The organism is Amycolatopsis sp. NPDC059657 (genome assembly GCF_042734395.1).
In the GTDB taxonomy this organism is placed as follows: domain Bacteria; phylum Actinomycetota; class Actinomycetes; order Mycobacteriales; family Pseudonocardiaceae; genus Amycolatopsis.
In genome coordinates, this window is the sequence record NZ_JBHWEB010000071.1 from 1 (window position 1) to 51,793 (window position 51,793).

Here is a 51,793-nt window from a genome sequence, read left to right on the forward strand (position 1 = left end):
CTTGATTTGTCTTCACAAACACTCATGATCACCGTGGTGGCCGCGCCTATTTCACCGACACGCCAGCCACATCACGAACTACAGCTGGAGTACTAGGTGCGCCTTGGTGAGGTGTCCATGTCACTCCTGCCGGGGCGCGGAAGCCGTTGACCGTCATCGGATCTCACCGCCAACCGGCGCGGGAACCGGTGCACGCGGCTCTCTCGGCGCGGGCACCGCCGACGTGGCGTCCGCGGGGTGGAAGGCGGCGTGCAGGCGATGCGCTGCTCGGCGTGCCGTACGCACCAGCGCCGACCGTGCCGGTACTTCGCCCGCGTCGGCGCCGTCGCTGAAGATCGCCGCAGCCCGCGGATCATCCGGCAACTCCAACCCCACCTGCGCACCCAGCACACGCCCGACCTCGCGACTGCCGGCAGCGGTCGTCGCGCAGACACCAACTCCGAGCCGTCCGCGCGCGAGCCGGGCCCGCAGGACCTCCAGAGCTGACCGGGCGGCAAGCAGGTGCCGGCTGTGCGGGCGCACGATCAGCAGCACAAGATCGGCCGCGGTCAGCAGCGGCCACGGTGCCTGGTCACTGAACCGGCCGGCATCAACCAGGACATCCGTCTCGTCATGCCCGGTGAGGGCTTGCGCCAGGTGCCGCCAGCCCGGGTCACCGATCGCGGTGGCCTGCGCCGGGTTCTGCAAACCGGCAAGCAGCCGCACATGCGGCGCGGGAGGCGCGACCTGCAGATGGTCCCCGAGCATGTCCAGGGTGGCGGTAGGCAGGTGCCGGGTGGCCGTCGCGAAGCCGAGCACACCGCGATCAGCACGCACCCAGCCATCGACCAGCCACTGCCCCAGCCAACCCGCCGCCACGTCTCCACCAGCCGGGTCCAGATCGGCCAGAATCACCGACCGGGGCCACACGCTCGCCAGGACGGCCGCGCTCGTCGTGGCACCAGGAGCGCCCTTGCCACCGAGCAGCACGATCATCGCCATCACGCACCTCCCGGGCCCAGCAGCGCCACGACAACCCCACCGGACGCGGCGGCCACCGCAGCGCCAGCCGCATCCGCCCCAACCAGCAGGTCAACGGTGACCGCGCCGTTCGGATCCGAGGCGCCGACATCGGTCACGCGCGCCTGGAACGCCGCGCCGCCCGGCGCGCGATCGGATCCGGGCTGAGCGGCGGGCGACACCTGGACGAGATCACCCGGCGTCAGGCCGCGGGCGGGAAGCTGGCCTGGTTTACACAGCAGGCCGATCACGCGCTGCCCAGCGCCGGGGATGACCTGTGCCGCGACATCGTCCGTCGCCAGGACGCGGCCGGCGTGCAGCGTGCCGGTGGCGGTCTTGCCCACCACCGCCGCGCGGCGCGTGGCAGGAACGGTGTGCGCCGCAGCGTCCGGCACAGTCTGCGCGATCGCCAGATCCGCGTCAGTGATCGTGTGCCCCCAGGCCACCGTGCGCGCCAGCACCAAAATCGGCACCCGTTCGTCCTGCGCCGACAGCAACGCGTAGTTCCCGTAACCCGCGACAGCCGCCAGGACTACAGCGGTGACGATCAACCAGGGTCGGCGGCGGCGCGGCACTCGTGGCAGCCGCCGCGGCCCCTCACCGGCGGATGAGGAGCCGAAATCGTCCTGAACCGCCGGTCGTGCATCGGAAAAAGGCATGGAGGTACCCACGATGAAATTCCCCTTTTGTTGTGAAATAGCGCGGAATCAGCGCGAGCGCACGGACTGCGCCTCAACCACCGCGAACGTCACGCTCGCCCGCGAGAGCATGTCCGGCAACGTCCCGCCCACCGGCGCGCTGCCCGTCGACCCGGTCCACGACACCCGCCATCGGATACCCAGTGACGCGGTCACCTGATCACCCGGCTTACCGAACGACGAGGCGGTGTAGACGAAATCGCAGTCCGGGCTCGCCGCGTGCAACCCGTACGAACGGTCATACGGAGTTCCAGGACCGCCACACGAGGATGAACCGCCGGAACCGGAGGTGAATGTCATCGCCGCAGGCACTGCGACGACCTCCGCCCACACCGGGCCTGTTTGGACCCGTTTGGTCTGCGGCGCCCACACGCTACGGTCCGTCCAGAACCACGTGTGCTCGCCGACGACCGTCGCCACCCGCCCGTCAGCCAGGCGAAGGTCCGGCGAATGCCTCGGCGCTGGCAATGGCAACCTCAACTGCTCGAAGGCCTGCTCCGCCACCTGGCGAGGCGTCGGCATCACCACCACGAGCGTGTCCGAGAGCACTAGTGGCGGCGGGCCAGGGCCTGCCCCACCGACAGGTGTTCGTCCCGTCCCGGGCCCGGTCGACGGCTTGTCGGTCGCTGAATTTGGCGATTGCCCCGGCCTGGTGGCTCCGAGATCGATGTGCGGTGGTGACAAGGTGCCGCGTTGATCGCCAGGTGTGACGACCACTTGGCCGTCTCCGGGGCCGTCGGCAGAGGCCGAGCACTGGTTTGCGAGAAGCGTCGACATAAGTATCAGCCCGGTTGCAGTCGCGTTCGCGGCAATACGGAGTGATGTCATCAGCATGTCCCTCCTGGGTAGGTGATCTGCGAGACCTTCCAACCGCCATCTGTTCGAATCAGGCTGGCGGCGATTGGGTTTCTTGGCACACCAACGGTTTTCGGCTTTCCTGTCTTCGCATCCGCTTGTCCCGATTGAGAAGCGTCCTGGCAGTCCTTCACAGTGGCGCTCTGCCCCGACACATCGACACTCAGGATGCGAGCCGTTTCCGTCCCGTAGCCGGTGATACCGCTGCGCTTCTGCTGGCCGAGCGCATCCAAGGTGATCGTAAGTTGTGGATCAGCAGCGACCTCGGTCAGAGTTGACCGCCACTGGGACTCGTCCAACGTCGGAACCCGATCGAGTCGATTCCAGAACTCGCGATAAGCGGTCTCGACTGCAAGTCGGTCGTCGGTGGCAACGGACGACGTGGGAAGCGGCGGGACGGAGGTGTTCGCCGTGCCGGGCTCCGGTTTCTGGGCCGGGCTCCCACTGCACCCGACCAGTCCTGCTACCACCGCGGCCAGGCTGCACGCAAATCGTGCTGTCCTGTGCATCACCATCTCCTTCTCTTAGGCGATCAGCATGCCGATCACGGCACCCAGGATCAGCGACGGACCAGCCGGAAACTTTGTACCGAACTGGCCACCATTCCGCACGAGCACCACGAGCGCGACCAGAGCCGTCAGCGCGGTCGCGCACAAGAGCCCCATGATCAGCCCTGCCCAGCCCCACCAACCGAGGTAGAGCGCCAGCGCGGCGTACAACTTGGTGTCGCCGCCGCCAGTGTGACCAGGTGCAGCCAGCTGAACGACCATGGCGACCGAGAACGTCGCGATCGCCGCTGCCATCGCCGAGACCAAGCGAATCCAGTCGTTCTCGGTGGCGGCAGAGACGGTCAGCAGCGCCACTCCTCCGCCAGCGAGTGCGCCGACCATTCTGGTCGGCAGGCGGCGTTCCTCAAGATCGACGACCGTCAGCAGGGCGCCCACCGCACAAAACCAGCACAACGCCAGCCATATCGTCGTGCCTGCAAATCGAACGACGCACACGACCATGAACCCCGCAGCCATCATGAGGGGTAGGCCGCGGCGAGCGGCTACGCCAATGAGATCCTTACCTCCGACCTCAGCCCGTTCCGCAACCTGGCGGCAGTCGCCACATTTGCGGCACCAGGCGTACCCGGCAGGTCGCTGACGTCCGCCGAAGACGGCTTCCAAGCTTGTCGACAGCGTTTGCGTATGGCCGCAGTCCAAGATGTATTCACCTAACAAGGCAACTTCCTGTTCTGTGATGGGTGGTGGGCGCGTGGGGTAGGCGCGCCCACCACGTTCGAGGCCGATCTCGCTACGGAGTCAGATCGCGGTCGCTCAGCATCGGATGCCGCCGTTCCACCACGCATCGACGACGCGCCAGCGGATTCCCGGCTGGAGGTCGTTGATGCCGGGGTGCACGCAGACCTCGTGGATGCCGCCCCAGATGTCCTGGGCGTCGACCATCACCCACATGCCGGTTCCGGCATCGCAGTGGCGGTACATACCCATCGGGTAGTAGCCACAGACGGCGGAGACCGAGTCGGCGCCCGGCGGCGCGAGAGCTCTGCCTGGAGAGTCCGCGAGGGTATCGGCATGCGCAACGGTGGGCGCGAGCAGTGCTGTCAGGGATGTGAGCACGCCAAGCGCGATACGGCTACGTGCTGCTGGCCTGGTCATCACTATTGCTCCTTCACTTCAGTTGAAAAAACTGTTTCGCCACAGGGGACAACGGCAGTTCAGCGCATGAATTTGGTTCAGATTCTGCGACTGCCGCGGTGCTGTTTTTCGATGTTCCTCAAGCCTGCCTGAACTGGATCTTGAATGGAACAGACGCGCGATACACAACAAGTACACAAACTCGTGTGCGTCCTTTGTGGATGCCTGCAGAGAGCAGCGCGGGGTGGCCCGGACTGGAGAAGTCCGGGCCACCCCGTGCTGCCGAGTCGACTAAGCTGTGCGAGTCCCGCGGTCAACGTTGAGCGCGGCGTGCGCCAGTTGCGTTCGGACATCGATGAAGTTCGGATCGTGGACGTTGTCGAAGATCTTGGATGCCGCTTCAAAAGCGTCAAGCGCCTCACGCGCAAGACCGAGCGCCGAGAGCGCCTTTCCTTGCGCGAGAAGGGTTTCACCTTCCCGCCACCGTTCGCCGTGCTCGCGCCTTAGCCGGAGCGCTTGGTCGAGCTGGTCTAGCGCCTCAGCGTGCTGTTCGTGGTGGAGGTGGATGAGCCCGAGTCGGTGCCGCGCGAGGCTCTCCAGCCGAGGGCGGGTGAGCTGTTTGGCGAGGTCGACGGCCACGCGTGCGCTGTCGAGTGCCTTGCCGGTCTGGCCAGCAAGGTCGTAGGCGGTGGCGAGGTGAGCTGATACGAACGCGATGCCGTGTTGAAAGTCGGTGACGCGGACGAGGTCGTAGGCTCGAACGAGCCAGTCGAGTGCCTCGTCGTGGCGTCCCGCGCGTAGGTAGGTGATGCCGAGCGTGAACGCGGCCCAGGCCAACCCGGGATCGTTGATCTCCGCTTGCGTCCTGGCGGCTTCGTGCAGGTGGCTCAAGGCTTCGTCAGTGCGTCCGAGTTCGGACAGCACGCATCCCAGACTGATCCGGGACCGCGCGACCGCGAAGTCGTCGCCGAGGTCTTCAGCAGCGGCGAGGCCGGTGGTCGCGGTACTGAGCCAGGCGTTCCAGGACTTGGTTAGGAAGAAGTACGGCAGGAACAGCGCGGGCAGCATCCATGCCAGCGGTGTCCCGTCGGCGTATGCGGCACGGGTGACGGCGAGCGCGTTGCTCGTTTCGGCCGCGCACCAGCGGACTGCGTCGTCTTCCTCGTCGAGCGTGAAGACTGCGGGCGTGATGTCGTCGGCGGGGAGTTCGGCGTCGATCCAGTGTTCGAGCATGACGTGGTTGGCGTTGCTGGCACTCAGGCAATACCAGCGCAAGAGCCGATCCTGCGCCGCGCGCAGATCAGGAACCGTCTCTTCCTGCTGCGCGCGTTCGGCCGCGTAGAGCCGGAGCAATGTGTGCAAGCGGAACACACCTGGGCCGACTGGCTCAATGAGATGAGCCTTGACCAGCACCCCCAAAGACGCTGCCGTGGTATCGAGGTCCATCCCAGATAGGGCGGCTGCAGCCGGTGCGCTGATCTGAATCCCGGGGAAAGTCCCAGCCGCCCGAAACACTCGGGCAGAGTCGGCATCGAGTTCGCGGTAGGACATGTCGATGACGGCGCGCACGCTGACGGTGTCATCGGGGGCAGCGAGCACATCCAGGCTGCGTTCGGCGTGGCTGAGCTGCTGGGCCAGGTCTCGCGGTGTCGCATGTGGGTGGATCAGCAGGTAGTCGCCAGCAATCCGAACCGCCAAAGGCAGACGACCACACGAGTCGACGATCTCGCGAGCAGCGGTTGCGTCGGCTGCCACGCGCGCTGCCCCAGCCACGGCCGCGAGCAAAGCAAGCGCCTCGTCGCTCGTGAACGGTTCCAGGGGCAGTGCGGTTGCACCATGCCGTCTCAACAGGCCAGACCGGTGCGAACGGCTGGTGACCAGCATCAGCGAGCCTGCGGGAGGCAGGAGCAGCTCAACCTGCTCAGACGACGTGGCGTTGTCGAGGACGACAAGAGCAGGACGATCTTCGAGCAGGGTTCGGTACAACGCCGTTCGCACGGCGATGTCCGCACCGGTGCTGTCCGGGGACGCGCCGAGCGCGCGCAGGAACCCGTCCAGGACGTCTCCCGGGTCGGCAGGCCCCACCGAGGTCAGCAACTCGGCGAACAGGCAACCACCCGGGTACCTGCCGGCCGCCGTAGCTGCCCAATGCACGGCGGTGGACGTCTTGCCGACTCCTGGTGCTCCTTCGAGGACCACGACGCCTGTGGCGCCGCCAGTGGCCGAGGTCGTCGCGGCGGCAGTGATCTGCTGCAAGTAGCGGTCGCGGCCGACGAACTCGTTCGCAGGCGGTAGCTGCGCTGGCCGTACCTGGGCCGCAGCCTCAAGCTCGGCCGCGATTCGCTCGAGAACCCCCTCGGCATCCAGCGCGCAATCGAGTTCATGGACCACTACCGGCGTGAGGGCACGTTCTCCGCGAAGGATCTTGGTGACGTAGCTGGCGCTGTACGCGGTGCGTTTCGCCAGTATCGGTATCGACATGCCGCGCGCACGCAGCAAGCGCCGGACCTCCGCAGTGAACTCCTCGTGCAACGCCATGGCGAGCTCCTCCTCACACCACCGTCGCCCCGGCGACGCCGTCCTCCCCCGAGGAACGAAAACTGTGTTCCCAATGGCCTACCCGCCAGTCACGCTCAGCACAAGGAAACAAGATCAAGTTTCCACTTGTGGGTGAATGCCATTGCGCTTAGCGCCACTCAGAGAAGACGAAGAACTACTCATCCACTCTTGAGTACATCTACTCGGCGCGTTCGAGTGGTAACACGCTTGACGATCGAACGACAACCGCTGGTTTGCCGCGATTCAGAACTACCCAATAAGCCGCACCCACAGTTATTGCGATCAGGATCCAGGTGCAGAATGGTTGGCTTCGGATGAGCAGGAGGGGCCTGGATATGCCTGTGACAAGCACCGACGTCGAAGTGTTGATCGTCGGCGGCGGCCCGGTCGGATTGACGGCCAGGGCGCTGTTGGAACGTTGGGGCGTGCAAACGCTGCTGGTCGAGAGGCACGCCAAGCTGTCACCTTTTCCCCGCTCACGGCTGGTCAACGTGCGGTCCATGGAGATTTACCGCGAGCTGGGTATCGCCACCGAGATTTCGGCTCGTGCCTTCGCGCCGTCATATGGCCACATCCGCTTTCGCGACACGCTGTGCGACGACGATTTCGCCGCGGCGGCGATGGTCGGAATCAACGCCCCGGTGCCCGAGAGCCCCGAAGTCGGAGTAGTCACCTCACAGGACCGGCTGGAGCCGATCTTGCTCGCCGCGGCGGACTCCGAGACGCGGTTCGGCGCCGAACTCATCGACCTTGTCGAGGAAGACGACGGCGTCGTCGCCTCAGTCGTCGTCCACGGTGACGAAACTCGGGTCCGGGCCCGCTACGTGCTTGCCGCGGACGGCGCGAACTCCACGGTCCGCAGCCTGCTGGGGATCGGCATGACCGGCCCGGGAGCGCTGGCAAAGATCACCACGGTTGTGTTCGACGCCGATCTCGAGCATGGCGCCGGCGCGCACGCCGGGGTCTACTTCACCTCGCACGGAACGTTCCTCCCGCTCTACCCCGAAGGCGGCTGGGCCTGGGTTTCCCCTACCCCTGAAGACACCGAAACCGCGGACTGGGCCGCACTCGTCTCACGTGCGATTGGTACCGACACCCACGTCGACGTGACCAGGGTTCAGCACTGGGTCATGAACGCGTCAATCGCCGAACGCTTCCAGCACAACCGGATACTGCTGGCCGGCGACGCCGCCCACGCCATCCCCATCCTCGGTGGCATGGGAATGAACACCGGCATCGCCGACGTACACAACCTCTGCTGGAAACTCGCGGGTGTCCTCCGCGGCTGGGCCGGGCCGTCGCTGCTGGAGACCTACGAGCTGGAACGACAACCCGTGGCTCAGCAAACCCTGCGCCAAACCGTCGCCAACACCCAACTCGCGATCGGGGTGCAAACCCGGCGGCAATCAGGGGAGACGCCGCCAGAGAAGATCGAGCTTCCCTGGTCTGATCGCTATTTTGCCCAACTCGGTCTCGTGCTCGGCACCTGCTACCGGTCCTCCTCGATCCTCACCAACGAAGACGCACCGACGACGTCACCTGGCTCCGACTACCTTCCCACCGCAAAGCCGGGGCACCGCCTGCCTCACCAGTGGCTCACCGATGGCCGCTCATCACTCGACATCTGTGGCGGATGGTTTGCCCTGCTCGCCGCAGATCCCGGCCAATGGCAACAGTTGCCCACCAGATCGTGGCCATTACGCGTCGAAGCGCTGCCCCAGGCATACGCCGACCACTACGGACTCGGGCCGCACGGGGCTCTACTAGTCCGGCCCGACGGCCACATCAGTGCTCGCTTATCCGATCACCCTGCCGACGACACAACCGTCGAGCATGCATTCGCCACAACTACATGTTTGCCTGCAACAGTTGCATCCAGTCGACAACTATCGTGACAAGGCAATACTGAACTTTGCCGAGCGTGGCGCGCATCGGTGCAGCCCGTCACCGCGACGGGGAACAGGCCAACGACCCTCTACCTATTTCGCCGCGTTCGACGGGGTGGCGCGGCCACCCCGCAGCAGGACTGCGCATCACGGCGATGCGCACCAGGTTCGTTCCTCGTGGCCGTTGAGGTTTCCGAACAACCGGGAGAAGCTCAAAGCCATCGACTCCACAAACCCGAGTCCGCCATCTGGGGTCGACGCCGCTTGAACATTATGCGTTTCGCTTTTCATCATATCGTTTCGCGTGAGCAGGATCTTGATCACCACCTACCGCATCGGCTAGCAGCGCCGCCAACCGGTCCAGACCAGTCTCGACCAGGTCAGCGGTTAGCGCGCTAATCGACAACCGCAGTTGATTCTCACCCCCGGAACTGGCGTAGAAATGATGCATGGGGGTCCAAAGTACGCCGAAATCGCGAGCCGAACGCTCCAGCAGAGCATCGTCCGCCGCGAAGGGAAGCGTGACTACAACGAAAAAGCCACCTCCCGGCTTGTTCCACGATATCCCCTGATGCATCTGCAACTGGAGTCGCGTACGCAGCCCCGTGTCAATGAGTCGAAGATTGCGACGATAGGCTTCTCGTTCTCGAGCATTGGCCTCGATCAAGCTGAACTGGTTCTCGATAAGTTTGCCCGCAATGACCGCCTGCGCCACTGGCGAGGTATTCACTGTGACCATACTTTTGATCTTGGCTAGCTCATCAGCGAACAGTCGATCGGTAGCACCATCCTGACTCGATACACGCTGATCCGCAACCACGTACCCCACCCGCGCCCCGGGCAGTCCAGTCTTGGCGAACGACCCTAAATACACCACTTTGCGTCGGGTATCAAGTGCTTTGAGCGTCGGCAGACGTTCAGCATCACCATTGAAAATTCCGTACGGATTATCCTCCAGCAGCAGTATGTTTTCTTCCTCGGCGATGGCGAGCAAACGTCGACGTCGCAGGTGGTCCAGAGTTGCTCCGGATGGATTCGCGAAGTCCGGCATCACGTAACAGGCGCGTGGTCGCAACCCCACTTCGCGCGCCCGGTGGATCTGCGTGACAAGATCGTCCAGGTCGATACCATCAGGACCGCTCCGCACAGGACGCACCGGCAAGTCGACCAGTTTGGCCGCCCCCGTGAGTCCGACATAGACGGGGGATATCGCGAGCAGCACATCCTTCTCGCTCGCGCGCAACGCGCGCAAGACCAAGAACATCGCCTCCTGACAGCCGACGGTCACGACGATGGACTCGGGGTCTACCTCGATCCCTTCATCCGCGAGAAGGTTCGCCGCCACCAGGTCGTGAACGATGCCTTTGGTGCGTCCATATTGGAGCAGCGTTCGCCGCACCTGTTCCTGCGTGTACCCACGATCAGAGCGCAGGTGATCACTAAACAACCGCAGGTACCTTGGCAGCACATCCGTATCGAAGTGCTCCTCGTATGGCCTGCCCGCAGCGAACGAGATCGCATCCGGAAACCGGTGCGCGATCTCGTTGAGAAAGTTCATCGACGTCAAGGCGGGATCGGCCAGGCTTCCGTGCAGTTCGTCCGCCATCAGATCTGCCATCTATTCCCCCCACCATGCGCCCCAGATGCCAAGGTCACGCGTAGTCGCTTCGCAGACACGAGATCTGCGGCTCCCGCCAGCGCCATCGCATCAGTCAGCTCTTCGCGCAGCAACCGCAGCACTCTCGTCACGCCTTGCTCCCCATCCACCGCCAGTCCCCAGAGCACAGGACGACCGATGAGCACACCGTCAGCCCCCAATGCAAGGGCTCGGAGTACGTCCGTACCACCACGCACGCCGCTGTCGAACAGCACTTGACATCTGCCGGCGACCGCCTCGGAAACCGTGGGCAACGCGACGATACTCGACACGGCGCCATCAAGCTGGCGACCACCATGGTTCGACACAACGACCGCGTCCACCCCGATCTCGACAGCACGAACAGCATCTTCAGCGGCCAGAACACCCTTGATCACAAGCGGCAGCCGGGTCCGATCACGCAGCCAGTCTAAGTCGGACCAAGATAAAGATGGATCGAACGCCGAGGCAGTGTGTGTAGCCACCGCTGAATGCCCATCTTGAGTCACGCGCGCGCGATCCGCCGATCCCGGACACAGATTTGTCGCGCCGATCGAGTCAGGCAGGGCGAATGCATTGCGCATGTCCCTCAGTCGTCGCCCCATCCGCGGTACGTCGACAGTCAGTACGAGCGCCTGGCACCCAGACTTCTCAGCGCGCACCAACATCTCAGCCATTTGCGCGCGGTCCCGTAGCCAGTAGAGCTGAAACCAAATGTCCCCTCCGACCGCGGCGATCTCCTCGATAGTGCAACTGCTCAACGTACTCGCGATCATGGGGACACCCACCGCCTTTGCCGCAGCCGCAGTTGCCAACTCTCCGGCTGGATGCGCCAGCATCTGATAGGCCATGGGTGCCACCGCCCACGGGGCTGACGCCGCCCCGCCAAGCAAACTCCCATCAGTGGCGACCTCCGACACGTCGGACAATATGCGCGGAACGAGCGAGACTGCGTCAAGGTCGGCCCGGTTGGCAGCGAGTGTCAATTCGTGCTCGCTTCCGCCTTGGACATAGTCCCACACGTCTACTGGCAACAATGACGACGCCACGTCCTCAAACTCAGCGACGCACAACGGCCGTTTTGCAATCACTCTGATACTCGTGCGGAGAGACGTTCAAGTTCGACAGCTTCGTAAAGTGCTTTGATGTTGCCGCTACCGAAGGTGCGTGCACCGAGCCGTTCGATCACTTCGAAAAAGAAAGTCCTGCGAGGATGCGTTGACGCAGCGAAAATTTGGAACAGCTGACCGTCGTGGTCCTCGTCGACGAGGAGGTTCAGTTCACGCAGGTCGTCGACTGAATGGCGCGCGATTTCCAGCCGCTGGCCAAGCAGATCGTAGTAGCTCGCAGGCGTGCGCAGGAACTCGACGCCTCGGGTATTCAGCGCGCCGACCGCACGCACGATGTTTTCTGCACTGAAGGCGACGTGTTGAACACCGGCGCCACCGTGATTGTTCAGGAAATTGTCGATCTGTCCTGGTTGGGCGCTAACGTCTGGCTCGAGGAAAGTGAAAGTCGCTGCACCTAAGGCACTTTGGACGACTTTGGAATTCATAGCCTGCGAGCCCACCACGACATGCTCGGCGAAGAGCATCTTGAAGCCGAGTACATCCTGATAGAACTCGATGGTCGAGTCAAGTTCACCTGAAGGCAGGCAGACCGCGAAGTGATCTACCTGCCGCAGTCCAATCCACCTTTCATCACCGCCGCTGTCAAATCGCACAAAAGAGACTGGCAAAGCCGGGTCACTCTGATCAGACGATGACACGAATGTATGCGTGACATCACCGAACGCACGAATAGACGAGGGTACTCTGTCTACCGATATCGCGCCCCGTCGCATCGCTTCGCCATGCGCAGCTTGCGCGTCTGGCACACGCAGCGCGATGTTCGCTACACCACTGCCGTGCGAACGTACGTACGCACTTGCGGGATGATCGTCGGTCCGCCCCTCGGTGACAACCAATACGACATCGCTCTGCCGCAACGCAACCGAGTAGTGATCGCCGTCGGCGGACCCCGATGTCGCGAAGGGAACGAAACCCCAGCGCACCATCAAATCCCCGCTGACTCCCATTGCATCATCCACGTAGAACTCAGTATACGAAACGCTTAAATCACCGAAAATTCCACTATCACTCACTACCCTCGTCCTCCCCATTATTCCACTATGCGACCGCTGAGCGGCCTTCGTCATACGACTCACCCACGACCGGTCGTCCTGGCGTGAACAAAAAGAATAGTGAGCACCACACGCAGACCGCACCGAAAACACACAGAGCAGTGGTCGTGTAGCTGGCGATCACCCAACCACCAACAAGCCCGCCGAGGGAAACCCCGAGAAAAACCGAGGACGAATTTAGCGACACCACTAGCATCCTGACTGACGGATAAGTCGAGATCAGTCGCTTGAGTTGAGTCGGGACAATGGTCCAGCCAACCGCGCCCCACACGAACAGTACTGCCAACGTTGCCGCAAGCCCCGACACAAATGACAAGGAAAGCAACACCGCCCCGACAATTGTGACAGTGATACGCAATAGCGGCCGCCAATGGAACCGGTCGGATAGAACACCACCCAGAATAGTTCCGACCAGCGTTCCAGCCCCGAAGACCGTAAGCACGAGCGTCAGCATCACAGGGCCCGCCCCTACGTTGTCTCGTACCACGAGCGCAAGGTAGGAATACACCACATACTCGCCTGCCACAACAACAAGAGTCAGCGCGAGAGCGGAAATCAACCTGCGATCAGCAAGCAGTCGCAACCTTTCCCGAATCGATATCGCCTGCATATTCGGATCCGCCAGCTCACTACGGCCCTGCAGAAGCGCGGCGATTACGCTGATCGCCGCGATGGCGACGAGTACCAAACGCCATCCTACGAATGAGGATACGAACACGCCGAGCGGGACACCGATCACTGTCGCCGCGGTGACCCCAGCCAGGACCAGCGAAACCGCGCGGCCGCTACGAGCAGCCGGCACCGAAGCACCTGCGGTGGCAGTGGCATTCGGCAGGTAAGCGCACGCGCCGATAGCAGCGATCAGCCTGCCAACGGCAAGAAGTAGTACTCCGCCGGACATCGCGACCAGATTGCCAGCGGCGAAGAGCAACAGACCAGCCATACCGATCCGTCGTTGCGACTGTCCAGCCACTTGACTCGCGATGATCGGCGCGCCGATTGCGAATGCCAGAGGGAAGATCGCAAGCGCCTGTCCGACAGTGCTCGGATCTGTGTCAAGGTCCGTACTGACCGTCAGCAGGATGCCGGACAGCACAGATGCGTCAACCCCGATCGCGAACGCACCTACGACCAAGGGAGTAAGCCGCCAGAGTGAGAATTCAGCCGACGTATTCATCGTGATACTTGCCTCTCGTGATCGTCAGCGCACTGCGGGGTTCGGCGGCGGCAGCAACTTGCGATTGATCTTCCCGTTGCTTTTGAGGGGCAAACCTGGCAGTTCGACAAACCATGTCGGATTCATGTACGGCGGCAGCACACGGCGAATGTGGTCACGCACGGCGCTCACCGAACCCGTCGCCGAGGCGAATACCAGGTAGCCGGTCAGCCACTTTTCGCCAGTCGGGTCGGTATGCGTTATGCAGCAAGCCTGCTGCACACCGGGGGCATTGAGCAGCGCCGCCTCCACTGCGTCCAGTTCAACCCGGAACCCACGGATCTTTACTTGACTGTCGTAGCGACCGAGGAAATCGAGTGCCCCATCCTGACGCCTGCGCACGTTGTCTCCCGTGCGGTAGACCCGGGCACCGGTGTCGGGCGCCAGCGGATCCGGAAGAAAACGCTCGATGGTGAGCTCATGGTCGGTATACCCGCGAGCGAGACCGGCGCCACCGATGAACAGCTCCCCCTCTGCCCCGTCTGGAACAGGCTGCAAGTTGCCGTCTAGCACATGGACGTATACACCTGAAATCGCACGCCCGATCGGAATCGGCCCCTCGGTGTCCGCCACAGTGATTTCCTGGTGGACAGTGGTGAAAGTAGTCGCTTCGGTCGGGCCATAGCAGTTGGAGACCACGGTGCCGGGCAGACGGCGCAACACCGTGCGGACATGTGATGGAGACAGGACATCTCCACCGGTCATCAGCCTGCTCACCCCTGCGAGCCCATCGACGGCGGCGTCCACGACGACGTTGAACAGCCCCTTGGTCAGGTGCAGCACACTGATCCGATGACGCGCAACTAGGTCGGTGATTCGGTACGGGTCGAGCAGGCCGGGTGGTGGCACCACGAGAGTGCCGCCGTTTCCAAGGCAACCCCAGATCTCGAATGTCGCTGCGTCGAACGTGGGCGGTGCGATCGCGCAGTAGGTGTGGCCAGCACCCGCGGGCGCGAAGCTCCCACGGATCAGGTTGAGGATCGAACGATGTTCAATCCTCACCCCCTTCGGCTGCCCGGTCGATCCCGAGGTGTACATGACATACGCGAGGTCATCGCCATGCACTCGGGGTGCGACCGCGTCACCGTGCGCTTCGAAACGATCTTCCAGTGGCAGCACTTCGGCACCCGAATCACTAAGCAATTCAGCATCGATCCTGCTCGCGAAAATCGCCTTGCAGCCGCTGTCGGCGATCACGTGGGCACGATGTGCGGCCGGATCATCTGGACTCAACGGCACATATGCTGCACCCGCCTGCATGATCGCCAGCAGGCCGATGATCAGCTCCGGGCTCATCTTCCCGCACAGGCCGACCTGATCTCCCCTGCTAACACCCTGACGCGCAAGTGAACCCGCCAAAGACTCCGCTCTCGCCACGAGCGCACCGTAGGTCAGCGATCCAGCATCCCACACCAACGCAGTACGACGCGGTGCCTCAGCGGCCTGTAAAGCCACGAGATCATGAACGGTAGTCGCACTTGCCACGTTTGCGCCGAAGCTTGTTCTGGCTACCATGGGGTACCCTCCGGATCATCAGCAAGACGGCACAACGTGGCGGTGTACTGCGCCGCGATGTCGTCGATATGGACCACGTCGTTCGCCCCCAACTGAAGCGCCAACACGATGCCACGATCAATCGGGTCGTCACGGAAGTGCGCTACCAACGGATACGGAAACAAGTCGAGGCCGGCGTGGAAACGCACGTTGGCACGTTCCTTGTCGGTCGAAGCACGGTGGAAATGGACATAGTTGAACAGAGCCGCGAATGGGTCACTGAGTCCCAAAGCCTGCTGCACATCGGGAAATTGGCATTGCAGGTGCGGGAACATCGCCGCCTCGCCGACTTGCGCCGCGCGCACGAGTTCCCTCCAACTGCGCTGTGTGCCGCTCAGGACGAGCGGCACTACGTTGAGGAAGTTGCCCACAGCATCGTCCAGTACCTCCTCGGTACGACTGTGCAGGAGCAGGCCCGTCGTCACGCGCTTGGCGCCAGTAAGCCGCCGCGCAGCGAGTGGTGCTGCAGCAACAACGCTGACGTGCGCGGCCAACAACAGCAGGCGCAGCGAGACATTCAGCTGCTTTGCCCTGTCCCGAAGACGCACAACGAGATCGTCAGGCAACGAGTACTCGAGTGTTCCTGGCTGGCCTGCTCTGCCGACCCAGAGTCGTTGCGACGTCGCGCCTTGCAATTCAGCGCGCCAGAACCGTAGCGATTCACCGATAGTATTTTCTGGAGCTACGCGGCGGACGAACTCAGGAAAAGTGGGGTCCTCTACGGGGTCGGCCGCAATGGCGCCGCCTAGCAGTTCGCGATACCGGTTGAAAATCTGCGCCACAAGTGAGGCAAGCGACATCCCATCTATGATTGCATGGTGAATCACTATACCGAGCCTGATCTCGCCGTCAGGCAACAGGGTCAGACTCCATCGCACGGATCCTGGCTCACCTATTTCGAAACCGGTGACCCGCTCCGCCAGCCACCAGGTCTCATAGTGCTGCATCGCTTGTGTCTTAGGCAACGCCGAGAGATCTACCGCATTGAACTTGGGTGGCGCCGTCTCGTGCACTCGCTGTGTCCATCCGCCTAGTTCGTCGCGGTGAAACGACGTACGTAGCGCCGGATGGCGAGCGACGACCTCTGCGAGCGCTCTTTGTAGAGCCTCTGCATTATAGGACAGTTGAGCCCCGTAGCTCGAAGATACCAAGAAGACGCCGCCGTCGGCATTAGCAGCCGCCTGTTCCAGCATGTACCGCTGGGTACCGGTCGGATACGACAACTGGCCTTGCAGAGCACACCGTGTGTTGTTCTCGGCCGGGCCGGGAACAATGGCCATTGCGGCGGCAAGGTCCGCGAGTTTCGGCGCGCTGTACAATACTTGAAGAGAAATAGGATACCCCGCCGCGGTGAGCCGATTCTTAACCTTGAGCAAGCTGATGGAATCGCCACCCAGCGAAAAGAAGTCGTCATCGGCATCGACATCGTCGGCACCGAGGACGTCGCCCCACACGCGCGCCACCACGTCCACCGGATCTTCGCCTGTCATTTGCGTAGACGCGAGGAGCTCATCCACGCGATTATTGAGACGGTCGGGCAGACTCTCCACTACGGACACTAGGTTCGCAGCAAAATTTTCCGCGATGCGTTCGTCATAGAGATCGCGGGCGAACTCGACAACTCCCCGCAAGGTGCCGTTCTCCACTCGCACCCGAACGCCGAGGTCGAACTGCGCAGCTGCAGTATCTACGTCGAGCCAGCGCAGGGAGAGGTCGTGCATCTCGTGCGCGGGCGGGAGCATCTCATGCAGCGAGACCAGGACCTGGAACAGGGGGTTGGCACCGGGCGATCGGCTGCCTGGTGACGTACTGACAATTCTGTCGAACCCGGCGTGTGCGTGAGCAAGCGCGCCGACTACAGACGAGCTGATCTCGTCGAGCAAGTCCTCAACCCGGTGCTCCGGCTTCACGTCTACGGGAAACGGCACGGTATCGACCATTAGACCGATCAGCGATTCGAATGCGGGTTCGGGGCGATCAGCGACCGGTGTACCAAGCGCGAAGCGGCGAATTCCCGTCTGGTCCGCAAGCACGATCGCCACAGCTGAAGAGAGAACCGAGAAGAGCGTGGTGCCCTGCCCGTCGGCGAGTTGGCGCAACCGCTCCAGGTGTCGGCTACCAAGTTCGAAGGCCACATTGCCACCTTCAAATGACGGCACTGCAGGACGGGGGCGCCTACCTGGCAGTGCAAGGTCAACCGGGACATCCCGCAATGCGTGACTCCAGAAAGCGCCGACGTCCTCGGGTAAAGCAGCCGCCCGGTCCCATTGATACTGCGCGTAGTCCACGTAACGACAATCGAGTTCCGGCAACGTGGCCTCGCGTCCGCGGGCGAGCGCGTCATAATGCTCGACCAGCTCGTCGAGCATTACCTTTAGTGACCACTCGTCAGATACCAGGTGGTGCATACACAACTGCACTACGGTGAGTCTCGGCTCAAGCGGATAACATACAACCCGTAACAGAGGGCCGCCACGCAGATCGAACGGCCTTCGAGCCTCTTCGGTCAGTGCCTTTGGAAGCGCCGTCAGGCCATGAATGTCGCGCGTTTCCCATGGCACTGTCAGGTCAGCACGCACTACTGCGTGCGGGATACCATCGATGGTGGTGAAGGTAGTGCGTAAAGCGTCGTGTCTGCGGGTCAGGGCCGCGATCGCGTCACGCAGGATCACGTCATCAAGCGGCCCGCTGATCTCGACGGCGACCGATGCGGAATAGGCCTTGCTGGCCGGGAACAACTCATCGAGAAACCACAAGCGCTGTTGAGCAGGAGAAACCCGATACACCTCCGAGGAACCATCCGGCTCTGTGTGCACAGGAGTCGCCTCAGCCCTCGCGACAGACAACGGCTCTGTGTCTGCGAGCTCCGCGATCCGCTTCGCGCAGTCGGCCAGGCGCGACGCTTGGAAGACGTCCTCGATGGGCAACGGGACGCCCAGGTCTTCACGCACCTTCGATATAACCCGCATGGCTAACAACGACTGTCCACCGAGTGCGAAAAAGTCTGCGTCCGGCGAGGTGACTGGTACGCCGAGCAACTCGCTCCACACCGTGGCGAGCCGTCGTTCGATATCCGAGTCGAACTGATCTCGTGCCGCGACTACCGTATTAGAAACTGCCCCCGCCGCCGCGACTGGCGTCGATGTGCTCGACAGCGGCTGTGCCGTGATGCCGGGCACATCACGCAACGTCGCGCCGACCGGTTCAGCAAGGATCCATCCGAGCAACTGTTCGTAGTCGACAAGGACATCGCCGGCGACCTGCGGCGGCACATGTGCGGCGTCGTAGGAGAGGTAGGTCAAGCCGTCATCGCCGATGCGACCACCCGGCAGGATCATCATGCACAGCGGAACGTCGGTGATCTCGACAAAGTCGAGATCGAAAATGCGCCATTGATCGTGTTGCTCGAGCATCGCCCGATCGAACGGAAAGTTCTGCATGACGAACAGCGATTCGAAGAACGGTTGGTCGGCCGGACGGCCGCACCAGTCGTGCACATCGATCAGCGCTGCCCGGTCGTGCTCCGCGCATGCAGACATCGTGTCGTGGCAATGCTGGACGAACTGCGCGAGTTCCCTATCTGGTTCTATCCTCGTGCGGACCGGAAGTGTGTTGAGCAGCAAGCCGACCGCCTGGTCAGCACCAGGGAACGCAGACCCGCGTCCCGAAGTCACAACACCGGTCACCAGGTCTCCGACTTGGCTGTATCCGGCAAGTTGCAGCTGCCATGCAGCGAAGTAGACAGCCGCTGCGGTGACCTTGTGCCGCCCTGCGAACTTGCGGACCATATCGGTTGTGCGGCCTGATAGTATGCGTGTGGACCGCTCGTAGCTGTGCTCGTCATGAGCTCCCTGGAGCCTGATAGCCGCGGCAGCGCCGAAACCCGCGAGATGGTCAGTCCAGAACACACGCGCCGCAGACGAGTCCATGTTCAGCAGATGTTCCACGACCGCACGCTGATGGGGACGCGGTGCCAACGACGGAGTCACGCCACGTGCCAGAGCACTGTAGGTGGTGAAAAACTCCTGCAGCAGGATAGTCGCTGACCAGCCGTCCAAGATCACGTGGTGTGTGGTCCACACCAGGAACCAGCGGCTAGGTCCCTCCGGCAGGATAGTGAGCCGGAACAGCGGCGCCCGATCAAGTGCGAAGCCCTCTTCCGCGTCACGACGCATTACCTCGGCCCGGTTGTGCCCCTCGTCTAGGAGGCGCACAATCGGCCGCACGGTGCGCCGGACGACCTGCACTGGGCGTTCCAGGCCACTCCAATGCACGCTTGTACGCAGCGCTGCGTGGTGATCGATCAGCAACTGCCATGCTTCGCGCACGAGGGCGACGTCCAGATCGCCTTCGATCGCGGAAGTGCGCTGCTCGACGTATACGCCCGCACGGGGACTCCGCAAGGTGCGGACAAGCATACCGAGTTGTCCCGGCAGCAAGGGGTAGATGTCCTCAACATCGGCGCTCAATTCGCCATCTCCTGGCACGGTCGCAGGTCAGTCCACACTCGATTAATCTCCTCGAGACAATCGGTGCGTGGACCTTCGAACCCGATTTCGGTCCATCCTTCGGGCGTTCGCTGCCAGGCAGACAGAAGCGAGTGCTGGCCGAAGTTGTTACGTACTACGCGATACTGACTCACAGATCATCACTCGAATCCGGCTCGTCGGTCCTCAGTTGGCGCAGCAGAGTGTCCAGTTCGTACTGTTTGAGCTTGGCTAGCGGGAAATCAGCCGCTTGGGCGGCCACTGGTTCCCCCAGTTCCGCACACCACTTCGGCAGGTGTGCAGCGAGCTCGTCCATGAGCGCGTAGACCGTCTCCTCGCGAAATGACCGCTCGCTGTAATCGATACGTAGCCGAAGACTGCCGTCGACCACTAGCGCGATGATCTCCAGCTCGTGTTTCCTCAGCCGCCCTGGGGCACGCTCATCGCCGTGCCGCAGCTCCACCGCCACAAGCGGATCCGGCAGCACGTTGTCGAACCGCCCAAGGTAGTTCACCAGCACGTCCGGTACCTCCACAGCGGGGTCGAGCCGCTTGTGCAGATATGCACGCACATCCCCCCGTGTTCTACCCAGCGCACTCTTGACTGCTCGAAAACCGTCGAGCGGGTCAACGGCCTTCAGTACCACGGCAACCGGTGCGGCGAGGCAGCCGACTGTATCGGCGAACGCTACATCGGTTCGCCCACCAGTCATCACGTCCACGACCACGGCGTCACGCCCTGCCCTGCGGCGCAACACGTCCCCAACGGAGCCAAGAAGCAGGTGTAGGAGGTTGAGGCGCGAGCTGCGGGCTTGTTCGATTAGCCTAGCTGTGGTCTCGACGTCGATCGCATGCTCGACTGTCCGTTGCTCCGCATACGTATTCTCCCCGCCCGGCATGTCCGGGATCAGCGTACGAGCGCCATGCGCGAGCACCGTTGTCCAATCGGCCTCGTGCGCCTCGTCGGCGCTAACGAGGGCCGACAATGGCGTCCCTGGTTCGAGTTGCGAATGGCCGAACGCGAGCGCGCTCGTGTAGGCCTCGATCAGGTCGGCGAGCAGCACTTGCAGTGACGCCGCGTCAGCAATCGCGTGGTGCGCCACAAGTACCAGACGCGGGTGTTCACCGACGTGCTGGCCGATACGGATGACACGACCTGCGGTGAGGTCGAGCGATCGGTGTTGCCGAGCTAGCCAAGAGTCGAAGTCCTGACCGGCGCCGCGTGCCAAAACATCGCCAAGTTCGATAGCACGCACGGTTTGCCACCACGTGCCATCAGCATGAGCGTCGATTGAGGTTCGCAGTGACTCGTGGCGATCCAACACCGCGGCCACGGCTTTGCTCAGCGCTGACTCATCGAGCGGAGTACTCAATGTCAGCACTAGCGAGACGTTGTCCCAGTCCGGTTCTTCGTTCCCAGACAATACGAACATCTGCTCAGGCGTGAGCCGCACCGGTAGCACAGTGGCATGTGCAGAGTGGGTGGCAGCGCCACTACGTTCGACATGTTCAGCGAGCGCACGCACCGTCGGATTGTCGAAAAGGTCCTTTGGACGGATGGCGTGCCCGAGCATGCGAGCCCGAGCACATACCTGGATACTCAGGATCGAGTCGCCACCCAGGTCGAAGAAATCGTCGTGCACGGCGATGCCATCAACATCGAGCACCGACTCCCACACCTGAAGCAGGTCCCGTTCCATAGAACTTGTCACACCAACGGCCGAGCGGTCAGCACGCACGGCGACGCGCGTGCCCGCCTCGATCGTCTCCGCCGTGCCGATTTCGCCGGCCGCAACTCCGGTCCACGCCGCAAGCAGCGCATGCGGGACTTCTACCATCGTCCTCAGCGCGTCGACCATGTCACGTGCGAAACCGAGTGCCTGATCCTCGTCTAGTTCCTCAGTGTTGTAGTTCGCGACGATCGCGAGTTCCCCTGTGAGCGGGTGCACGCGGGCATTGACGGTGAGAGGAAAGTGGAACGGATCGGTGAACTGGCCGTCGAGGTAGGCGAGGTCGGATCGACCAGTGATGCGCTGATAGACGTGGAAGTGGATATAGTTGAACGCAGTCTCGAACAGCGGTTTGCCGTGGTGGTGTCGCTGCAGCGCCACAACGGGATAGCGCCGATGTTCGAAGATCTCGGTCTCGCTGTCGAAGACAGCGTGGGCAAGGTCGGTCCATGATCCTTCAACTCGAGCACGGAATGGCACGGTGTTGAGGAATTGGCCGAGCACTCGCTCTGCGTCCATCAGCTCGGGCCTACCGCCACTTACCAAACCAGTAAGTACATCACTAGTACTGCCATGCTTTGCTAGCGTCGCTATGTACGCTGTAAGGATGATCGTCTTAGACGTGACGCCAATTCTGTTAGCGAAGGCCTTCGACGCGTCAAACAACGCTCGCGGCACCTGAACGGGCAAGTCAATGCTGCGGGATATACGTTCGTGGTCTCGCTCACGACGAGGCAACCGCAGGAACACAGCGTCCTTGAGATGCTCAATCCAAAAGAGTTCGGCATCGGAGCTACCGAGAGCTGCCTGCTCTTCGGCGATGAAGTCGCGGTAGCGAGCGCGAGGATCACCGGTTACTAAAAGTTTGCCCGACAACCGAGCCAAGTAGGTGTCGAAAAGCTCGGTCAAAAAAGTCGCCGCACTCCAACCGTCAAAAATCGAGTCGTGGAAAGACACAACGAGATCAATGACGTCGTCGGAGCGGCGAAGCACAAGGATGCGCAATAGCGGAGGAGCAGTGAGGTCAAATGGCTTCACTTGTTCAGAGTCGAACACCGCCTGCGCCCGAACCCGCTGCTCATCTTCATGCAGGGCACGCAGATCCTGCACCGGTACCCGCAGTGAAGCTGCCCGCTGGACGATTTGGAACGCACCATCGACACCGCCTACCTCAAAGCGGGTGCGCAAGATGTCGTGTCGCCGTATCAACGCGTCGACACTCTCCTGAAATAGCTCACGCTCGAATACGACCCGCAGTTGCAAGCTGAACGTCACCTGGTACACGGCGACGTCTGCGGCGTACTCTGAGTGGAAGATCATGCCAGCCTGCAGCGCGGAAAGCGGATAGGCGTCGGCTACATCGTCAGGCAGCAAGGCCGGTCGAGCCAACTCGACCGGCTTGGGCAACACCACACCGGTCAGCGACCGAATTTTCGTCGCCATCGTCGATAGCTGCTGCGCCTTGAACATGTCCTGCACATCAATGTCGTAGCCACGCTCGCGTAACAGAGCACGAACCCTGATGGACTGCAACGAGTCCCCACCATGCTCGAAGAAGTTATCGTCGGAACCGAACAAGGTCGGGTCCGCTTGCAGGACCTCGGCCCACACCTCGCGCAGCACCAGTGCGCCTTCACTCAGAACAGTGGTCGATCGGCGCCTTTGCCGGCGTAGCTCAGGCAAGGGCAGCGCCTTACGATCCAGCTTTCCATTGCTACTCAGAGGCATTTCAGGCAGTCGAATCAGATACGATGGAACCATGTACTCGGGCAGCCGCTCAGTCAAATCGCCACGCAACTGATCGATATCGAGCTCCTGGGCGGCAACGAAGTAGCCGGCGAGTTTGGGGCTCGGGCCGACGTCGGCGCGAAGCACGACCGCGGCCTCGGTCACAGCGGCGTGTTCCAGCAGCGACGCCTCAATTTCGCCAAGCTCTATGCGCAAGCCACGAAGCTTGACCTGATGATCCAACCTGCCGAGGAACTCAAGGTACCCGTCAGGGTGCCAGCGGGCGAGGTCGCCAGTGCGATACAAGCGGCCATCGGCGGTGCTCGCGAAGGGGTCGGGTACGAATCGTTCGGCGGTCAGGTCAGGTCGCCCGAGATAGCCGCGCGCCAGGCCGACTCCACCCAGGTACAGCTCACCTGGCGTGCCTATGGGTGCGAGTTCGCCAGCCCTGTCGAGTACATACGCCTTAATGTTCGCAATGGGCCTGCCGATAGGTGTCACCGGGGCCGCGTCGTCCTCGCGACATGTCCAGTGCGTCACGTCGACGGATGCCTCAGTAGGCCCATACAGATTGTGCACATCGGCATTGTGTGCTGCGCGAAAACTCGCAACCAGTGCCGAGGGCAACGCCTCACCACTGCAAATCACCCGCCGCAATGAAGTGCACTGGGGCAATGTCGGCTCGTCAACGAAGGCAGCGAGCATCGACGGAACGAAGTGTACAGTCGTGACAGATTGCGCGCGGATAATCTCACTCAGATATTCAGGGTCCTTGTGCCCGTCCGGCTTAGCCATCACCAACGTCGCGCCGTACATCAACGGCCAGAAGAACTCCCAAACAGAGACATCGAAGGTGTACGGCGTCTTTTGCAGCACCACGTCGTCGTCGCCGAGCCCGTAGCGGTCCTGCATCCAGAGGAGCCGGTTGACGATGCCCCGGTGTGGCACAGCTACGCCTTTAGGACGGCCCGTTGAGCCGGACGTGTAAATGACGTACGCGAGATCCATTTCGCTGGAGGCGAGGTCAGGGCCAGCCACAATGTCGCCTCTGGCAGATCCGGAGCCGTTGAGCGGAAGCACCCTTACCTCGGGTGCCGCCGCAGACAATTTGGCTGCCTGGTCAGCGTCAGCTAGTAGCACTCGGGGTTTTGCTTCCTCGACGATCGCAGCGAGCCGACGAACAGGATGTTCGACATCCAGTGGAAGGTAGGCTCCGTTAGCGACGAGAATACCCAATAGGGCCACGACAAGTTGTGTCGAACGTTGCGCGCAGACACCGACGATGATGTCTGGGCCAACACCGTACAAGTTGAGTTCACGAGCCAGCGAGCTCGCCTGCTCAATCAGCTCGGAGTAAGTGAGCTCCCCAGCGTCGTCACGCAGTGCGATAGCGCCCGGATTACGACGTGCCTGCTCGATCACGAGGTCCGGCAGCCGTCGCACGCCGGGTTCCTCGCCGACTACGTCGGCGTATTCGAACAACCTGGCGCGCTCAACTGCCGGGACGATACCGAGCTGGCACACCGGTACGTCCGGCTCAGCCAGAACCGATTCGATGAGTACTTGCAGCCGGCGTCCAATCGCCTCAGCCCAGTCCTCGTCAAAGCGAGAAGTACGGTACTCGAACCATCCGCGCAGACCGTTGCCGCGCACCGTCTCCAGATGCAGTGCAAGGTCGTACTGCGCGGCGCCGGTGTCGATCTGACCCAGCAGTTCAGTCTCAATCCCGTCCATTTTCGGAGTTGGCATCGCCGTGCCAAGCAGGTTCAGCATCACCTGGCACAGTGGCTGTTGTCCGGCGACACGTTCTACTCCGGCGAACTCCAGGATACGGTCGAAAGGCACATGCTGATGGCGCTTGACCTTCTCGACAGCCTGATGGACGTCGGCAAAGTGCTCTCGGAACGTTGTTGTCTCCGCAAACGCGGCACGCAGCGGTACCGTGTTCGCTAGCATGCCTACAAGTTGTCGTGTCTCACTTTCCCCTCGATTGGCCATCGGTGTCGCTATCACTACATCGTCTTGCGCGGCTAGTCGCGCAACTAACAATTGAGTTGCTGCAACAAGGAAGCTGAAGGTACTACCTCCAACCAGGCTTACAAGCGCTTTCACTTTGCCGAACGTTTGCTCGGACAAGGTGAACGGAACGCGTGCCCCCTCGTCCGACCGGTCATGCAACGGCACCGTGCTGCCGGGGATACGCGACTCCAGTGGCACACCGTGCATGTACGCGCGCCAAAAGTCCGCGGATTCAGTATTCTGCGCTTCAGACAGCCTTTCTTGCTCCCAGATAGCGTAGTCCCGCAGCCCAAGAGGGGACGCCGACTCACCCATCGGGCCGTTCCGATAGGCCTTTTCAAGGCCTCTGATGAAGAGCCGGGAGGACCAGCCATCCGCCACCAGGTGATGCAAGGTGACCGAGAGAACGTGGTGATCTGACGCGACTCGTAGCAACGTCGGACGGACGACCTGCTGGGTTATGTCGATTGGCGTGGCAGCGAGGTCGCGCAACGCGCGATCCAGCGCACACGTATCAGCAGGGTCCAACTCGACTACCGGCAAGTCCACAGGCACACTTGGGCGAATCTCCTGGTATGGAATTCCCGCGTTCGCACCGAAGACTGTTCGCAGCGCCTCGTTTCGTGCAATGACATCGTCAAGCGCTTCGCTCAACCGCCGAACGTCAAGATGCCCCCGCATACGCAGCGCGACGGACAAGTTGTACGCAGCCGAGTTTGGATTGAGCTGGGACATAAACCACAGCCGCTGCTGCACCCCCGACAGTGGACCAGCCGCATCCTGCCAGATCCGAGCGGTCAAACCCCGACCCAGCCCGCTTACTTGGTAATCACTCATCGCAACTCCCCCACGAGCAAGAAACGTTCACATACAGGAACGGCAGACCTGCGGCCAGAACACCAGAGAAACTGGCAACACGGAGGCGCGACCTCGCAACAGGAAGCACAAACCCCAGCCCTCGCATCGCGGAACTTCAGCGTTCAGCGACACTCCCAAATGAGAGGCTACGTATATACCCTGCGCATTTCAACCTAGATGTTTTGTGATCGACATCACCGAGACGTGCCCCTTCCGCATTTTTCGGAAAGTCGCATAAGCGCTTGACACCGAACTGGCCTGACCGCTAGAAAGCTAGCGTCGCGCGAACTATACACAGTTTAAGAACTGTAAAATGGAGTAGGTAGATGCCCGAATTGCATGACTTGACCGCCACAGAGCAAGCTACTGCAATTAGGCGACGAGAGGTCAGCCCCCGGGAACTCACTGCACATTATCTCGACCGCATCGACAAGATCAATCCTCTGGTCGGGGCATTTTCAGCGGTAGCCCCAGAAGCGGCAACCGAGGCCGCGAAGGTTGCAGAGCGCGCAATCCTTTCCGGCGAGACCCTGTCTCCGCTGCATGGCGTATGCACAGCTATCAAGGATCTCAACTTCACGGCAGGCATCCCAGCGCGTTTCGGCTCAGCCGCGATACCACATTTCATTCCGGAGCACGACGACAATGTGACAAGCCTTGTACGTGCTGCGGGGATGGTCATCCTCGGCAAGACAAGCACGGCTGAGTTCGGCGCAGCTTGCTACACCGAGACTGCGGTCGCACCTCCCGCACGCACACCGTGGGACACCAACAAGTCCGCAGGTGGGTCAAGCGGGGGCGCTGGGGCGGCCGTAGCTGCCGGCCTGGTCTCACTTGCGCAAGGCAGTGACAGCGCAGGGTCGATCCGAATCCCTGCCAGCGTGTGCGGAGTGGTCGGCCTTAAACCTTCTCGCGGTCGGGTGAGTTCAGGCCCGTTCAGCGGCGAGATCATCGGCTTGTACGCCAATGGCGTACTAGCTCGTACCGCGCTTGACACGGCGGCGATGCTTGACGCGCTCGCGGTGCCGATGACCGGTGATCCGTTCTCACTTCCGGCACCGGAAATCAGCTTTGTGGACCAGGCGGCGAAGGCGGAACGCCCGCTCCGTATCGCCAGATTCAGCCAACCTGCCAAGGAGGGCGCACCTGTTGCTCCGGAGTGCCTCGATGCGCTAGAGATCGCGTCTGCAGCACTGGAGTCGCTTGGACATCACGTGGAGGAGGTGGAGTGTCCCTTCCCGCCGGAGATCGAACCGATCTTCCGTACCCTGTTCGCCGTCACCGTCGCCACGGTGCCACTCGATTCCGCACAAGAACAGCTGCTTCAACCGCTCACAAAGTGGCTCCGCGCCCAAGGTGAGCTCGTGTCTGCGACCCAGCTCACCCGCACCATCAGCGCCGCCCAACAGATGGCACGCCGAGCAGTGGGCAGCACCGCAGGGTATGACGTCATACTAAGTCCGACACTCGCTCAACCACCCGCGCCGCTCGGCTTTTTCCGTGACGACGAGAATCCGGAAGCGGAATTGGACCGGCAGGCAGCCTTCAACCCGTTCGCACCGCTGTACAACCTCACTGGTCAGCCCGCTGCGACGGTTCCGGTTCATTGGTCTACGGACGGCTTGCCTATCGGGGTGATGCTCGCGGGCCGAGCCAGGCAGGAGGGGATAGTGCTGGGATTGATCCACCAGCTGGAGCAACATCTGAAGTGGACGGAGCTCCGCCCACCGACCTGGTGAGCTCCTACTGCTGGTAGCGGGCGAGAAAGTCACCGATCTGCTCGACGGCGGCTGCCAGTTGCTCGACCGCCGGCAGTGAAACGATACGGAAGTGGTCCGGGCGCGGCCAATTGAACGCGGTTCCCTGCACGACGAGAATCTTGTACTGCAGCAGGAGGTCCTGCACCAGTCGCTCATCGTCACGGATGTCGTATACCTCAGGGTCGAGGCGGGGGAAGAGGTAGAGCGCTCCGCCTGGCTTCACGCAGTCGACGCCGGGAATCGCGTTCAACAACGTCCACGCGCTGTCACGCTGAGCCAGCAGGCGGCCGCCAGGCAGAACGAGATCATCAATGCTCTGGTAACCGTCTAGCGCGACCTTCACAGCGAACTGCGACGGCACATTCGGGCACAGCCGCATGTTCGCCAGGATCTCCAAGCCCTCCAGATAACTGCTCGCGTGTTCACGTGGACCTGACACACAGATCCAGCCGGTGCGGAAGCCCGCGACGCGGTAAGACTTGGAAAGCCCGTTGAAAGTCAGGCAGAGTACGTCTGGAGCAAGAGACCCAGTAGAAACGTGCTCAGCGTCGTCGTAAACGATCTTGTCGTAAATCTCGTCGGAAAAGAGCACCAAGTTGTGACGCCTGGCGAGTTCCGTCATAGTCTCCAGCACCTCAGTGGAGTACACCGCGCCGGTAGGGTTGTTCGGGTTGATGACGACGAGCGCCTTCGTGCGCGGAGTGATCCGCGACTCGAGGTACTCGAGATCCGGCTGCCAATCTTGCGATTCGTCGCACAGGTAGTGCACAGGCAAGCCGCCGCACAGCCGCACCGCGGCCGTCCACAAGGGATAATCCGGAGCCGGGATGAGCACCTCATCACCGTCATTGAGAAGCGCTTGCAGTGCCATCGTAATCAGCTCAGAGACCCCGTTACCGAGGTAGACCTGCTCAGCGTCAGCGTTCGCGATCCCCTTGCTCTTGGCGTATCGGACGATCGCTTCGCGTGCAGACAACAGCCCCTTCGAGTCGCCGTACCCATGGGATCGCGAAAGGTTCTCGATGACCTCGCGCAGCAACGTCTGCGGCGCTTCAAAGCCGAAGGCGGCAGGGTTGCCAATGTTCAATCGTAGGACATCCTGCCCCTGCTTCTCCAGACGTCGAGCGTCCTCGAACACCGGTCCTCGGATGTCGTAACAGACGTTCGATAGCTTCGCGGACTGGTTGATCTGCATGCCAGAAGGCTAGCGGATCGCAAACAGCGGACCACGGCACAGGCCAGCTCGGCTGATGCCGATGCCATGAGCCGAGTCGACGCTAACCGCAAAACACTGCCCGAAACGTTCACTCACATCGGTCAGAACACTGAGATCGGCGCGCTTGGCGGATAGCGGGATCGAGGTCTACAGCAACCGTGAAACGCCGGCCAGGACTATCGGCTGAGCTTCATCGTCGAGCAATAGTTGGCGTGCCACAGATAGCCAACACGTCGGCTCAATTCGAGGGTGATCGTCGGGACTTGAGCCCGTTCCAGATCGATCAGCGAGCATCTCGCGACCGTCCGGAGGTGGTGCTTCTAGACCAGGCTCGACAGGAAGACACGGCACCGCGACACTGCCGGGCTACATCGCGCGCGGATCACGAACAGCCAAGGCGGGGATCGCAGCGATCTTCGCCGCGCTCAGGTGCTCCCAAATCAACCCTTCCGGACGTCGAGCAGGACCACAAGCGATGACCTCGTCAGGCGTCACGATGTAGTCGACGCTGAAGTCGTGCTCAGTCTCGGGCAGATCGTCCTCCACGACCTGCAAGGAGTGCACGGTGGTGACGATCGTCGTTTGAGGGCCGATGAGACCGGCCTCCTGCAGCAGCGCCACCTCGATGTCGGAGTAGCCGGCACCCTTACCAAGTCGAACGCCCTCACGGTTGACCGCGACGCTGCCACAGACGATCAGGTCGACCTCGGCAAGCTCGTCGACGTCCACGTTACGTGCGACCTCCGCGGCCACCTTGCTTGTCGCGGCCTCTTCGGCCGTGACCTCGAGCCGAGAGGGGTCAAGCAGGAAGAACGGCTTCGGCCTGGCAAGCTTCGGAACCGCCATATAGACGATCTTGCCCTCACGCAGCGCACCAGCCCGGACGGGAAGCTGCGCCTTGTCCGGCACCGCCTTGACCACGCGCGCAGCCTGCCAGACGGGCATCTCTGCCAGCCGGGCAGCCGCGGCCTCGGCGCCGACGAAGTTCGGGATACGGCCGTGCACATCCGCGTCAAGGACGGCCTTGTACTGGTGGAGAAGGTCCCAGATGCGAGTTCTAACGGCGTTCTTCAGGTCATCCACGTTCGAACTCGACACTCGCAGCTCCTCACGCCACAGTCATCAAGGACAGCAACCTGTCATATACATCTTGGACCAGGGGCTCGTCTCGCCACTCACGAAGCGCGCGGCCGGCGTCGAAGATGACGTTCAAGCCGCCACCGCCGCGTGTTGCCTCTACGACGTCGATGGCTTCATTGAGGGTCGCCGTCGCTGCGTCGAGTTGCCTTTGACCTAGGTGAGCGAGGCTCAGGTTGCCAAGCACGATCGCGTGGGACTTGTTCGAGCGGCGCACGGTGGCCCGCGCCGCCTGTTCAAGGATCTGTTGCGCGCGTCGATGGTCACCCAGGAATAGGTAGCAGGAGCCGGCCAGCCTGTTGAACTGCGTCGGCGAGTACAAGTGCTCGGCGCCGTCGCTCGACGCGATCCGGTCGAACCGGGATTCCGCTTGGCTGAGTGCTGCCTCACAAGCCGCGGTGTCACCCAACATCGCGTTCGCCTCGGCTGCGTGGAGCAAAGCGAGGCCTGTGAGCGTGTGACTTGTGCGGTGTGTCGTGTCGGCTGTCAAATTGGTCAACTGCAGACCCGCAAATGGATCCTTTTCCCCGTATAGAGCCAAATAGCTCGTGCGGAGCAGTGCATGTCCTTCCGCCGCGATATCACCGACTTCGCGCGCGGCACGGATCGCCTGGTCGAAGTACCTGCGAGCGTTGACATGATCTCGCCGCTGGGAAGCATCCCAAACCAGCTGGCCCATCAACGTCGCAGCTTCGGCCTCAACACAGCAAAGCTCTCGTCGAGCGCGACCGCCTGGCGCATGATGACTCAGAAACGCGATCTGCCCAAGCACATGACCCGCGTCCGCGATCAGAGCGGTCGAGGGAACTCGGTCGTACTGCTGGTCTAGTGACTGCACACGTTGGCGAAGGTGCGCGACCGTGATGACATCGAGCTGAGCCGGATGCAGCATCGATTGGCTGACCCGGTCGCCGTCGGCAGCCTGAGCCGGGCAGAGCAGGTCGGCGAGCGAATCGAGCGAGACGTCGAGCGCCTTGGCAAGATCGGGCTGATTCCACGGTTGCGGCGTCCCGGTACCTCGCTCCCAGCGTCCCACAGTCGAGACGGCAAGCCCCAGGCGCGCCGCTAACGACTCCTGGGTAAACCCCATCAGAGCACGACGCTTTTCCAGCCGCTCCCTTCGTTCCATCATGCCAGCCCCCTCTTGTCAACCATGTGTGATCCTCGCGCTGTTGTTTGGCCTGGTCAAGGCGCCACAGCATCCGACGTCGAACATGTTCACCCGATCGACGTAGCGTCACAAGCCGGAAGTCTTCGCAGGTCAGCGACTACGACGCCCTATGCGCGCTCTATCTGCGCAGTATCGCCGCTCTGGTCCTTGCCGGTTGCCAAGCGATTAGCTGGACAACGGCTCGACAAAAGAATTCGGGACTCGCTGACCATTGGAGTACGCAATGCTCTCCCAGCGATTCGCGGAGCCATGCGCTTCGCGATGCCCAAAGACTCAGCTCGCTGCGCCTTGTTCGTCCATGCAGCCGGTGTGTCAACGGGAACTACGTAGGAACATCGCAGCCTGCAGGCGCACGCGGCAGCGGGGCGACGTCGCATGATCATCATGATGACGGCCACCGCCGCCGTGGTGTTCGCGGCTTGCCTACTGCGAATGACGGTCCGGCGCAGGCGAAGCACAGATTCCGCACACGCTGGTTCACATCGGCGCATGCCGGATGAAGGACCGTCGGCGACGCTTAGCCACGCGATCGCGACAGCCGGAACCCACGGTCTGGGCCTTCGGCGAGATTGCAAGGGCTCGTGAAACGGCTCGCGGGTTCTGTACCCGCTTCCGCGTTGCTTCGTCGTTTGGGTTGGCACCACTGCAAAGTCGTGTGCCACGACACCCAAGGCAAGCGAACAGCTCTGCATCTGCGGCGACGGACGACTGGGACCCTGGAAGTCGAACTGCCAGGTGGACACTGCGCTCGTCTGACGAATTTCGAAGCTGGGCAGCTTCGAGCGGCCTTGCGCGATGTGCTGGTCGATCAGCACCGAGCTCACCGTGCAGTACCTCGTGGCCACAAGGGTTAATCGCCGACTACGCCATCACCAATTCTCGCATAAAGTCTGGAGGACTGTTCGATGCCTGCCGTCGTTCGCAGCTATGCCAAGCAAAAGAGCCCGCGCACTGCGATCGTGGTCGCCTCCGGAGGCCTCGACTCCACGGTGCTGGCGTACTGGCTGGCAGATCGCGGCACAGAGCTCATGCTGCTGTCGTTCGACTACGGTCAACGACACCGCGTCGAACTCGGCTACGCCACCGAGATAGCCCGCATGATGGGTTGTCCTCATAGGACCGTCGATCTGACGACATTTGGAAGCCTAGTCAAGGGATCTGCCCTCACTGACTCCCAAATTGCCGTACCAGAAGGCCACTACACCGACAGCTCGATGCGGGCGACGATCGTCCCGAACCGCAACGCGATCATGCTCGACATCGCTGTCGCCGTTGCGGTCGCCCGCAAAACGGACGCGGTTGCTTTCGGCGCACACGCTGGTGATCACACAGTATATCCAGACTGCCGACCAGAGTTCGTCGAGAACTTCACGCAGTCGACCCGCACTGCCAACGAGGGGATGCTGGTCGGCGAGTTCGAGGTGCTCGCTCCGTTCATGGATCACAGCAAGACGGAGATCGTCAGGATCGGTACGTCGCTGGGCGTTCCTTTCGCACGGACCTGGTCGTGTTATCGCGGCGAGACGACACATTGCGGTACCTGCGGAACGTGCGTGGAACGTCGGGAAGCATTCAGTCAGAACGGCATCGCCGACCCTACGACGTACGCGGAGGGGTCGTAGCCGTGGACGAGATCGGACAAACTACAACGTCTGGGCGGGGCCGTCGTTCCTGCGGTCACGGCCCGCGCGTGTCGGTTTGCGAGCCGGTCGAACGTGACGAGAGGATCGTTCCTGCCGCCCAGACACCTCGCACGCTAGCGCAATCTCCACGCACTCCGCCACCCCGAACCGAGACAGGTCCGCAGTCGCATTCCTTGATGCCGCTGCTATCCGAGCCGCACCTACGGCTCGCCCTGCGGCAATGCGGTCGACGATCCTCCGTATCTGGCGCCGACGGGATGACGTGGCGCGATCTTCGACGTGACGCGGGCCGGTTACTACCTCGACTTGCACACCAGCTCGCCGACGGCACATGGAATCCCAACGCCACGCGGGAATTCTCGATTGAGACCTACACCGGGAAAAACATACAGACCTTCATCCCGCCCGTCCTGGATCGTGTGGTCCATCGAACTCTCCGCAACGCCATCGAGCCGATACTCGAAGCACGGGAGTTCCAAGATTGGGTTTCCGGGTTCCGTCCCCGCCGCAACCGTGTCACCGCACTCCGTCAGGCGGCTACCTTCCACGACGCGGGTTTCCGGTGGGTCGCAGACGCCGATGTCGCAACGGTTTCCGAGGGAACGCATCTGGACGAGGTCATCGACTGGCACGCGAAGCACATCCACGACGGCTCATTCCTTGGCATCCTGCGGGCTGCCCTGTCAGGCATGCCCCATCCCCTCGGCGCGGGTTCTGGCTTAGCCCCCATGCTGATCAACCTTCGCCTGTCGCAAGTGGACGGACAGCTATCCGGCCTGCGAGTAGTCAGGTTTGCCGATAACTACGCCGCCTTCGCCGACAGCCAAGACGAAGCGCGTGAGGCGTTCGACGCCATCAGCGACGCGCTCTGGAACTTTCGCTTGCGGCCGAACGAGACCAAAAGCCGAATCCGCGCGGGCGCGAACGTCGAAGACCTGTTCCTGATCGGGGGATGAACGATGGCCTTGGTATGGAAAGAAGTTCCTGGCGGAACGTGCCGGTTCGGAGACGATGGGCGATCCGTTCACGTCATGACGCTGTTGTGGACGCAGACACCGGTCGCATACGGCCACGTACCTGGCAACGATGGCATCGGTTCGCGATACCCAGTCACAGGCATCACCCATTCCGATGCGACCGCGCTAGCGGCGCGCCTCGGCGGTCGGCTACCACGTTCCGCGGAGTGGGAGTGGATGGCTGCCGGGCCGCTCCGACGCTGCTGGCCCTGGGGTGACGCGCCGTGGCAGCCGGCATACGCGAACCTGCGCGACTCCGGACACAACACGGTCACGCGGGTCGATACCCATCCGGACGGAGCCACGCCAGAGGGCGTGCTCGACGTGGCCGGCAACGTATGGGAATGGACTGCCAGCACCACCATGGGCGACGGCGTCATCATCCGCGGCGGCTCGTACGCGGCGCCGCCGCTGTACGCGCAGTGCACCTTCCTCAACGCCGCACCGGCTGAACTGAGTTCGCCCGGCATCGGCCTTCGGGTGGTGCGCGAACCATGAAGCTGTTGGAACCGGAACAAGGCCTGATCATCGTGAACTGCTCGCGCGAGAAGCTGGTCACCAATGCCCCCGTCCCCTCGCTGGAGCTCTACCAAGGCGCGTGCGTACCGAATCTGCGCGAACGCTTCCCGGCAAGTACGCCTTATCGGTCCCGTGTCCGAATCCTGTCCGCGGAGCATGGCTTGCTGCTCCCGGACGAACTGATCAGCACCTACGACCGACGATTGGCCACCAAGTCCGAGGCGCTACGGCTGCACCAGCACACCGTGTCAAGGCAGCTGGACTTCGAGTTCGCCAAGTCTCCATCGATGAGGCACCTCCTTGTCGTCGTGGAACCGCTTTACCTCTTGGCTCTGCGACGACTGTTCGACCGCCTCGCCGAGCTTGAGACGGGCTCGATCATTACGAATCCTTGGTCATGGGAAGGCCTGCTCGGCGTTCTTCGTTTGTGGGGCTGGGAATGACGACTTCCCTGCAGGAAGAGCTGTTGCAGCGCAACAATCTCTACACCACGAGCACGCGAAGCTGGGAAGCCATATCCGGCCTCGCATGGCATGACGTCACGCCTGCGCACTCGAGGCTCGCGTCCGCTCGGGCAGTGTCGGTGGTCATCCCGGCGCATCAGGTCGCCTATTGCTTGAAAGCGGTTCTTGACGCTCTCGATGGCCAGTACCACAGGTACGAGTTCGAGGTCATCGTCATCGATGACGCGAGCTGCGACACCACGGCCGCGACCGCCTCCCGCCATCCAGCGGTCAGCCGATTGATCCGGCTGCCACGGCGGATGGGCGCAGCCACCGCGCGGAACCTCGGCACGTTCGTCAGCGAAGGCGAGACCGTGCTCTACCTCGACGCCGACATGGTCTTACCACCACACGTAATCACCGACATCGCCGCACGCGCAACCGACACATCGGTGCTGGTTGGCTTCCGCCACAACCTCCCCCACGAGGTCCACCGGAACACGCTCGACGGCCGCGGCATGCGACCAAACCTCGGCGCCGACCATCGGGTCGTCTGGCGACCTCCAGCGGGAGTCCACCTTCCCTACACCGGACTCACACTCGACACGCCCCTCGACGGACGCCCGCTTGACCACACGAACGACTTCCTCGACCTCGGATACGGTCGGCTCTACTACGACTGGGACCTGCCCCGCATGGTCGTCACCGCGCTGGTCGCGGTGCCGCGCGCCGCGGTGCTGGACGTCGGTGGCTTCGCCGCGGAATTCGGGCGGCTCGGCTGGGGCATGGAAGACACCTACCTCGGCGCCTGCCTGATCGCCGCCGGCCTGCTGGTCATTCCCCTGCGGCAAGCCGTCGGCTTCCACCTTGATCCACGGGACGCTCGGGACCAGTGGCAACGCAAGCTCGCCACCTGGCCCGCCACGCTGGCCCACTACCGGCACCTGATGCAGCAGCCCGCGCCGTCCGGCCGCACCGAGCCGTTCTCGGCCGCCATGACCCGTCTGCTTAATTCCTGCGAGGTTCTTCGATGACGCCTACAAACACCCGCGAGAATGCCGGGACGGCGCGCACCGTTGTCGTCCGCGAGCACGCCGGCCGCCGCATCATTCATGATCCGCTCACCGGCCTCACCCACGCTTGCCGGAGGTACTCGGCGCTCGGCCGGGTCCAGCTCGACGACACCGAGCTTCAATGCCTGCCTGTCGTTCACCCTGGTGACTTCCAGGCCACCGCGCCAATCAGTGTCTGCTGGTCCCCGCTGGTGCGCTGCAACTTGGCCTGCCCGTACTGCCTGGACGACAAGTCCGTGCGAGAACTTCCTCAGGACGAGCGCCTCCACATCGCACGCGTGCTTGCGGAGTCCGAAGTACTCGGTGTGGATATCTCGGGCGGAGAACCTCTACTCCTGCGAGACCTTCCCGATCTCCTCGACGTGCTGGTCGCAAACGGTTGCGCGGTCAGTGTGACCACGAACGGAACGCACCTTGCTCGTCGCGCCCAGACGCTGGCGGGCCGCGTCGACGCCATCCGGGTCAGCCTCGACGGACCGGACTCGAACCTGCATGACCGATGGCGGGGTCGGGGCAGTTTTGACCGGGCTGTCGCCGGGATCCGCGCGTCGGTGGCCTATGGCGTTCCCACCCAGATCCAGACCGTGATCATGCGTTCAACAACCAGAACCAGCCTGCAGGAGACGATCAGGCTAGCCGCTGCGCTTGGCGCGCGTGGGGTCACATTCCTGCAGATGTTGCCGATCGGCGAGGGCAAGTCGCTGGCTGAGGCTGAACAGCTTGAGGACTATGAGGCTCGCGACCTCGTCAGGCACCTGGATACCGCCGGGATGACGGTCCGGCTGCGAACCCGTGAGGCCGCAGGTGGGTTCACCGTGGTCCGGGCGGATGGACAGGTCTGGCGCAACCAGCCGGGCAGCACCGAGATCTCCTCGATCCGGCCCTTGCGAACCGTCCAGGACTTGAACCTGTCCGAACGGGACGGTTCGGCATGAGTTTCGATGATCAGCTGAACTGCGTCCCGAAGATCCTCGGAGAGGAGATACGCGCGGCGCGCAAGGCACGCGGGTGGACTCGGCGGCGTCTACGTGCCGAAATGCGCCAGGACAAGGACCTTTCGTTGCAGACAATGGCCACACATGAGCTTGGCACTCGTCAGATGACCGTGACCCGACTGCTCCAGTACTGCGTCGCGCTGGACCTGCCGGTAGAAGAGCTCCTGGGTCGCGTGACAGCACGTGTGCGATTGCTCCGGACTCGCAACGACAGCCGTGTCATGGTCGACCTCGCGGCGCTTGCCTGTACCGCAGACCCGCGGCTCAGCTCGTTGCTGCGTTGGGCTTCCGTCCGCGCCAAGGAGCTCCCCGCTCGTGCCCAGCCAATCGAAGCACTCGAACCTCATGCAGTCGAAGCGCTGGCCAAAGTCGCAGGCATCACCCCTGGCCAGCTCACCGTCGCCTTGCGCGAACTTGAACCTGCGGCTAGCTGACATCAACGATCGAAGGGATCACTGTCCACTATGTTCAATACATGTCCCCATAATCACCAGCCTGCCGAGTATGAAGCGGCTTGGGCTGCGACGAAGGCTTGCATCAAGAGCTTTGCACACCCTGCGCTGGTCCTGCTCATCTCTCTGGTTCCTTTTACACTAGTCATCTCCTTCGTTTTGAAGTGTGCAGTTCTGGCCGCAGTAGCCTTGCCTGGACCGTGGGCGTGGTTGGCCGGAACCTCTTTGGTGCCAATATTTGTGATGATTTTCGCTCGCTGCGCTTCGTGGCTTCGAACTGACGGCCGCCGACAACCTCCGAGTACTACGGACCTCAACACCGGCTGCGAATGGCTACGGCGAGCCGTCAGCGTTCCTGCCGTGCCACTGTCGATCATCTATTGCACGTCGATGGGCTGGTCGATATTCGACGCCAGCGTCGTCGCGATTCTCGGCTGGGCAAGTTTCGATTTATGGCAGTTGGTCAGCCTACCGGCACGGCTCACACTATACCGACTAGGACGGCTTACGCGTCCTCTGTCGAAGAAGGCGGCGTAGGAGTGCGCACACCTCGCCGCGTATTCGAACAGCGCCAAGTCTGGCGTGTTACTCCTGACCTACTCGCAACCGCGACCGAGCTGCTGACACGGGCCATCGCGCAAGATCACCGGACCGTCGACCACGTCATCGGCATCGCCAACGGCGGCACGACCCCAGCCCACATGATCGCGTCCGCGCTCGGCACGCAGGCCCACATCGTCCACGCCCGACACAACCGCAGCGCGAACGCGATCTACCAGCAGGCCACCGGCAACGTGCATCTCAACCTGGACCTTCTGACACACTCGCTCAACGGGCAGCGACTGCAGGGGTGCGTTCTGCTCGTGGACGACATTTGCGGCAGCGGAGCCACCCTCGATCGCGTCCGTACCGAAATGGGTCGCCTTGCCGACCCGAGTGCTGTGCTGACTACCGCGGTCCTGTGCCTCAACACCGGGGCCACCGTGCTGCCGGACTACTCGATCTGGACCATCTCGGACTGGGTCGTCTTCCCCTGGGAACAAGCGCCCGTTGACCACAAGCTCCTCCCGCTCCCAACGCCGGAGGGAGTCGCCCGTCATGCCTAGCTCCGCCGAGCCGCTGACCGTCGCCTTCGTACTGGTCAGCCACGCCACAGACTCCCCCGCGGGCATGGAACGCGCCACGGCCGCACTCGCCCACGGTCTCCGCCAGCTCGGCCACCGCGCACTCATCATCACCGCGATCAAGGGCGTCGACACGGTGCAGCTGACCAGCCTCAACGTCATCTTTCCCTGTGACGATCTCGAACTCCGTCACGCGATCAGCTCTCGCCGTCAAGACATCGCCGACGAACTCTGCGAGCTCTACCGGGAACACCAGGTCGACGTTGCTGTCTACGTTGATGCGCTCTGGGGTCTCGGACGGCTTGCGCCTGCATGCGGCGTCCGCTCCGTGTTGGCGATGCACGTAGTCGGCCATGACGAAGACCTGGCGCCGGCGGTGAGCCGAGCTGACCTGGTGATCGCTCCGTCCCGGACCGTGTTCGACCACGCGCACCAACGCGGTTACGACACCACCGGCTGGCACGTCGTGCCGAACGCGCTGCTCCATGAGCACGCATCCCCTAGCTACAGCTGGCGCGAGGCACTGCGCCGGCATGGTCCGATCCGCGTGCTTGCTCGGCTGGGACCGGAGAAGAACGTTCGGGCTCTGCTGGACGCCGGGCGCTCGGTCGACCGAACTGTCGACGTCGTCGTCGGCAAGGCTGGTTTCGAGCAGAGCGAAGGTGCCCAAACCGCTGAGCTACGGCGATGCCGCGATTCCGCGGCGCACTTGACGCTCGGCACGTTCCGCGACGGTGGCCTGCGCTGGGATCAAGTACAGCCCTGGTTCTGCCAGGCCGCTCTGGTCATCGTGCCGTCCCTGCGCGAAACGTTCGGTCTGGTGGCGTTGGAGGCGATGAGCGTCGGCGCTCCGGTCGTGGCCTTCGACGTGGGCAACCTGTCCGCTCTGATCGGGGCTGGCGGTGCCGTTGTCCCTCGTTCGAGTGGAGAACACGGCCTCTGGCGTGCCGCCGAGGGGCTACTCGAAGATCCGGTACGCTACGCGGACCTATCCAGGGCTGCGTACTACCGCTCGCGGGACTATCTGCCCACCACAGTCGCCACGACATTCGTAAAGGCGGTGCGGTGATGCCTGATGGTGTCCCTTTGCTCCTCGTTGACGGTCACAACCTCTTATGGCGCGCGGCCTTCGGATTTCCCGCCGCGATCATGTCACGTGACAAGACCCGCGACCTGACAGCCGAGTTCGGCTTCTTCGCCCTCTTGCGGGTCGCGATCCGCGACGAGCTCCCGGCCCCGCCCGAGGTGCTCGTCGTGTTCGACGGCGAACACGGGACCGCGGATCGCAAGGACGCCGACGCCAGCTACAAGGCCAACCGCGTCCGCGACGAAGCCGCTCTCAAACCGCTGCGCGCGATCCCCCACGTACAGGAAGCCCTGACTCTCTACGGCGTCCAGTGGATCGAAATCGACACGGCCGAAGCCGACGACGTGATCGCCAGCCTGGTCGCGACAACACGGCAGCAGACCCCGAACCGGCAAGTGTGGATCATGTCCGGCGATCGGGACTTCTATCAGCTCGTCGGTCCGCGGACCCGAGTACTCAACACCGTCATGAAACGCGGCAAGCGGCACATCGGGCCTGACGAAGTCTACGAGCGCTTCGGTGTCACGCCTGCTCAGTGGCCGGACTTCTGTGCACTCAAAGGCGACCCGGCCGACAATATCCCTGGTATCAAAGGGGTTGGGCTTGGTACGGCGGCCAAGTTGCTGGCCGGAGACCTTGTCCTGGAACAGATCCTGGACTCCGGGCGACTGACCGGTGCGAGGCGAGCGACTGCACTTGCGACCTGGGAGCAGGTGCTTGGCTGGCGCGAGCTCATCCGGATGCGCGCAGATCTCCCCTTGGAGATCTTGCCGACCGGAACCTCGAGCGCGCCACTCCCGCGGCCCGCTGAAGTCATCGAGAAGCTCGGGCTCTGGTGATGGCCGCGCTGCGCACGCCACGTTCGGTGCTGACCGTGATGGCGCACCCTGACGACGCCGAGCTCTGGACTGGCGGAACGCTGGCGCTGTGCTCCGCGGCCGGCGCCGAGGTCACGGTCGCCGTGCCCTCCCACGAAGATGCCGTCAGAAACCTCGAAGCAGCCGAGGGCGCAGCCATCCTGGACGCCAAGCTCTACCAGTACAGCGAGCCCACCGTGGCGAGCCTGCGCGAGTTACTGCTGGCCGTCCGACCGGAAGTGGTGATCACGCACCAGCTCCGCGACGTTCACCCTGACCACCGCCATGTCGCGCACACGCTCACCGCCGCACTACCCGACGTCGTCATTGCCACAGGTCATCCACAACGCGTCTATGCCGCCGATACCTACAACAGCCTCACCGAAGACGGCCCTGTGCCAGCCCACACCACCGTCGACATCACCGCGACCTTCGAGAGAAAGCAGCGAGCACTCGCGGCCCACACCTCACAACCGATCGCCGAACACTTCGGCCCCATGGCTGAGACCCTCGCACGTCTTTGGGGCAGCAGGATCGGTGCCCGATACGGGGAAAACTTTGTCCCGCTGACCATCCTCGGACGCCTATCAGCCGCAACCGCGCTCTGACCGCGCTTGTGACGTTCTGGCGGATCCAGGAATGAACCGACGTGCCCTCGTACAAGAGGACCTGACTGAGCGGCCGGGCTAGAGCTTCGAACCCGCCAAGATCGGCAAGAACCTCGACTGCTCGCGTGGTGCGGTCAACAACGTGTTGGAGAAGCTCGTCACCGACGGGTACGTGACCAAGACATGCGAGGCGCCGAAACGGTTCACGGTCACCCTGTAGAAGGCCGACGTCCTGACGACCGCCAAGCAGATCGGCCCGGGACGCCCCATCCAAACATTGGCCGCGGTTGCAGCGGCCCACGCGCGACTCCCCCAGGCGCGGCCCAGCGACGAAGGAACGGCAACTGGCGACAGCGCCATAGCGCACTGTCACCCCGTCAGGCAGCGCGGACGTCAGGGCACATGGATCTTGCACGCGCTAGCCGGACCCAGACGGCCCCTGTGGGCGTTGTGGGGATCACCCGTGCATAAACTCCCGATCACAGATGCCGCGAGCCCCCGTCACTCAGCCCTTTTCATCATTATCAAATTCTATCCAGAATTCTCTTTCGCCTGCCATCGGATCTCGTGATAACGCCAGAGAAAATCCGCGCATAGTTGACGAGTACGTGGACAATTCAGTTCGACAGCCTGCCACAAGAGACTTTTGACTCTTTAAGCCGCTCAAGGCGTACGCAACGGCGGCGAGGTCCCTGCCGCACGAAATCGCAGGGCAAGGACCTCGCATTCTAAATAGTTTAATCAGGCGACCGTAGCTTTTATTTCCGTCGCGTAGAACCTGACCTCGAACGTCGTCATTTCAACCGTAAAGCCTTCTCGTCCATCTTCAGTGTCAGCCCAGTACCCAATACCGAACAGCAGAGCATTGCCATACCCGGGGTCAACGCCCTCGGGCAAGTACGGCTCAACACTCAACAGTTCAGCCACTGCGAACTCCAAGGAGATGATCCGATCATCACCAGCCTTGTCGAGGGCAAAGTCGAACACAAGAGACATAGACGTCTGTCCGGGCAAGAACCGGATGCCAATGATATGAGCCTCGTTGCGTAGGTCGATATCACCGAACCCGTCTATGGTCACGTCAATCTGTCCGGTCACCTGACCGAACGGTTGCAAACCAGTGAACTTCACTACTACCTTCCCACCTGACCTACTCTAGTTATCTTATCGACGCAAGTGGCGGTAGACTCGCCCCAGGTCCCTCCAGCTCATGACAGACGTTGGGCCTTTCTTGCCACGACCTTGCGGAGCCCGAGCGTTACGCGCCTGAGTAAACTTGTGCGGCGTGGGGATCCACTTCTTCACAGATTTCTCAAAGTGAGCCTTACCTGCGAGATCGTACTTCGTCCACCCTTTCGCGTGCGCGATTTCCACTCGGTGCTTACCGCCGTTGAGTGTTTTGGAGATCCGAGCGGCCACTCTTGTCTTGACGGCCAGATTAACTGCCTTGGCTTTCGATGTCACCTTGCCGACGACCTTCGCCGCCTTGATAGCGGCTCCGCCGAGTCCTCCGGTGAACGCGCCGAACGCGTACATCGCGGCTGCGCCCCAGTTGCCTTGGATGGCGTTGCCGACCGCGGCGATGCCGCTGGCCACCGCGCCGATCGGCCCCGGAATCCACGAGACCACCTCGGCGACCTTGGTCACCGCGGAGACGATCGCGCTGAACCAGGAGTTTCCGTCGAGGTCCATCGCGTTGATGGGATCGCCGGCCACGTAGTCGTAGTCGTTGGCGGAGCCGCCTTCGACCGGGTCGACCGAGAGGAAACGCCCCAGCAGCGGACTGTACGGACGGGCACCCATCTGGACCAGCGACAGCCCACCGGTGTGCTCATAGGGCCGCTGATACTGGCCGAGCCACCCGTAGTCCATCGAGCCCGGCGCGTTGTCGGGGACGTTCTGCGGGTCGACCGCGCCGTCAGCCTTGAGCGGCTGGCCGTATGGGTCGAACGTGCGCAGGGCGCCGACTTGGTGTCCCGCCGCGTCGGTGGACAAGACCAGGTCGCCGCGGATCGACGGGTGGTCGAACGACGGCGTGAATGCCCCGTCGTTGCCGATCTTGCTGGTGTACAGCACACCGCCGGGTAGTGACAACGAGAGCGACGTGAGTCGTCCGTCGGCGTTGAGTGTCAGGTCCGGGGTGTCCCCGTCACCGGAGAAGCCGTACCTCACGACGGTGTTGTTGTCGCAGTCGCGCGGGTCGCGGCGCACGATGCGGTTCGTCGCGTCCCGGGTGTAGGTGATGTTCGCGTTCAGGGCGGCGTTCGGCCCGGTGGTCTGGACGCCGATGTTGCGGTCGGAGCCATCCCAGCGCAACGTGGTGACGCTGCCGTCGGCGGACTTCCAGCCGGTGGTGTTGCCGTCGATGTCGTAGCTGAGCCCGGACAGCGCGGTCGCGCCCTCGGTGGAGAGCAGGCGGTCCGCGGCGTCGTAGCAGTATCGTGTTTCGGCTGTGCCGGTGGCGGTCTGGTCCAGCAGCCGCATCCGGTTGGTGTTCAGTCCGGCGTTGCTCACGCTGCCGTTCGGGCAGGTCGCGGAAGCGGCCGAGGTGTAGTCGTAGGTGTAGTGGTGCCCCGTGACATAGGCCTCGGTGAGCCGTCCGGCAGTGTCGTAGACGTAGTTCGGCGCGTTCGGCCTGGCATCCTGGCCAGCCAGGGACTCGTCGAGGATGGTGCCGGCGGACGTGCGGCCCACCTTGGAGACGACGTCCTTGTTGTCGCTGGTCTTCCAACCCAGCGACAGCAGCCGGGCACCGTTGTCCTTGGACACCGAAGCCAGCGAGGTGCCGTTGCTGTAGTTGACCGAGGCCAACTCGCCAGCGTTGTCGTAGGCGATGGTCGCGAGGGTCGTGTCGCCCAGCTTCTGGGTCAGTACCCGGCCCGCGTCGTCGTAGGTGAACGACACGACCTTGGTCTGATCAGCCGCGTCGGGCGGAGTGACCGCCGACGTGGTGACCCGGCCGACCTGGTCGTACTTCGTCGCGGTGCGCACGCCGTTGACGTCGGTGTAGGCGACCATCCGGCCCAGCAGGTCGCTGGTGGTGGTAACGGTGCCCTTGTCGTCGGCGACGGAGCTTGTGAGCGGGTCGCCGCTCACCTTGTACTCGTGCGTCACCGTCCGTGCCGGCGCGTCGGCGCTGGCCGGGATCTTTTCCTGCAGCGGCCGGTCCCTGGCGTCATAGCTGGTGCAGGTCCACTGACCGCCTGTGGCTTCGGCGATAACCCGGCCGGAGGCGTCGTAGACCTGTTCGTCCACTCGTGCCGGGCCGGACGCCGGTGCCGCGGAGGTGACGAGCCGCGGCAAACCGCCCTGGTTGACAGCCGGGCTGCCCGGGAGGCAGGGGTTGGTGCGGGTTTCGGTGTCGCCATAGTTGGCGTAGGTGGTTTTCGCGCCGGTCGCCATGGTTTTGGCGGTCTTGCGCAGGTATCCGGTCCCCGGCGCCTCGTAGGAGACGGATCCGCCGATCTTCAGACCGGTCGGGGCAGCCAGCCCGGAGGTGGCGAGCCCGTAGACCGGGTCGATGCCGTTCTCGGTGAACTTGGAGGTCCCGACCTTGTCGGCGACCCCGTCGGACTCCGACGCGGTGGTGGAGGTCTTCAATCCGTATCGCGGCCGCAGCGCGGTGCCGGGGATGAGCTCCTCGGCTTGGCCCGGGGCGATCCAGTCCAGGTCGAGTTTGGCGTAGCCGCCGTTGTCGTAGTAGTCGATGCGGATCTTCTTGGCTTGGCCGGGTGAGTCACTGTGGACCGTTGTCTCGCGCCACGCCGGGTCGCTGACCTGCCAGTGGTCCATGACCAGCTGATCGTCGATCCACATCCGGATGCCGTCGTCGACGTTGGCCCGCAGCTTGTAGTCACCCGCGGACGGGAAGACCAGGTCACCGGTCAGGCGAAGCGAGAACGAGTCGGAGCTGATGCCGGGAACGACGTCCGGGCTGTACTCCCACGGGCTCTTGATCGTGCCGTCCGCCGGCCCGATCCCCGTTTGGTACACCTTCGGCACACCGGAGAGAGTCATGTTGTCGTAGAAGGCGGCGCTGAGCCCGTTGATGCCTTCGTCATAACCGTTGTGCCCGTGGGACATCCCGCCGGCGCAGGTACCGGAGGGCAGCTGGCCGGTGAAGCAGGACAGCGGCGCGGGTCCGTAGGTATCGACGGGGCGATCGGCGTAGTCGTAGACCGTGGTGGTCTTGCGGCCCGCCGGGTCGGTTATGGACAGCGGAAGGTCCTTGGCGCCCCATTCCAGACTAGTTGCCCGGCCCGCACTGTCCGTCGTGGACAGTGTCCGGTCGGCGGCGTCGTAGGTGACCTTGCTCGCGAAGCCGGTCGCCGGAGTCAGCCCGGCGGTGTCGGTGAAGGTCTGCCGGTTCGCGGGGTCGTAGCGGTAAGTCGTAGCGGGACGCGGCTGACCGGTCGCCGGTGCCGGGTCGACGACCTTGACACCCTTGGGCTTGCCCGACGAGCTGTCGTAGGTGATCTCGGAACGCAGGTCAGTAGCGGCGGACCGGGTGGCCGGGTCGGTGGCGATCCAGTCGTTGACCAGCGGCGAACGCTCCGAGGTCAGCAGACCGTTCGCGTCGTAGCCGTAGTCGGTGATCTCTGAGCCCGGATCCTCGATCCGGGCCAGACGCCCCTGGGAGTACCACAGGCGGGTTTCGCTGCCGTCCCAGTAGCTGATCCGGCACAGCATCTGCGACGGCGCCGTAGCGTCCGAACCGGGCGGCGGGGTGGCGCCGCCGTAGCAGTCGTCGCCGGCGCGGTTGTAGTGCAGGACCTGTGCCCGGCCGCTGACCGGATCCTTGATCTGGACCAGCCTCGACGGGGTGCCGTCGTAGATGTTCTGCAGGGAGGCGGGTTTGCGGGAGTCGGTCGCGCTGGACTGGGTGTCGAGCTTGCCATCGGCGCGGAAGGTGAAGACGTCACCGCCGTCCCGCAGCGTCACCGTGCCCGCGGAATCGACCGCGAGCACGCCGTCCTCGTCCGCCGGTGGGGTGTAGCCGCCCTCGCTCTTCTTGGTCCACGTGTGCTTGGCGCCGGTGGCGTCGGTCAGCACGATGTTCTGGTCGGTGACCTTGGCTTCGGTGTAACTGGCGCCATTGCCGTCCAGGTCGGCCGACATCGTCCAGCCCTGCGGCAGGGTGGGCAGGTCGGAGGTGTAAAGCCAGCCTGCCGGGACGATCTGCGAGGGCACCGTGGTGCCGTCGGTGGTACGGACGAACAGGCGCATCTTGGCCGCGCCGGTGGCCTCCGCGTTCTCGACCTTGATCGGAACCCGTTGCCCCGCAGCCAAAGTAACGTCCGTGGACTGAGTCCAGTTCACATCGCTGGGTACCCCGACGTCGTAGACCTTGGCCCCGTTGATCCACACCACGGCGCCGTCGTCGTGGACGCCGGCGAACTGGTAGGTCCCGGCCACGGGAGCCTGGAAGAAGCCTTCCCAGCGGGTGACGAACCAGTCCACGGCGAGCGCGGGAGCGAACGGCGACTCATCGCCCCAGTCGACGTTGACCTGAGGTTCGGTACGGACCAGTACGGGCTGCTGCGCGTCGTTGATGAGTCCGTTGTGCGACAGGTCGGCGAAGTAGGAGGCCTTGAGCCCCTGCGCGACGGTCTGCTGCGAGTTGTAGGTGAGACTCAGCCCGGCAGTGCCGCCGACGGTGGTGAAGGTCGGCGTCGATTCGGAGGTGGAGACGTTGCCGTTGGCGAGGTTGACCGTGACCGGCCCGGCGTCGTCGGTCGGGGATGGGCCGTGGTCTCCGATGCGCTGGTCGGCTTTGAAGTGCCCGATCCAGGTCGGGGTGGTGGTCGTGGTGCCGCTGAAGGTCATGGCCTGCCAGGTGTAGGCCACTCCGTCCTGCAGCACTCCTGCCGGGATGGTCCAGCTGGCGCTGTCCTGGCAACCGGAATCGACGACCACACCGGATTTGGCGTCCGAGCCGGTGGCGACCCGGAAGCAGTACTTGACCGCGTCCCCGTCCGGGTCGGTGACCGGGTCGACCGCGAGTTTCGGGGTCAACGAGGTGGACACCGTGCCGTCTGCCGGAGCGGCGAGTTTGGCGGCGGGCGGGGCGGAACCTGTGTCGACCACCAGGGTCGCGTTGAGGTTCTTGTAGGTCCAGGTACCGGCGTTCTCGGCGCCGATCATCATGAAGAAGACATCACCGTCACGAGCGTCGACCCGCTCGCGGATGAAACCGGTCATGCCCTCGCCCGCGAAACTGCCGACATCGCCGACGAGTGAGCTGGTCATGTAGCCACCGACGCCGTTGAAGTCGAAGGCCGAGGCGTGATAGAGGTTGGCGTTCCAGGTCTTGACCGAACCGGTGACGCCGGTGTTGCGTGAGAGGTCCATCCGGGCGCCGACCACGTTCTTGCCGAACAGCGGCGAGTAGTCCACGTGGAAGACGCTGCGGTTGTAGGTGTCTCCCTTGGCCTGGCTGTTGCCGATACGCAGACCGCAGGCGTCGCAGTTGTAGCCGTCAGAACGGTAGGAGTGCGACTCGGTGACTCCGTAGGTGAAGGTCGGGTCCACGAAGACCGGGTACACCCGCTTCGGGTCACGCAACCAGGCCGCGTCGACAGCGACGGTCAGCCACCAGTCCGGACCGGCCTGCTCGAGGGTGTAGGTACCGCCGGTCATCGCCGGAGCCGTCTCACCGTTGCCCGCGGAGTCCCAGGTCTCGATCGGCGGCAGGACGATCTTCGCCACGCCGGCCTGATCGGCCAGCGTGACCGCGCCGTTCTTCTCGATCTTCGGGGTAAGGCCGCCTGTCGTGAGCTTGAACTTCCAGGAGGAACGCCCGTCGACAGGCGGGCGCTTCAGCTTGATCGTTTCCTTGACCGCGCCAGGAGTGACCTCGTAGTCCAGATCAGTGCCCGCGGCTACCTCGGGGTAGCTGACCGAGTCGCCCTTCACCGCGGACGGAACCGGGGCGGCCTGTTCGAGCGCGAGGCTGGCGGTGTGCCCGCCGGATTCGACCTGCAGCACCGCCGGGTCGTTGGCTTTCGTGGCCAGGGACGGGCTCAGCGGATGATTGTCGGCGCCTGCGCGTTTGCTGGCCGGATCGGTGACCAACGTGGTCTGGACGGGCTGCCAGTTCCCGGCACCGTCCTGCACGTTGAGCGGCTGATTCGACTGCTGTGTCGAATGCGTGCCGTCGGGGTTGACGTACTCGGTGACGAACATCGACCGAGAGATCGGCTTCGATCGTTGCGGATCGAAATGGGTGCCCGCGCCACCATCTCGACGAGCCTGCCCAGAGAAGTCCCCCGCCGAGGGTGACTGGGGTGCGGCCGGCGTTGGCGGCGGCGAGGACAGCAGCGCGACGTCGCGCGGGTCAAGGGGCTTCGGGGTGTTGTCCGCTTGCGCGGCAACCGCCTCCGTCCCACTGAATACCAAAATCGCCACCAACGCGAGCACGACAGCTCTGACCCAGCGGGTCATGTGGACAGCACGAGACAACCGAAACACGAACAGATCCCCTCCTCAACGACACGACAGGTGCCGCATCGTCCTTTTTCGAGCACTGGAACGAAATTCCCTCACTCCGATCCGGCTATCGCCGGAAACTAACACTCTTGTTACACCTCCACGTGAGGCGAAGATCACGGTTGCCAAACGTGTAATGATCAAGTAAAACTCCTGGTCAGTGGACTGTGAGACGATCAGTGGCGCCCGCCACGATGCACGCGCCACTGCCAGCGGGCGGCGTGAGCCCGTCATCTCGGCAGGAGCTCCGTGACTACCCACTCGCCCGCACCGGTCGTGAACACCGCGGCGCGCACCTCCCCGCCAACGGTGTCCACACCAGGAAACGCGGCCCGAGCCAGATACTGGGCACTGTGGGCATTCGCAGCCATTCCCGCAGTCCTCGCGCTGCTGACCGCCATCCGGGCGCCGCGGATGCACGTACTGCTCGACTACTGGCACGTCTTGGCCAAGGTCACCGATGACCAAGGCCGTCTTCTGCTCGGCCAGGTTTTCACGTTTCACCTGGACCAGCCATTCGTCCTGCCCTCATTGCTGTTCTGGGCCGACGCTGCCTGGTTCGGCGGCGACAACCGCGTACTCACAGTCCTCACCGTCGTGCTGGTAGCCGGGTCGATCATCGCGCTGCGCAGCATGCTGCCGGCACATCTGGGACCAACAAAGAAAGCAGCTCTTACCGCGGGGATGTCCTGGCTGCTGTTCAGCTCGCACGCCGCCGAATTGTGGCTGCAAGGCACCAACGGCATCAGCTGGATACCCGCAGTGTTCTTCTGCACCCTCGCGATCGCATTCAGCCATCACGGGCGTCCGTGGGCGGCCGTGATCGCCGCCACCATGGGATGTCTGAGTTTCGGCGCGGCGCTGCCAATCTGGTTCGTCATCGCGTTGATCGCATGGCTGCGCAACGACTCCCGCGTTCGGATTCTCGTCTACGCGGGCATCGGCGCGATTGTGGTCGCAGGATGGTGGCTGAGCAAACCCGCCGGACAGCAGTCCTTGGCGACCTCCGCGTTCGATCCCGATGGCCGCATCTCGGTGGTCGCCGCGGCCGTCGGCGGATTGTGGTCGGCCGATCTCGCGCTTGTCGCTGTCCTCGCAGGCGTCGCCACCAGCAGCCTCCTCGCGCTGCTGATCAGCCGAACCATTCTCGACAGGATAGGCAAAGCCCCTGCCGCGTTCACCGACGCCGGCTGGGTCGGTGTCGCCGTCTACAGCCTCGCGCTCGCCATCATGCTCGGCCTCGGCCGCACCACCAGCCAAGTCCCCGGCGGCAACGTCGGCCTGATCAGCCGCTACGTCACCATCGCCGCACTGGCCACCACCGCGCTGCTGACACTGCTCACGCTGCACCGACCACGATGGCCACTACGACACACGCTCATCCTGATCGTCGCCGTGTCACTGGCCACCCATGCGATCGGAGGGCTGAAAGCAGACAACGTACGACGCGACTACACACCTTTGGAGCTGGCGGCCATCGCGTTGCGCGTCGACGCACCAACCGTTCTGGAAGCGCTCCACATCCAACGAGGCGCGATACCCGCCGCCCGCGCTCTGGGCACTTATCCCTTCAACAATGCGTTCAGTCTTGGCTGCAACGGGCTCGAACTCGGCGGGCACGTGGACCTCACCACCGCGCAGCAGATCACCGCAGCGGGCCCAGCAACAACTCACGCCGCGCTCGACAGCAAAACCCCCAGCCGCGGGGACTCCATCATCACCGGCTGGGCCCTCGTCAACGGCGCCAAGCCCGACTGCGTTCTCGTCACCGACACCACCGGAACGATCGTTGGCGGAGGCATCACAGGCCTACGACGCACCGCTGCTCAGCCGGCCACAACGCCGGACGGCGCCGCATGGCAAGCCGTCACCGGACCGACAACCGAAGAACTCACGGTGCTCATCGCACGCGCCGGAGTGCTGTACCGGCTCACCACACCCGACGAAACCAACTGACCTTCAGGTACGGCTTCCCACTCGAGCGGGAAGCCGTACCATCCCAGCCAAGACGACAACTCCGCCTACCTCGTCACACGACAGGACCGGCAGCGAAGGCGGCGAGTTCGGTGACGGTGCCGACGAAAACGTCCTGATCACCGGGAAAAGTACCAGACTTGGCCCATTGGTAGAACGTGTACGCACCCCAGCCCGCAGGCATTCCAGGCGGACCACCAGCGTCCGAAGCCACCGGCGAAATCCACAGTGGACAGTTAGCAGGCACAGTCGTGTCATTGCCAGTGCAGCGGTTCCACCAGCCACGAGTCGTGTAGATCACCGGCCAGCGACCGACGCGGCCGTGCACCGTGGTGACGAAATCAGTCAGCCATTCCCTGATTTCTTCGGTCGTACGGTTGTAGCACCATCCAGCCCAGTCCGCAGTCGAGTAGGGGTTGTACTCGATGTCGAGCACAGGTGGAAGCGTCTCACCATCGTTGACCCATTCTCCACCGTTGTCGAGGAAGAACGTGGCTTGATCGGCGCCTGATGCTCGGTCCGGCAACCCGAAGTGATAGGCACCGCGGACAAGACCCGCGTTCGCTGCCCCCTCATAGTTCGCCGTGAACGTCGGATCGATATACGTGGTGCTCTCGGTCGCCTTCATATACGCGAACCTCGCGCCATCAGCGGCCACCTCGGGCCAGTTCACCGCCTGTTGGTAGTGACTGACGTCCAAACCTGGTGTACCTGCCGGAGCCTCATCGTTCGCGGAACCCGTCGCCCGACGAGTTTGCGCCCTACGCTCAGAAACTGGAACAGAGGAACCCATGTAGTCGGCTTCGGGACGAAGAAGACCAGACGCATCGCCTGGTGTCGACACAGGCGCCGCTGAAACCTCAAAACCGCCCGCCGGAGGTAGCGCAGCGAGAAAGACGGCCGTCGAGCCGACTACGATCACCGCACGCACTCGAAGAGCCGACACCCTGAACCTCCCCTAACTGCCGGAAACTCCGGCCTCCTTGATCTACTTCGGGCTCATCTCGAACTTGTTACAGCGAGGCTCCGATGGCCGACCGCTTCTCTTAGGGCCTGTATCGAAGTCGTCTCGTGCAAGTTGAGCTGGGAGTTGGCGCTGTCGGGCGTGTCGATGGCCTAAGCAGGTGAGGTCTCCGGTAGGTGGTTCGTCGACCAAGAAGAACCTGAACACCACCGGAGAC

The 51,793-nt window shown here is 63.1% G+C and carries 35 protein-coding genes; 14 read left to right on the top strand and 21 right to left on the bottom strand.

Going from position 1 to position 51,793, the window contains the following annotated elements:
• Window positions 1-153 precede the first annotated feature (153 nt).
• The 7 genes from ACFV15_RS31080 to ACFV15_RS31110 form a co-directional block, all read right to left on the bottom strand.
• On the bottom strand, window positions 154-981 hold the full coding sequence (locus ACFV15_RS31080) for a hypothetical protein (RefSeq protein WP_378354717.1): 828 nt from the start codon (window positions 979-981) through the stop codon (window positions 154-156).
• Complete coding sequence (locus tag ACFV15_RS31085; RefSeq protein WP_378354719.1) at window positions 981-1,658, bottom strand: SAF domain-containing protein; 678 nt, start codon at window positions 1,656-1,658, stop codon at window positions 981-983. The genes ACFV15_RS31080 and ACFV15_RS31085 overlap by 1 nt, the downstream gene beginning before the upstream one ends.
• A gap of 48 nt (window positions 1,659-1,706) precedes the next feature.
• Window positions 1,707-2,219, bottom strand: coding sequence for a hypothetical protein (locus ACFV15_RS31090; RefSeq protein ID WP_378354756.1), 513 nt, complete (start codon window positions 2,217-2,219; stop codon window positions 1,707-1,709).
• 305 nt (window positions 2,220-2,524) lie between these two features.
• The gene (locus ACFV15_RS31095) at window positions 2,525-3,061 is read right to left on the bottom strand and encodes a hypothetical protein (RefSeq protein ID WP_378354720.1); all 537 of its coding nucleotides are present in this window, start codon (window positions 3,059-3,061) and stop codon (window positions 2,525-2,527) included.
• A gap of 15 nt (window positions 3,062-3,076) precedes the next feature.
• Entirely contained in the window at window positions 3,077-3,580 is a 504-nt protein-coding gene (locus tag ACFV15_RS31100; protein WP_378354721.1) for a prepilin peptidase, read from the bottom strand.
• 294 nt (window positions 3,581-3,874) lie between these two features.
• Window positions 3,875-4,177 carry a DUF6355 family natural product biosynthesis protein gene (locus ACFV15_RS31105; RefSeq protein WP_378354723.1) on the bottom strand — a complete coding sequence of 101 codons (303 nt, stop codon included), beginning with the start codon at window positions 4,175-4,177 and terminating at the stop codon, window positions 3,875-3,877.
• A 309-nt stretch (window positions 4,178-4,486) separates the two neighbouring features.
• Complete coding sequence (locus tag ACFV15_RS31110) at window positions 4,487-6,733, bottom strand: tetratricopeptide repeat protein (protein WP_378354725.1); 2,247 nt, start codon at window positions 6,731-6,733, stop codon at window positions 4,487-4,489.
• A 362-nt stretch (window positions 6,734-7,095) separates the two neighbouring features.
• Between ACFV15_RS31110 and ACFV15_RS31115 the strand changes: the two genes are divergently transcribed.
• The gene (locus ACFV15_RS31115; protein ID WP_378354727.1) at window positions 7,096-8,649 is read left to right on the top strand and encodes an FAD-dependent monooxygenase; all 1,554 of its coding nucleotides are present in this window, start codon (window positions 7,096-7,098) and stop codon (window positions 8,647-8,649) included.
• A gap of 262 nt (window positions 8,650-8,911) precedes the next feature.
• On the opposite strand, the gene ACFV15_RS31120 is transcribed toward ACFV15_RS31115, so the two are convergent.
• Genes ACFV15_RS31120 through ACFV15_RS31155 form a run of 8 tightly spaced genes read right to left on the bottom strand, consistent with a single transcriptional unit; the run spans window position 8,912 to window position 25,947 of the window.
• The gene (locus ACFV15_RS31120) at window positions 8,912-10,258 is read right to left on the bottom strand and encodes a PLP-dependent aminotransferase family protein (protein ID WP_378354728.1); all 1,347 of its coding nucleotides are present in this window, start codon (window positions 10,256-10,258) and stop codon (window positions 8,912-8,914) included.
• Entirely contained in the window at window positions 10,246-11,367 is a 1,122-nt protein-coding gene (locus tag ACFV15_RS31125) for an alpha-hydroxy acid oxidase (protein ID WP_378354729.1), read from the bottom strand. Before ACFV15_RS31125 ends, ACFV15_RS31120 begins: the two co-directional genes overlap by 13 nt.
• The gene (gene hppD / locus ACFV15_RS31130) at window positions 11,364-12,419 is read right to left on the bottom strand and encodes a 4-hydroxyphenylpyruvate dioxygenase (RefSeq protein ID WP_378354731.1); all 1,056 of its coding nucleotides are present in this window, start codon (window positions 12,417-12,419) and stop codon (window positions 11,364-11,366) included. Before hppD ends, ACFV15_RS31125 begins: the two co-directional genes overlap by 4 nt.
• Before the next feature lie 25 nt (window positions 12,420-12,444).
• The gene (locus tag ACFV15_RS31135; protein ID WP_378354732.1) at window positions 12,445-13,635 is read right to left on the bottom strand and encodes an MFS transporter; all 1,191 of its coding nucleotides are present in this window, start codon (window positions 13,633-13,635) and stop codon (window positions 12,445-12,447) included.
• Window positions 13,636-13,659: 24 nt separating this feature from the next.
• A complete protein-coding gene (locus ACFV15_RS31140; protein WP_378354733.1) occupies window positions 13,660-15,189 on the bottom strand; it encodes an amino acid adenylation domain-containing protein in 1,530 nt (509 codons plus the stop codon).
• Window positions 15,183-19,697, bottom strand: a complete 4,515-nt coding sequence (locus ACFV15_RS31145) for a condensation domain-containing protein (protein ID WP_378354735.1) — start codon at window positions 19,695-19,697, stop codon at window positions 15,183-15,185. The genes ACFV15_RS31140 and ACFV15_RS31145 overlap by 7 nt, the downstream gene beginning before the upstream one ends.
• Complete coding sequence (locus ACFV15_RS31150; protein ID WP_378354736.1) at window positions 19,694-19,870, bottom strand: MbtH family NRPS accessory protein; 177 nt, start codon at window positions 19,868-19,870, stop codon at window positions 19,694-19,696. The genes ACFV15_RS31145 and ACFV15_RS31150 overlap by 4 nt, the downstream gene beginning before the upstream one ends.
• Window positions 19,867-25,947, bottom strand: a complete 6,081-nt coding sequence (locus tag ACFV15_RS31155) for an amino acid adenylation domain-containing protein (protein WP_378354737.1) — start codon at window positions 25,945-25,947, stop codon at window positions 19,867-19,869. Before ACFV15_RS31155 ends, ACFV15_RS31150 begins: the two co-directional genes overlap by 4 nt.
• A gap of 428 nt (window positions 25,948-26,375) precedes the next feature.
• Here ACFV15_RS31155 and ACFV15_RS31160 point away from each other — a divergent pair, with 428 nt between their 5' ends.
• On the top strand, window positions 26,376-27,788 hold the full coding sequence (locus ACFV15_RS31160) for an amidase (RefSeq protein ID WP_378354738.1): 1,413 nt from the start codon (window positions 26,376-26,378) through the stop codon (window positions 27,786-27,788).
• A 4-nt stretch (window positions 27,789-27,792) separates the two neighbouring features.
• On the opposite strand, the gene ACFV15_RS31165 is transcribed toward ACFV15_RS31160, so the two are convergent.
• The 3 genes from ACFV15_RS31165 to ACFV15_RS31175 form a co-directional block, all read right to left on the bottom strand.
• Window positions 27,793-29,004: a pyridoxal phosphate-dependent aminotransferase gene (locus tag ACFV15_RS31165; RefSeq protein ID WP_378354739.1), complete on the bottom strand. Its 1,212-nt coding sequence runs from the start codon at window positions 29,002-29,004 to the stop codon at window positions 27,793-27,795.
• Window positions 29,005-29,391: 387 nt separating this feature from the next.
• Window positions 29,392-30,123 carry a 5-formyltetrahydrofolate cyclo-ligase gene (locus tag ACFV15_RS31170; protein WP_378354740.1) on the bottom strand — a complete coding sequence of 244 codons (732 nt, stop codon included), beginning with the start codon at window positions 30,121-30,123 and terminating at the stop codon, window positions 29,392-29,394.
• A 10-nt stretch (window positions 30,124-30,133) separates the two neighbouring features.
• On the bottom strand, window positions 30,134-31,294 hold the full coding sequence (locus ACFV15_RS31175; RefSeq protein ID WP_378354741.1) for a helix-turn-helix domain-containing protein: 1,161 nt from the start codon (window positions 31,292-31,294) through the stop codon (window positions 30,134-30,136).
• 944 nt (window positions 31,295-32,238) lie between these two features.
• On the opposite strand from ACFV15_RS31175, the gene queC reads away from it, so the two are divergent.
• From queC to ACFV15_RS31230, 11 genes are all read left to right on the top strand, one after another.
• The gene (queC, locus tag ACFV15_RS31180; protein ID WP_378354742.1) at window positions 32,239-32,955 is read left to right on the top strand and encodes a 7-cyano-7-deazaguanine synthase QueC; all 717 of its coding nucleotides are present in this window, start codon (window positions 32,239-32,241) and stop codon (window positions 32,953-32,955) included.
• Between the two features lie 197 nt (window positions 32,956-33,152).
• Window positions 33,153-33,932 carry a reverse transcriptase domain-containing protein gene (locus ACFV15_RS31185; protein ID WP_378354743.1) on the top strand — a complete coding sequence of 260 codons (780 nt, stop codon included), beginning with the start codon at window positions 33,153-33,155 and terminating at the stop codon, window positions 33,930-33,932.
• Window positions 33,933-34,007: 75 nt separating this feature from the next.
• Window positions 34,008-34,490, top strand: coding sequence for a formylglycine-generating enzyme family protein (locus tag ACFV15_RS31190; RefSeq protein ID WP_378354744.1), 483 nt, complete (start codon window positions 34,008-34,010; stop codon window positions 34,488-34,490).
• A complete protein-coding gene (locus tag ACFV15_RS31195) occupies window positions 34,487-34,954 on the top strand; it encodes a DUF6884 domain-containing protein (RefSeq protein WP_378354745.1) in 468 nt (155 codons plus the stop codon). Before ACFV15_RS31190 ends, ACFV15_RS31195 begins: the two co-directional genes overlap by 4 nt.
• Complete coding sequence (locus ACFV15_RS31200) at window positions 34,951-35,988, top strand: glycosyltransferase family 2 protein (RefSeq protein WP_378354747.1); 1,038 nt, start codon at window positions 34,951-34,953, stop codon at window positions 35,986-35,988. The genes ACFV15_RS31195 and ACFV15_RS31200 overlap by 4 nt, the downstream gene beginning before the upstream one ends.
• On the top strand, window positions 35,985-36,962 hold the full coding sequence (locus tag ACFV15_RS31205) for a radical SAM protein (protein ID WP_378354748.1): 978 nt from the start codon (window positions 35,985-35,987) through the stop codon (window positions 36,960-36,962). The genes ACFV15_RS31200 and ACFV15_RS31205 overlap by 4 nt, the downstream gene beginning before the upstream one ends.
• A complete protein-coding gene (locus ACFV15_RS31210) occupies window positions 36,959-37,456 on the top strand; it encodes a helix-turn-helix domain-containing protein (RefSeq protein ID WP_378354749.1) in 498 nt (165 codons plus the stop codon). Before ACFV15_RS31205 ends, ACFV15_RS31210 begins: the two co-directional genes overlap by 4 nt.
• A gap of 557 nt (window positions 37,457-38,013) precedes the next feature.
• Window positions 38,014-38,580: a phosphoribosyltransferase gene (locus tag ACFV15_RS31215; protein ID WP_378354750.1), complete on the top strand. Its 567-nt coding sequence runs from the start codon at window positions 38,014-38,016 to the stop codon at window positions 38,578-38,580.
• Window positions 38,573-39,667: a glycosyltransferase family 4 protein gene (locus ACFV15_RS31220; protein WP_378354751.1), complete on the top strand. Its 1,095-nt coding sequence runs from the start codon at window positions 38,573-38,575 to the stop codon at window positions 39,665-39,667. The genes ACFV15_RS31215 and ACFV15_RS31220 overlap by 8 nt, the downstream gene beginning before the upstream one ends.
• A 17-nt stretch (window positions 39,668-39,684) precedes the next feature.
• On the top strand, window positions 39,685-40,524 hold the full coding sequence (locus ACFV15_RS31225) for a 5'-3' exonuclease H3TH domain-containing protein (protein WP_378354752.1): 840 nt from the start codon (window positions 39,685-39,687) through the stop codon (window positions 40,522-40,524).
• On the top strand, window positions 40,524-41,150 hold the full coding sequence (locus ACFV15_RS31230) for a PIG-L deacetylase family protein (protein ID WP_378354758.1): 627 nt from the start codon (window positions 40,524-40,526) through the stop codon (window positions 41,148-41,150). Before ACFV15_RS31225 ends, ACFV15_RS31230 begins: the two co-directional genes overlap by 1 nt.
• 741 nt (window positions 41,151-41,891) lie before the next feature.
• Here the strand turns inward: ACFV15_RS31230 and ACFV15_RS31235 are convergent.
• Complete coding sequence (locus tag ACFV15_RS31235; protein ID WP_378354753.1) at window positions 41,892-42,281, bottom strand: hypothetical protein; 390 nt, start codon at window positions 42,279-42,281, stop codon at window positions 41,892-41,894.
• Window positions 42,282-42,314: 33 nt separating this feature from the next.
• Window positions 42,315-48,335 carry a PA14 domain-containing protein gene (locus tag ACFV15_RS31240; RefSeq protein ID WP_378354754.1) on the bottom strand — a complete coding sequence of 2,007 codons (6,021 nt, stop codon included), beginning with the start codon at window positions 48,333-48,335 and terminating at the stop codon, window positions 42,315-42,317.
• Window positions 48,336-48,887: 552 nt separating this feature from the next.
• On the opposite strand from ACFV15_RS31240, the gene ACFV15_RS31245 reads away from it, so the two are divergent.
• Window positions 48,888-50,594 carry a DUF2079 domain-containing protein gene (locus tag ACFV15_RS31245; RefSeq protein WP_378354755.1) on the top strand — a complete coding sequence of 569 codons (1,707 nt, stop codon included), beginning with the start codon at window positions 48,888-48,890 and terminating at the stop codon, window positions 50,592-50,594.
• 73 nt (window positions 50,595-50,667) lie between these two features.
• Here the strand turns inward: ACFV15_RS31245 and ACFV15_RS31250 are convergent, their stop codons facing one another.
• Window positions 50,668-51,312 carry a GH25 family lysozyme gene (locus tag ACFV15_RS31250; RefSeq protein WP_378354760.1) on the bottom strand — a complete coding sequence of 215 codons (645 nt, stop codon included), beginning with the start codon at window positions 51,310-51,312 and terminating at the stop codon, window positions 50,668-50,670.
• Window positions 51,313-51,793 lie beyond the last annotated feature (481 nt).

Excerpts from the sequence above, each read along its gene's own strand:
- ACFV15_RS31240 (WP_378354754.1), bottom strand. The coding sequence starts at position 48,335 with ATGTTCGTCACCGAGTACGTCAACCCCGACGGCACGCATTCGACACAG.
- ACFV15_RS31110 (WP_378354725.1), bottom strand. The coding sequence starts at position 6,733 with ATGGCGTTGCACGAGGAGTTCACTGCGGAGGTCCGGCGCTTGCTGCGT.
- ACFV15_RS31210 (WP_378354749.1), top strand. The coding sequence starts at position 36,959 with ATGAGTTTCGATGATCAGCTGAACTGCGTCCCGAAGATCCTCGGAGAG.
- ACFV15_RS31090 (WP_378354756.1), bottom strand. The coding sequence starts at position 2,219 with ATGCCGACGCCTCGCCAGGTGGCGGAGCAGGCCTTCGAGCAGTTGAGG.
- ACFV15_RS31230 (WP_378354758.1), top strand. The coding sequence starts at position 40,524 with ATGGCCGCGCTGCGCACGCCACGTTCGGTGCTGACCGTGATGGCGCAC.
- ACFV15_RS31135 (WP_378354732.1), bottom strand. The coding sequence starts at position 13,635 with ATGAATACGTCGGCTGAATTCTCACTCTGGCGGCTTACTCCCTTGGTC.
- ACFV15_RS31185 (WP_378354743.1), top strand. The coding sequence starts at position 33,153 with ATGCCGCTGCTATCCGAGCCGCACCTACGGCTCGCCCTGCGGCAATGC.
- ACFV15_RS31190 (WP_378354744.1), top strand. The coding sequence starts at position 34,008 with ATGACGCTGTTGTGGACGCAGACACCGGTCGCATACGGCCACGTACCT.
- ACFV15_RS31120 (WP_378354728.1), bottom strand. The coding sequence starts at position 10,258 with ATGGCAGATCTGATGGCGGACGAACTGCACGGAAGCCTGGCCGATCCC.
- ACFV15_RS31205 (WP_378354748.1), top strand. The coding sequence starts at position 35,985 with ATGACGCCTACAAACACCCGCGAGAATGCCGGGACGGCGCGCACCGTT.
- ACFV15_RS31100 (WP_378354721.1), bottom strand. The coding sequence starts at position 3,580 with ATGATGGCTGCGGGGTTCATGGTCGTGTGCGTCGTTCGATTTGCAGGC.
- ACFV15_RS31200 (WP_378354747.1), top strand. The coding sequence starts at position 34,951 with ATGACGACTTCCCTGCAGGAAGAGCTGTTGCAGCGCAACAATCTCTAC.
- queC (WP_378354742.1), top strand. The coding sequence starts at position 32,239 with ATGCCTGCCGTCGTTCGCAGCTATGCCAAGCAAAAGAGCCCGCGCACT.
- ACFV15_RS31085 (WP_378354719.1), bottom strand. The coding sequence starts at position 1,658 with ATGCCTTTTTCCGATGCACGACCGGCGGTTCAGGACGATTTCGGCTCC.
- ACFV15_RS31175 (WP_378354741.1), bottom strand. The coding sequence starts at position 31,294 with ATGATGGAACGAAGGGAGCGGCTGGAAAAGCGTCGTGCTCTGATGGGG.
- ACFV15_RS31080 (WP_378354717.1), bottom strand. The coding sequence starts at position 981 with ATGGCGATGATCGTGCTGCTCGGTGGCAAGGGCGCTCCTGGTGCCACG.
- ACFV15_RS31095 (WP_378354720.1), bottom strand. The coding sequence starts at position 3,061 with ATGCACAGGACAGCACGATTTGCGTGCAGCCTGGCCGCGGTGGTAGCA.
- ACFV15_RS31220 (WP_378354751.1), top strand. The coding sequence starts at position 38,573 with ATGCCTAGCTCCGCCGAGCCGCTGACCGTCGCCTTCGTACTGGTCAGC.
- ACFV15_RS31140 (WP_378354733.1), bottom strand. The coding sequence starts at position 15,189 with ATGGTAGCCAGAACAAGCTTCGGCGCAAACGTGGCAAGTGCGACTACC.
- ACFV15_RS31195 (WP_378354745.1), top strand. The coding sequence starts at position 34,487 with ATGAAGCTGTTGGAACCGGAACAAGGCCTGATCATCGTGAACTGCTCG.
- ACFV15_RS31165 (WP_378354739.1), bottom strand. The coding sequence starts at position 29,004 with ATGCAGATCAACCAGTCCGCGAAGCTATCGAACGTCTGTTACGACATC.
- ACFV15_RS31160 (WP_378354738.1), top strand. The coding sequence starts at position 26,376 with ATGCCCGAATTGCATGACTTGACCGCCACAGAGCAAGCTACTGCAATT.